The sequence below is a fragment of the Burkholderia sp. LK4 genome (assembly GCF_001043615.1).
Classification (GTDB): Bacteria; Pseudomonadota; Gammaproteobacteria; order Burkholderiales; family Burkholderiaceae; genus Burkholderia; species Burkholderia cepacia.
Window position 1 is genome coordinate 57,275 of record NZ_LDUL01000018.1, and the last position, 55,496, is coordinate 112,770.

The window sequence follows — 55,496 nt, forward strand, 5'->3', positions numbered from 1 at the left end:
ATTCGTTGCGCTCGCAACGAGTATCGGCCTGCTGTCCGGATGCCTGTCGCTCGCCCCGCCGGACCAGCGCCCCGCCGCGCCGATCCCGGCCGCCTTTCCGGATCCGTCGGCCGGCGCCACGCCCGCGGCCGCGCAGGTGCCCGCATGGCAGGACTACTTCGTCGATGCGCGCCTGCGGGCGCTGATCGCGCAGGCGCTGGCCAACAATCGCGACCTGCGCGCGGCCGTCGCGCGCGTCGAACAGGCCCGTGCCGTCTACGGCATCCGCAGCGCGGACCAGTGGCCGACGATCGGCGCCGGCGCGGCCTATGCGCGGTTTCGCGCGCCGGGCGGGCTCCTCACGCCCACCCCGTTCATCGGCCAGGCCTACGAGGTCCGGCTGGCCGAGACGCAATGGGAACTCGATTTCTGGGGCCGCGTGCGCAACCTGAAGGAAGCGGCGCTGCAGCGCTATCTCGCGAGCGATGCGGCCCGGCGTGCCGCGACGCTGAGCGTGATCACGTCGGTCGCCAACGCGTACCTGACGCTGTGCGAATACGACGAGCGCATCGCGCTGACCCGCGCGACGATCGACACGCGCCGCGAGTCGCTGCGGATTTTCCGGCTTCGCCATGCGGCCGGCGCGATCTCGCGCCTCGACCTGACGCAGGCCGAGATCCTGCTGCAGCAAGCGGAATCCCTCGGCGCCCAGTTGCAACAGGCGCGCGCATCGGCGGCCGATGCACTGGCCCTGCTGGTCGGTGCGCCGCCGGATCTGGCCGGCACGCCGCTCGCGCTCGACGACGCCGCCGTCGCGCCGTCGCTCGCCCCCGGCCTGCCCTCGTCGCTGCTCGCGCAGCGGCCGGACGTGATCGCGGCCGAACACGAGCTGCAGGCGTCCCGCGCCAACATCGGCGCGGCGCGCGCCGCGTTCTTTCCGCGCATCGCGCTGACGAGCTCGATCGGCTCGGGCAGCAGCGCGCTGCATGAGTTGCTGACGTCCGGCACCGGCGTCTGGTCGGTGATCCCGAACGTGACGCTGCCGCTGATCGACGGCGGCCGCAACCGCTCGAATCTCGCGCTCGCGCACGCGCAGCGCGACGAAGCGCTCGCGCGGTACGAGCGGACGATCCAGAGCGCGTTTCGCGACGTGTCCGATGCGCTTGCGTCCCGCTACTGGCTGGCCGACGAGGTGCGTATCGAGCGCGCCACGCTGGATTCGCAGGCCGAACGGGCCCGCCTCGCGAAGCTGCGCTACGACAGCGGCGCGACCCGCTTCCTCGAGGTGCTCGACGCGCAGCGGGACCTGATGAACGCGGAGCAGCAATGGGTGATGACGCGTCGCGCGCTGTTGTCGAGCCGCGTCGCGCTGTACGGCGCGCTCGGCGGCGCCACGCACGACGGCGACGCGGCCGTCGCGCGACCGACCAACGAATCGACGAATCCGGATTCCACACGATGAAAACCCTCAAGCGCCCTCTTCTGATCGGGGCAGGCGTCGCCGTGCTCGCGATCGGCATCACGTATTTCGGATGGACGCGCTGGCGTGACGGGCAGGCCGATGCCGGCCTCGTGAGCGGCAACGGCCGCATCGAGGCGACCGAGATCGACGTCGCGACCAAGCTGCCGGGACGCGTCACCGCGATGCTCGTCGACGAAGGCGACTTCGTGAAGGCCGGGCAGCCGCTCGCGCGCATGGACGTGGTCGTCCTGCAGGCCCAGCTCGACGAGGCGCGCGCCCGGGAGGAGCAGGCCGTGAACACGGCGGCGAGCATCGACGCGCAGGTCGCGCAGCGGCGCAGCGACAAGGCGGCGGCCGAGGCCGTCGTCGTCCAGCGGGAAAGCGAACTGGATGCGGCGACCCGGCGGCTCGCGCGCTCCGAAACGCTGTCGCGCGACGGCGCGTCGTCGATGCAGGAACTCGACGACGATCGCGCACGCGCCGGCAGCCTGCGGGCGACCGTGAATGCGGCGCGCGCGCAGGTGCAGGCTGCCCAGGCCGCGATCGACGCGACCCGGGCCCAGCTGGTCGCCGCGCACTCCGCGGTGACGGCCGCGCAGGCAACCGTCGCGCGCGTGCAGGCCGACATCTCGGACAGCGACCTGACCTCGCCGCGCGACGGGCGCGTGCAGTATCGCGTGGCCGAATCGGGCGAGGTGCTGCCGGCCGGCGGCAAGGTGGTCAACGTGGTCGACCTGTCGGACGTCTACATGACGTTCTTCCTGCCCGAGACGGTCGTCGGTCGCGTGCCGCTCGGCGCCGACGTGCGGATCGTGCTCGATGCCGCGCCGGAATACGTGATTCCGGCCCGCGTGTCGTACGTGTCGAGTACCGCGCAGTTCACGCCGAAGACGGTCGAGACGGCCACCGAACGGCAGAAGCTGATGTTCCGGGTGAAGGCGCGCATCGACCGCGACCTGCTGCAGCGCCACCTGAAGCTCGTCAAGACCGGGCTGCCGGGTGTCGCGTGGCTGAAGGTCGATCCGAACGCCGCGTGGCCGGCGCGCCTCGCCGTCCGGGTGCCGCAATGAAATCGGCGCTCCCGGCCGATACCGGTGCCGGCGCGACCGAAACGCCGCCGGCACCCGCGCCGGTCGCGCGGCTGTCCGGCGTCTCGCTGCGCTACGGCGACAAGGCCGCGCTCGACGACGTGACGCTCGACATCCCGGCCGGCCGCATGGTCGGGCTGATCGGCCCGGACGGGGTCGGCAAGTCGAGCCTGCTCGCGCTCGTGTCCGGCGCACGCGCGATCCAGCAGGGGCGCGTCTGGGCGCTCGGCGCCGACCTGTCGTCGCGCCGTCATCGCGCGCGCGTGTGCCGGCGCATCGCGTACATGCCGCAGGGCCTGGGCCGGAACCTCTACGCGACGCTGTCCGTCGAGGAAAACCTGCAGTTCTTCGCGCGGCTGTTCGGCCACGATGCGGCGGAGCGGCGCCGCCGGATCGACGCGCTCACGCGCAGCACCGGCCTCCACCCGTTCCTGGATCGCCCCGCCGGCAAGCTGTCCGGCGGCATGAAGCAGAAGCTCGGCCTGTGCTGCGCGCTGATCCACGATCCCGACCTGCTGATCCTCGACGAACCGACGACCGGCGTCGATCCGCTGTCGCGCGCCCAGTTCTGGGAACTGATCGCGCGCATCCGGGCCGCCCGCCCGGCGATGAGCGTACTGGTGGCGACCGCGTACATGGACGAAGCCCGGCGCTTCGACTGGCTGATCGCGATGGACGCCGGGCGGGTGCTGGCGACCGGCAGCCCGGACGAGCTGCTGGCCCGCACCGGGTGCGACACGCTCGAAGGCGCATTCGTCGCGTTGCTCCCGGACGCGCAGCGGCGCGGGCACGAGCCGATCCGGATCGCGCCGTTCCAGCCCGAACCCGCCGCCGGCTACGCGATCGAGGCCGACGGGCTGACGATGCGGTTCGGCGATTTCGTCGCGGTCGATCACGTGAGCCTGCAAATCCGCCGCGGCGAGATCTTCGGCTTCCTCGGCTCCAACGGCTGCGGCAAGTCGACGACGATGAAGATGCTCACGGGCCTGTTGCCGGCCTCCGAAGGCACGGCGACGCTGTTCGGCCAGCCGGTCGCGGCCGACGACATCGACACGCGCCGGCGGGTCGGCTACATGTCGCAGGGGTTTTCGCTGTATGGCGAGCTGACTGTCCGGCAGAACCTCGTGCTGCATGCGCGCCTGTTCGGCGTGCCGGAGGCGGACGTGCCGGGGCGGGTCGACGAAATGTCCGGGCGCTTCGGGCTCACCGGCGTACTCGACGCGTTACCCGAAAGCGTGCCGCTCGGCATGCGGCAGCGGCTGTCGCTCGCGGTCGCGATGGTGCACAAGCCCGAACTCCTGATCCTCGACGAGCCGACGTCGGGTGTCGATCCCGTCGCGCGCGACGACTTCTGGCGGCTGATGATCGAGCTTGCCCGGCAGGATCGCGTGACGATCTTCATCTCGACGCACTTCATGAACGAAGCCGAGCGCTGCGATCGCATCTCGCTGATGCACGCGGGCCGGGTGCTCGCCAGCGCGTCGCCGGGGGAACTCGTGCGCATGCGCGGCGCCGGCACGCTCGAGGAGGCGTTCATCGCGTACCTGACCGACGCGCAGCGTGCGGACAGCGTCCCGATGGACGCCGCGTCCGACGCGGGCTGGCTGAGCGCGCCGCCCGAGGCCCCCGCCAGCGGGGCCGACACCGCCCGCGCGGCCGCGTGGTTCAGCCCGGCGCGCGCCGGCAGCTACCTGTGGCGGGAAGTGCTGGAGCTGCGGCGCGACCCGCTGCGCGCGACGCTGGCCCTGTTCGGGTCGCTCGTCCTGATGTGCGTCATCAGCATCGGCATCAGCCTCGACGTCGACAACCTGACGTTCGCGGTGCTCGACCGCGACCAGTCGATCCTGAGCCAGGACTATGCGCAGAACCTCGGCGGCTCGCGCTACTTCGTGCCGCGCGCGCCGCTCGCGGACGAGCGCGAGATCGACCGCCGCATGCGCAACGGCCAGCTGTCGCTCGCGATCGAGATTCCGCCCGGGTTCGCGCGGGACGTCGCGCACGGCCGCCGGGTCGAGATCGGCGCGTGGATCGACGGGGCCATGCCGATGCGCGCCGAGACGATCCGCGGCTACGTCGCCGGCATGCACGAGAACTGGCTGCGCGACCAGGCGAAGCGCCGGCTCGGCGCGTCGCTCGCGCCGGCCGTCGAGATCGCCGTGCGCTATCGCTACAACCCGGACGTCAGGAGCCTGCCGGCGATGATTCCGGCCATCATGCCGATGCTGCTGCTGATGCTGCCCGCGATGCTGACGGCGCTCGCCGTCGTCCGGGAACGGGAGCTCGGGTCGATCGTCAACCTGTACGTCACGCCCGTCACACGCACGGAATTCCTGCTCGGCAAGCAGGCGCCCTACGTGATGCTCGCCATGCTGAACTTCCTGCTGATGGTCGTGCTGGCCGACGTCGCGTTCGGCGTGCGGATCAAGGGCAGCTTCTTCACGCTCGCGGCCGCGGTGCTGGTCTTCAACGTGGTGGCCACCGGCATCGGCCTGTTCGCGTCGACGTTCACGCGCAGCCAGATCGCCGCGATCTTCATGACGATCGTCGGCACGCTGATTCCCGTCGTGCAGTTCTCGGGGCTGCTCACGCCGCTGTCGTCGCTGGAAGGCGCCGGCAAGTGGATCGGGGCGGTCTACCCGGCCACCTACATGCTCGCGATCAGCCGCGGCGTCTACAACAAGGCGCTCGGCCTGGGCGACCTGTCGTCGCAGTTCTGGCCGCTGCTCGCGGCGGCGCCGGCCATCCTGGCCATGACCGCCGTCCTGCTGCGCAAACAGGAGCGCTGACCATGTCGCGCCTGCTCGTCATCTTCCGGCTCGGGGTCAAGGAGCTCTGGAGTCTCGCCCGCGACCCGATCCTGCTCGTGCTGATCGTCTACACGTTCAGCGCGTCGATCTACGTCGCGGCCACCGCGCGCCCGGAAACGCTGCACAAGGTGCCGATCGCGATCGTCGACGAAGACGCATCGCCGCTGTCGGCGCGCATCGCCGCGGCGTTCTTCCCGCCGCAGTTCGCACCGCCGCCGATCGTCGACGCGGCCGCGGCCGATCGCGGCCTCGACAACGGCGACTACACGTTCTCGCTCGACATTCCACCGGATTTCCAGCGCGACGTGCTCGCCGGCCGTCACGCGACGATCCAGCTCAACGTCGACGCGACCCGCATGACGCAGGCCTTTACCGGCGGCGGCTACGTGCAGCAGATCGTGTCGGGCGAGATCGACGCATTCGTGCGGCGCTATCGCGGCACGGCGTCGCCGCCCGTCGATCTCGCGATGCGGATGCGCTTCAACCCGAATCTCGACGAAGTGTGGTTCGGCGCGCTGATGGAGCTGATCAACAACGTGACGATGCTGTCGATGATCCTCACCGGGGCCGCGCTGATCCGCGAACGCGAGCACGGCACGATCGAGCATCTGCTCGTGATGCCGGTCACCGCCGCGGAAATCATGCTCGCGAAGGTCTGGTCGATGGGGCTCGTCGTCACGGTGGCGGCCGTCGCGTCGCTGACGCTGGTCGTGGGCGGAGCGCTGCACGTGCCGATTCCGGGCTCCATTCCACTGTTCGTGGCCGGGATGGCGCTGCACCTGTTCGCGACGACGTCGATGGGGATCTTTCTCGCGACGCTCGTGCGCAGCATGCCGCAGTTCGGGATGTTGCTGGTGCTCGTGCTGCTGCCGCTGCAACTGCTGTCAGGCGGACTGACACCGCGCGAGAGCATGCCGCTCGCCGTGCAGGACATCATGCTGGCCGCGCCGACCACGCATTTCGTCGAACTCGCGCAACGCATCCTGTACCGCGGCGCGGGCCTCGATGCGGTCTGGGTCCAGTTCGCGGTGCTGTTCGCGATCGGCTGCGCGCTGTTCCTGCTGTCGCTGATGCGCTTTCGCAAGACGATCGCCCAAATGGCGTAACCGGCCCGGCAGGCGGACGGACGCCCGCGCGGCGCCCGGATTCGTCCGTTGATACAGATCAACCGTGCCGGCACCCTTCACGCGATCATGACGTCACGTCCTGTGATAGCCGCGGCGGCCTCGATGGCGGCATGTCGGCATCACGCTCACGGGCGGCCAGCGGCCGCCTCGCCGGAGAACGTCATGATGCGCCTGCCAAACCGGATCGTTCTTGCCACGCTCGGCGTGTTCATCGCACTCGCGTCGCTGCTGGGCGTCGAGCACGCGATGCTCGCCGGGGCGCCCGTCCTCCCGTATGCGATCGTCGCGCTGGTGTCGGGCGTCGCCGCTTTCGTCGCACAGTTGGCTTCGGCCGCCGGCGAGCGCAGGCGTTGTGCGAGGTATCGATGAGGCGAACTTCGGCGCGAGGCTGCTGATCGTCGGGCCGCCGGCAGCGGCAAGACGACGCTGCTCGGCGTGATCCCGGGCTACGTGCAGTGGCCGGTCGCCGACGTGCAATACCTTCAGGCGCGTCTCGCGTGGTTGCAGGCAGTCGCGCAGCGGCGGCAGGACACGGTCGCGTTCCACGTCGCGCTCGGCGGCGGCCGGGGTGACCCGGGCTGAAACGCGGCGGTGCGGTCGTCCGGAGTCGACCCGTCTACGTGTGCGCCACGATGTCGGGCCGCTGCCACGGCGGCAACTCGGCCCAGCCGAGCGGGCCGTAGACGGTACCGCCGGCGGCCTCGATCGTCTCGACGTATTCGGCGAGTGTCGCCCCCGCCGGCACGGCCAGCTTCATCGCGTCGACGAATTCCTCGCTGCGCAGCCACGGCACCGCGCCGCCGTTGATCTGCTCGACGCTCCAGTCCTGCCCGTGCCGGCCGGCTTCGGGCGGCAGCAGGCGCGGCGCGTCGAACGCCACGCGCAGCAGCTGGGTGCGCGAATCGCTGTAAGGCGGTTGCGCGACGTCCTGATAGGGCACGTCGGCCCAGCTTTGGCCGCATTGCAGGTCGAGCGGCAGGCACGTAAACCACGCCCAGGGCGCGCGGACGAAGCACAGCCGGTAGCCGGTCCGCGCGCCGTCCAGGTTGGCGATCAGCGTCATGATGGATTCGTCCCTATCGCGTCGAAATCTCGCTGCCTATGGTGTGTACGGCATATACGCGGCCCGCGCGGAGGGCGGAATCACGACATCGCCCTCGCACATGCGACCACTATCGCGCCACCGTCCGGCCCCCGCGTTGATTGACGTCAAACCGTAGCCGCAACGGCTGGAGGACGAACCTCACCTATCCCGGGCACGGATACGGCAATCCCTGATTTCCATCAATCGCTTCACGCGCATCCGCGCTGTAATCGGTTCACTGCTCCCTCGACTCCCGGTGAGGCATCCATGAAACTGACTTTTCTCGGCGCGACCGAAACCGTGACCGGCTCGAAGTACCTGCTCGAGCACGGCAACCGGCGCGTGCTGGTCGATTGCGGCCTGTTCCAGGGCACGAAGAACCTGCGGCTGCGCAACTGGAGCCCGTTGCCGCTCGCGCCCGACACGCTCGACGCCGTCGTGCTCACGCACGCGCATGTCGACCATACCGGCTACCTTCCGGTACTGGTGCGCGAAGGATATCGCGGGCCCGTGTACTGCACGGCCGCCACGGCCGAACTCTGCGACATCATGCTGCGCGACAGCGCGCGGCTGCAGGAAGAGGAAGCCGACTTCGCGAACCGCCACGGCTACTCGAAGCATCACCCCGCGCAGCCGCTCTACACGCTGGACGACGCGCAGCGCGCGCTGCAACTGCTGAAGCCCGTCGCGTTCGACGAATGCACCGCACTGGGCGGCGGCCTGGCGTTCCGCCTGCTGCCGGCCGGGCACATCCTCGGTGCGGCGAGCGTCGTGATGCACTGGAATCACAAGGTGCTCGCGTTCTCCGGCGACCTCGGCCGCTATCACGACCCGATCATGCAGCCGCCGCTGGCGCCCGCGCATGCGGACTTCCTGGTCGTCGAATCGACGTACGGCGATCGCCTGCATCCGGAATCGGACCCGGAGAACGAACTGGCCGCGCTGTTCGACAAGACGTTCGCGCGCGGCGGCGCCGTGGTGATGCCCTGCTTCACCGTCGGGCGCGCGCAGGAAATCCTGCACTACATCGCGCGACTGAAGGCGTCCGGCCGCATGGCGCGCGTCCCGGTATATCTCGACAGCCCGATGGCGACGGACGTGACCGAGATCTATCGTCACCATATTCTCGAGCACCGGCTGACGCCGTCCGAAGCGAATGCGCTCGGTCACGCGGCCACGATGATCCGGTCGGTCGAGCAGTCGAAAGCGATCGCCGACCATCATGGCCCGATGGTCATCATCGCCGGCAGCGGGATGGCGACGGGCGGCCGCGTGCTGCATCACCTGAGCCGTTATGCGCCCGACGCGCGCAATACGATCGCGCTGGTCGGCTACCAGGCGGCCGGCACACGCGGCGCGGCGCTGGCCGCGCACGAGCCGACGCTGAAGATTCACGGCGAATACGTGCGCGTGCGCGCGCAGGTCGAGTCGATCACGACGCTCTCCGCGCATGCCGACTACGAGGAGATTCTCCGCTGGCTCGGCACGATGCAACGCGCGCCGGTGCGGACCTTCGTCACGCACGGCGAACCCGCGGCGGCCGATGCGCTGCGGCGGCGTATCGCGGAACGACTGCACTGGCCGTGCGAGGTGCCGACTTACGCGCAGTGCGTCGATCTCGATGCAGTTGAATCGGGCGACGCGCACGAGCCGGCCACGCTTTCATCCTGACGGCGACGCCGGCGACGCTCCGGGCCGGCGCGGCGGGAACCGGACGTCGCGCACCGTGTCCCGTGCACGCACGGCACGCACGGCACGCACGGCACGCACGGCACGCACGGCACGCACGGCACGGTGCGGCGCCGCTATCGGCTATCGGCCATCGGCGATCAACCGACTTCGATGATGACCTTCAGCGCATGGGTTTGCGCCGCGCGGCCGAAGGTGTCGTATGCGCGCTCGACGTCGTCGAGCGAGAAGCGGTGCGTGATCAGGCGCGTCGGATCGAGGCGCCCGGCACGTACGGTCTTCAGCAGCATCGGCGTGCTGACCGTGTCGACGAGCCGCGTCGTGATCGAGATATTGCGATCCCACAGTTTCTCGAGGTGCAGGTCGGCCTTGACCCCGTGCACGCCGACGTTCGCGACCACGCCGCCCGGCGCCACCAGCGAGGTGCACATCTCGAACGTCGCCGGAATGCCGACCGCCTCGATCGCGCAATCCACGCCGACGCCGTCGGTCAGCTTCATGACCTCCGCCACCGGGTCGACGGTGCGGCCGTCGATGCAATCGGTCGCGCCGAAACGCCGCGCGACCTCGAGCCGGTTGCTGTCCGGGTCGACCATGATGATCCGCGCGGGCGAGTAGAACTGCGCGGTCAGCAACGCCGCCAGCCCGATCGGGCCCGCACCGACGATCGCGACCGAGCAGCCGGGCTGCACCTTGCCGTTCAGCACGCCGCATTCGAACCCGGTCGGCAGGATGTCGGACAGCATCACGAGCGCGTCCTCGTCCGCGCCCGGCGGAATCCGGTAGAGGCTCGTCTGCGCATGCGGGATGCGCACGTACTCGGCCTGCGTGCCGTCGATCCGGTTGCCGAGGATCCAGCCGCCCGTCGTGCAGTGCGAATACAGGCCGCGCCGGCAGTACTCGCAGCGGCCGCACGACGAGATGCACGAAATGAGCACGGGATCGCCCGGCTTCAGCGAATCGACCGCGGCACCGACCTGCTCGACGATGCCGACGCCCTCATGGCCGAGGATGCGGCCGGGTTCGCACGTCGGCACGTCGCCCTTGAGAATATGCAGATCGGTTCCGCAGATCGTCGTGCGCGTCACGCGGACGATCGCGTCGGTGGGCGACTGCAGTTCCGGCCTGGGCCGCTCCTCGAGCGCCTTGCGCCCGGGTCCGTGGTAGACGAGTGCTTTCATCGCGGTTCCTCCATCGAAAGAAAGGGTTGCGGGTTCATTCATCAGGACTGCAGGTGATGCCGCCCCTGCGCCAGCACCGTCGCGAGTGCGCACGAAGCGATCCGGACGGCGACGCTGTCGGCACGGCTCGTCAGCACGATCGGGACGCGTGCGCCGACGACGATGCCTGCGCTGACGGCCCCTCCGAGGTATTCGAGCTGCTTCGCGAGCAGGTTGCCGGCCTCGATATCGGGAACGACCAGGATGTCGGCGCGGCCGGCTACTGGCGAATCGATCCCCTTGTCGTGCGCCGCCCGCAGCGAAATCGCGTTGTCGAACGCGAGCGGGCCGTCGACGATCGCACCCGTGAGCTGGCCGCGCTCGGCCATCTTCGCGAGCGCGGCCGCATCGAGCGTCGAGCGCATCGCCGGATTGACGGTTTCGACCGCGCACAGCACCGCCACGCGCGGGCAGGCAACGCCCAGCGCATGTGCGACGTCGATCGCGTTCTGCGTGATGGCCGCTTTCTGCGCGAGATCCGGCGCGATGTTCACCGCCGCGTCGGTCAGGATGAACGGGCGCGGATACGCCGGCGTCTCGATCAGGAAACAGTGGGACATGCGCTTGTCGGTGCGCAGGCCCGAACCGGCCGCGACGACCGCGCCCATCAGCTCGTCCGTATGCAGGCTGCCCTTCATCAGCGCGCCGGCACGGCCGGCCGCCGCCAGCTCGACCGCGCGGGCCGCCGCCGCATGGCTGTGCGGCACGTCCTCGATCGTCCACGTCGAAAGATCGACGCCCGCCTCGTTCGCCACGCGTTGCACCTTGGCGCGCGGCGCGACGATCAGCGGTTCGATCGCCGCCCCCAGGGGTGACGTGCGCAGCGCCGCAAGCGCAACCAGACTGGTCGCGTCACACGGATGCACGACGGCGACGACGAGCGGCGCCGCGTTGCACGCCCGCGCGATCAGTTCGGGTAGTGCGCCGTCCGGGCGTGGCAGCAAGCCGGGCAGGCAGGCGTCGTCGAGCCCCTCCGGCGGCGGGTTTTCGCTCATGTTTCGAGTACATAGGTGCCGGGCGCCGCCGCCAACCCCGCGGCCGGCGTACGGGCCGGCACGTCGCCCGACGAGCGCGCGTGCAGCCAGTCGCGCCAGCAGGTCCACCACGATCCGTCGACGGCCGGCGTGTCGCGCACGAAATCGTGCCGGCTGCGGTAGGCCGCGCCGGGTTCGCGGGTCGCGCATCGATAGTGGCGCCCCGCGTGGCCGGGTTCGGACACGATGCCCGCGTTGTGCCCGCCCGATGTCAGCAGGAAGGTCAGCGCGTGGTGCGTGAGCAGGTGGAGCTTGTAGACGGAACGCCACGGCGACACGTGGTCGCGCTCGGTGCCGACCACGAACGTCGGCACGTCGAGATCCGACAACGCGACCGGCCGCCCGTCGACGCAGTAGCGCCCGGCCGCGAGATCGTTGTCGAGAAAGAGCCGCGTCAGGTATTCCGAATGCATCCGATACGGCATGCGCGTAGTGTCCGCATTCCACGACATCAGGTCGTTGGGCTTCGTGCGCGTGCCGAGCAGGTATTCGCTCATCATCCGCGACCAGATCAGGTCGCGCGCGTTCAGCAGTTCGAACGCGGCGGACATCTGCGTGCCGTCCAGGTAACCCTGCCGCCACATCAGCGCGTCGAGTGCGGACAGTTCGCTCGCGTCGATGAACAGGCCGAGCTCGCCGGGTTCGCCGAAATCGGTCTGGGCCGCCAGCAACGTGACGGAACGCAGTGTGTCGTGTTGCCGCCCGTCGCGCGCGAGCGCCGCCGCGCCGATCGCCAGCAGCGTGCCGCCCAGGCAATAGCCGACCGCATGGACCGCTTCGCCGCAGATCGACCGGGCGGCATCGAGCGTCGCCATGCACCCGTCGCGCAGATAATCGTCGAGCCCGACGTCGCGCGCCTCCGCGCCCGGGTTGCGCCACGACACCGCAAACACGGTGTAGCCCGCATCGACCAGGAAGCGGATCAGCGAGTTGTGCGGCTGCAGATCGAGGATGTAGTACTTCATGATCCACGACGGCACGATCAGGATCGGTTCGCGCGCGACGCGGGGCGTCGCCGGGTCGTACTGCAGCAGCTCGCACAGCGCGTTGCGCCAGACGACGCGCCCCGGCGTGACCGCCACGTCGCGTCCCGGCAGATACGTGCGCGTGTCGCGGGCCCGCGTGCCGCTCGTGCGATCGAGCAACGCGCTCGCGTCGTCCAGCCAGTTCCGGAAGCCTGCCGCGAGATTCGCGCCGCCGCTGCGCATCGTCGCGTCGAGCGCGACCGGGTTGGTCGCCAGGAAGTTGCCGGGCGAGCACGCGTCGAGCCACTGTCGCGCGACGAACCCGACCAGTTCCTCGTGATGCCGTTCGACGCCCGGCACGCCGCGCGTTGCGTCGCGCCACCAGCGCTGGATCGACAGGAAACTGTCGCGATACACGCTGAACGGCCAGCCGGCCCACGCCGGCGCGGCGAAACGCGGATCGGCCTCGCCGGCATGCACGGCAAGGCCGCTCATGTCCGCATCGTCGGCGCCGCCCTCACGCCGGTTTGCCGCCGGTGCAACGGCGGCCGTGCACGCCTGCGTCGCGAGCTCGAAGCACTTTCCCGGCGACACCGCCAGATGCGCACCCCAATCGAGCACGGCCAGCGCCAGCGACACGGGCGACAGCCCGAAGGTCATCGCGGCGACGGTCGCATGCGCTGCGCGGTTCCATTGGTCGGCAGGCGAAGTCGTTCCCGCCGGGCATTCGGCGGAACGCGACACCGGGCCGCCCCGATCCGGCGGCGGCATCGATTCGCGCGTGAACGGTGCATGGACGACGGAGGCTGTCATCGCATGTGCATGCCGCCGTTGACATCGAATTCGGCACCCGTCGCAAATGCGCCCGCATCGGAACACAGGAAGCCGACGAGCGCGGCGATCTCGTCGGGGCGGCCGAGACGCCCCACCGGAATCTGCGGCAGGATCTTCGTGTCGAGCACTTCCTTCGGCACCGATTCGAGCATCGCCGTATCCAGGTAGCCTGGCGCGACCGTGTTGACCGTCACGCCGTGACGCGCGAGCTCGAGCGCGAGCGCCTTCGTGAAGCCGTGGATGCCGGCCTTCGCGGCTGCGTAGTTCGTTTGCCCGTACGCACCTCTCGCCCCGTTGACGGACCCGATGTTCACGATCCGCCCGAAGCCCGCGTCGATCATGCCGGGCACGAACGGCTTCGTCATGTTGAACATGCTGTCGAGGTTGGTGCGCAGCACCGCATCCCACATGCCCTTGGTCATCTTCACGAAGGTGGCGTCGTGCGTGATGCCGGCGTTGTTGACGAGCACGTCGACGCGCCCGAATTCGGCCAGCACGCGTGCCGCGCAGTGCTGGCACGCGTCGTAATCGGCAACGTCGACCTCGTATGCATGAAACGCGCGGCCGGCGTCGCGTTCCTGCGTGAGCCACGTCGCGACGTGGTCGTTGTGTTCGGTGTGCGACACCGCCACCGTCATGCCCGCGTCGTGCAGGCAACGGCTGATCGCGGCGCCAAGGCCGCCCATTCCACCCGTGACGAACGCGACGCGCCTAGCGGACATAATCGTGCTCCCGCGCGGCAACGCGATCGTCCGGCAGTCGCGCAGCCGTCGTTTCCCCGTCGCTCGCGCCGACGGCCTCCGTGATGCCGAGCTCGAACGCCGCCATCCAGTCGCGCCACGGCATGCTGGCCTCGTTGATCACGGCCAGCCGCCCGAGGTCGGGCAACCAGTCGGTCTGGTAACGCGCCAGCCCGCCGGTGCCGTATTCGCGCAGCCACGTGCGCCACGCGCCGGCACTCTCGAACTGCCCGCGCATGCAGAGCTCGGTGGCGTCCTGCCAGATCGCGACGGTGGCGATCGTGTAGTCGCGCATCGCCAGCCGGGCCGCTTCACCGAAGGCCGTCCACTCGCTCGTAGCCGTGAGCGCCTGCTGCAGGCCGCGCACGGCGTCGTGGTCCCGCTGGATGCAGCGCCCTGCGAGCGCATGCCATTCCTGCTGCCAGCCTCGGTTCAGCGCGGCCATGCGCAATGCAAGATCGCATCCCGCGCGGCAGGCGTCGTTCGGTGTCGTCAAAGCGTGGGCGCTCATCGTGTTCCCTCCATCGATCCGGTCAACGGATTGGCATCCGCCTCGTGCCGCCCGCCGGGCATTGGCAGGGCGACCGCCTCACTGTGCGGCCGCGGCGCTCGGCTGCCGTTGATCTGAGTCAAGCGCGCGGAAACCCTGCTTCGTAGACTGGATTGCACTGGCGGATCACCCGTCGATGGAGCGATTCCGATGAGCTACAAAAGCATGGTCGTGCACCTCGATACGAGCGCCCGCGCGCATTCGCGCCTCGAGTTCGCGTTGCGCCTCGCCCGGCGCTTCGGTGCGCATCTCACCGGGCTGTTCGCGGTCTATACGCCCGAGCCGCATTCGTTCTACGTGATGGCCGGTTCCGCCGACTATTTCCGCGAGCACCGCGAGCGGCGCGACGAACGGCTCGCCGCGCTGGAGCGCCTGTTCCATGCGGAGACCGCCCGCGCCAAGGTGCCGGCGACCTGGGTTCACGCGGACGAACGCGCGAACCTGGCCGTGCCGCGCGCCGCGCGTCTCGCCGATCTCGTGATTGCGGGCCAGAGCGACCCGAACGATCCCGAGACCTTTGTCGACGACCAGTTTCCGGAGAACCTGGTGCTGTCCGCCGGCCGCCCGGTGCTGTTCGTGCCGTACACCGGGGAATTTCCGTCGATCGGCGAACGGGTATTCGTCGCGTGGGACGGCAGCCGCGAAGCGGCCCGCGCCGCGCACGACGCGCTCCCGTTTCTCGAGCATGCGAAGCGCACGACGGTCGTCGCCGTGGTCGACCCCGATTCGGAGGCGGCGACCACGCGCATTCCGGCCGCCGATGCCGCGCTGATGCTGGCACGCCACGCGCACGACGTGAACGTGCTCGACATCGGTACCGGCGCCGGCGCGTCGATCGGCGACACGCTGCTGTCACGCGCCTACGAAACGGGTTCCGACCTGCTCGTGATGGGGGCCTACGGCCATCCGCGCTGGCGCGAACTGGTGATGGGCGGCGCCACGCGCACGGTGCTGGGGTCGATGACGCTGCCGGTGCTGATGTCGCACTGAGCCGGCCGATGCGCACGCTCGCGCTCCTCGTCGTCAATGCCGGTTCGTCGAGCGTGAAGTTCGCGCTCTTTGCGTATCCGCCGCACGACGATCCCGCGCGGCGGCCGCTGCACGAGGGCGAAGCGGTCGAGACCGGCAACGGCGTGTCGATCCGCTTCGACGCCGAACCGGCCGTTGCATGGCCGCTCGGTGCGAGCGCCCCCTGCCGCGACGTGCTCGCGCGAATCGCGACGTGGATCCGTGGACAGTTGCCGCACATCACGGTGGGCGCCATCGCCCATCGCGTCGTGCACGGCGGCGCACGCTTCATGGAGCCGGTGGTCGTCGACGACGCGGTGCTCGGCGCGCTACGCACGCTGACGCCGCTCGCCCCGTTGCATCAGCCGCACGGCCTCGATGCGATCGACGTGCTGCGCGGCGCGTTTCCGGGCGTCCCGCATGTCGCCGTGTTCGACACGGCATTTCATCGCACGCTGCCTCGCACCGAGCAGTTGCTCCCGCTGCCGCACGCGTGGTTCGACGAGGGTGTACGGCGCTACGGGTTCCACGGCCTGTCGTACGAATACCTGGCCGTCGCGCTCGACGAGCGGTTCGGCGCACGTGCGCACGGCCGCGTGATCGCCGCCCATCTCGGCAGCGGTGCCAGCCTGTGCGCGATGCGCGACTGCCGCAGTGTCGCGACAACGATGGGCTTCTCGGCACTCGACGGGCTGATGATGAGCACGCGCTGCGGGGCGCTCGATCCCGGTGTCGTCCTGCACCTGCTCGAAGTCGGCAAGCTGTCGGGCGACGCGCTGGGCCACCTGCTGTATCACGAGTCGGGGCTCAAGGGCGTCTCGGGCGCGTCGGGCGACCCGCGCGTGCTGCTGGCACGCGAAGCCGCCGGCGATGCACCGGCCGCCGATGCGCTGGCGCTGTACGTCCATCGCATCGTGCGCGAGGCCGGTGCGCTGACCGCGCTGCTCGGCGGCCTCGACATGCTGGTCTTCACGGCAGGCATCGGCGAACACTCGGCCGTGTTGCGCGAGCGGATCTGCGCAGCGCTCGGCTGGCTCGGCATCGACCTCGACGTGTGCGCGAATGCCGGCCATGCGCAGGTCGTGTCGTCCGCGTCGAGCGCGGTCGCGGTGGTCGTCGAGCCGACCAACGAAGCGTGGATCGCGGCACGCGCCGCGGTGCGCGTGCTGCGCGGCAACCGCGCCGCTTGATCCAGATCAGCGCCGTCGGCGCGCACGCGCCGATGATGACCTCATCCACATCCGTTCAAGGGAAATGCCATGTACTCGAACATTCTGGTTGCGCTCGACGGCAGCGACACGTCGTCCCGCGCACTCGACGCCGCGCTGACGCTCGCGGCGGAAACGGGTGCGCGGCTGACCCCCGTCTACGTCGTCGATTTCCTGGTGCCGGCCTACGACATGTACGGATACGATCCGTCGATCCTCGTCGACGCCTTCCGTGAAGAAGGGCTGCGCGTCACCGAGGACGCGGCGCGACGCCTGAAAGCGCGCGACGTGGCCGGCACGCCGCAGATCTCCAACGTCGAGCCCGCGGGCGAAGACATTCCGCGCCGGATCGTCCGTCTTGCCGACGAAACCGGGGCCGACCTGATCGTGATGGGTACGCACGGCCGGCGCGGCTTTCAGCGCCTCTTCCTCGGCAGCGTGGCCGAGCGCGTGCTGCGCCTGGCCACCTGCCCCGTCCTGATGATTCCGGCGAACTGCCCGCCGGAGAAACCCGCCGAAACTGCCGCGGCATCAACCGAAAAGGAGCCGTCATGAGCTACAAGACCCTGCTCGTCCACCTCGACGACAGCGAGCGCTGCGCGACGCGCGTCGGCCTCGCGCTCGAACTCGCGGCGCGCTGGAACGCGCATCTGATCGGCCTCTACGTGGTCTGCCAGGACCTGTTCGAGCCGTTGCGACGGCCCGACGAACCGCTGAAGCTTGCCGTGTACGAGCGGCTGTGCGAGCAGCGTCGCAAGGAAGCCGAAGAAAAATTCCTGACGGCCGCCGAGCGCGCGGGACGCAGCGTCGAATGGCAGGCTCCCACCGGCGACGCGACCGCCGCCGCCATTCTGCACGCGCGTCACGCCGATCTGCTGGTGCTCGGCCAGGAAGACCCCGACGATCGCATGACCTACGTCGCACGCCATTTCGTCGAGGATGTCGTGATGGGCAGCGGCCGCCCGGCGATCGTCGTGCCCTACGCCGGCGACGTGCGAACGATCGGCGAGAACGTGCTGATCGGCTGGGACGGCGGGCGCGAAGCCGCCCGCGTGATGGCCGATGCGCTGCCGCTGCTCGCCCGCGCGCGCTTCGTCAACGTCGAGACGGTCATGCGCGGGCAGCCCGATCCGGACAAGACGCCCGCGGGCGTCGACGTCGCCGCGTATCTCGAACGGCACGGCGTTCGCGCGTCGTTCTCCACGACACCGCGCGACCGGTCGGTCGGCGTGGGCGCGACGCTGCTGAACCGGGTGACCGACCTGCACGCGGACCTGCTCGTGATGGGTTTGTACAGCCACGCACGCATGCACGAACGTGTGCTGGGCGGCGCCACGCGCACGATCCTCGAGACGATGACGGTGCCGGTGCTGCTGTCTCACTGAGCCATCGAAAAGGGGGCAGCCGCTTGCGGCCGCCCCCTTTTCGTCACAACACGGCCGCACACGCGCCCTGCCCCTCCCGCAAGACCAGCACCGGCCGGTCGGCCGTGCGCACCAGCGATTCGGCGACGCTGCCGAGCAACGCGCGGCGCACGCCGCGCCGCCCGTGCGTGCCCATCACGATCAGCTCCGCGTCGCACTCGGCGGCGGCGCGCGCCAGAACGGACGACACGTCCTCGCCGCACGCGTCGAGCGTGTGTGCCGTGCCGCGGACGCCGCACAGGCGAAACGCGGTCTCCGCGTCCGCCACCGCGATCGCGGCCCTGTCCGCATCCAGCCCTGCCGGGTCGCGCTGGCCGATATAGCCGCTGTCGAAATCGGCCACCCTCGGCGCGTCCGATACCACGCACACGGCGACGATCAGGCCGCCTGAATCGCGGGCGAGCGCGATCGCCTCGTCGAGCGCGAGTCGCGAAGCGCGGCTGCCGTCGAGTGCCGCAAAGATCCGTGCATACATGGAGCCTCCCCGTTGCCGTTCGGATTTGACCGGCATGCCAGACCAGTCTGGGCCCGACGCGCGTCGTCCGGTTGACGCCGGTCAAGGCCGCCCGGAAACAGGCGTACACATCGGTCCCGATTGGCGAACCCGGACAAAACGCGCACAATTTCGGGCGACATCGCAGTTTCGGCCTGCCCCGCTTCCCGTGCCCCGCGTCCGGCCCCCCACCCGCCAGCCGCCGGCGATATCCGTCAGGATGAACGGCAATGACAGTCCATGTGCCCGCCTTCAAGGCCGGGCCGGCTCCGCGCAGGGTCCGGCCCGCGCGATCCGCGACCCTCGCCGCGCTGCTGACGCTGGCGCTCGGCCTGGCCACGTCGTTCGGGCTGGTCGGCATCCGCGAGCGCGCGCACATGCTCGACGGCACGGTGACGATCGACAACCGGCCGGGAACGGGATTCACGATCACCGTGGCGTTGCCGCTTCACGCCATCCAGCAAGGAGATGTGCTGTCATGATCAGGGTACTCATCGCCGACGACCACGCACTCGTCAGGGACGGCCTGCGGCACATCCTGCAGAACGCAAGCGGCTTCGAGGTCGCGGGCGAAGCGTGCGACAGCGCATCCACGATCGCACTCGTGCGCGGCACGGCCGCGAACGTGCTGGTGCTCGACCTGTCGATGCCCGGCCGGAACGGCGTCGAGCTCATCAAGCAGATCAGGGACGAGAAACCGGCCTTGCACGTCCTCGTGCTGACGATGCACGCCGAGCAGCAATACGCGGTGCGCGCGTTCCGCGCGGGCGCATCCGGCTACATGACCAAGGAGAGCGCGAGCGCCGAGCTGGTCGCGGCGCTGACCAAGATCGCGGCTGGCGGCGTGTATGTCAGCCTGACGATGGCCGAACAGTTTGCGCAGAGCCTGAACGAACCGACCGATCTCCTGCCGCACCAGCGTCTGTCCGACCGTGAATTCGACGTCTTCCGGCGCGTCACCACCGGCGAGTCGATTTCCGAAATCGCGCAGGCGCTCTGCGTCAGCGTCAAGACCGTCAGCACGTACAAGACGCGCATTCTCGAGAAGATGCAAATGCCGAACGACACCGCGCTCGTGCGTTATGCGATGCGCCACAAGCTGTTCGACGACCCGGACGAACTCTGACGGCGGCCAGGCAGCCGGCCGCTTGCGCCCCGCCGATCTCGCTGCCACCGGCCGCCTCGGCGGCAAGATCGCGGCAAGATGCCGCCCCCTTTGTAGGAAACGCCCTACAACGCTTCCACGTGTCCTACCGCATCTTCAATTGCGGCTGATTTCCGTCGAGCGTCGCGCCATCCATACTGCGTATCAAGAAAAACAAGCCAGCGTGCCGCCCGGAGCAATGGCCGCATCAATGCCGAGACCGGTTTCGGTCTCGTGGCCCGTCCGGTGTGGTTCCCCATCAGGAAGGCGGCAGACACCAAGGCCGCCGGTACGACGGCCAGCGCGATCCCGCCCGACAGCGATTCGCCGCTGGCCCAGGAATTGGAGCCGATCATGCAAAGCCATGCCGATGTTTCGCAGACCCTGCCGTTACACCCGTTACAACCGTCACGTCCGTTCATCCCGCTGCATCCCGTCGAACGGGCGGACCAGCCGAAGCGCGCCGCGTCCCGTTGCTCGACCTGCGCGCTGCGTACCGTGTGCATGCCGCCCGATCTTTCGCCGGACGATTTCGCGCGTGTCGACGCGATGATCTGCACGACGCGGCACGTCAGGCGCGGCGAAACGCTGTTTCGCGCGGGTGACGCATTCAACAGCATCTATGCGGTCAGAACCGGTTCGTTCAAGACCATCGTGATGCATCGCGACGGAGACGAGCAGATCACCGGCTTCCAGATCGTCGGCGAATCGCTCGGGCTCGACGGCGTGCACACCGGGCGGCACAACGGCGACGCAATCGCGCTCGAGGACAGCACCGTCTGCATCATTCCGTTCGGCCAGCTCGAGCAGATGTGCCGCGACGTTCGGCCGATGCAGCATCACGTGTATCAGATGATGAGCGGCGAGATCGTGCGCGAATCCGCGCAGATGCTGCTGCTCGGCACGATGACCGCCGAGCAGCGCGTGGCCGCCTTCCTGCTGAACCTGTCCACGCGCTTCAAGGCGCGCGGCTACTCGGCCGCCGAATTCGTGCTGCGGATGACGCGCGACGAGATTGGCGAGTATCTCGGGATGAAGCTCGAAACGGTCAGCCGCATGATGTCGAAGTTCCAGCGCAAGGGGCTCGTCGCCGCGCAAGGCAAGCAGATCCGCATCGTCGATCCGGACGGCCTCGGGCGCATCTGAGCGCATGGCGGCGCGGGCATGCCGAGCGGGATCAGCCGCGCATGCCGAGCACGGCGGCGCCGGACACGCGCCCCATGCGCAGATCGTCCAGCGCGCGGTTTGCATCGGTCAGCGCGTAACGCACCGCTTCGACCCGCAGCGGCATCGCATCGGCGATCCGCATGAACGCGGCCGCGTCCGCACGCGTCAGGTTGGCGACCGACACGATGCGGCGCTCGCCCCACAGCCACGCGTACGGAAAGCCCGGGATATCGCTCATGTGAATGCCGCCGCATACGACGATCCCGCCTTTGTCGACCGCGCGAAGCGCGGCCGGCACCAGTGCGCCCACCGGCGCGAAGACGAGGGCGGCGTCGAGGGGTTCCGGCGGCGTTTCGTCGCTGCCGCCGGCCCATGCGGCACCGAGTGACAGCGCGAGCTGCTGGGCGACGGTGTCGCCGGGCTTCGTCAACGCAAACACCTTCCGCCCCTCGAAATGCGCGACCTGCGCGACGAGATGGGCGGCCGCGCCGAAGCCGTAGATGCCGACGCGACGCGCATCGCCGGCCATGCGCAAGGTTCGGTATCCGATCAGGCCGGCGCACAGCAGCGGCGCGGCCTCGAGATCCGAATAGCGCCGCGGCAGGTGCACGCAATAGCGATGGTCGGCAACGGCGCACTCGGCATAACCGCCGTCGATCGTGTAACCGGTGAATCCCGGGCTGTCGCACAGGTTTTCGCGGCCGGACGCGCAGTACGCGCAATGCCCGCAGGTCGAGCCCAGCCATGGAACGCCCACCCGGTCGCCGACGGAGAATCCCGTCACGCCCTCGCCGGGCACGCGCACCGTTCCGACGATCTCGTGCCCCGGCACCAGCGGCAGCTTCGGGTGCGCGAGTTCGCCGTCGACGACATGGAGATCGGTCCGGCATACACCGCACGCGTGCACGTCGATCAGCAGCTGGCCCGGCGCCGGCAGCGGTTCCGGCACGCGCGCCTCGCGCAAATGCGGCGTCGTGCCGTCAAACATCATCGCAAGCATGCTCGCCTCCCCTCGCCATCGTGTTCGCGCGCGTCACGATCCAAGGCTAGTCGCCACGCGCCGCGCGCGCATGGCGCAGTGACGGGCGCTTGATGTGGGTCAACGGCGGCCGGCCGGTTGCTGACACGATGAAGTGGCATGACGCCGCCGGCCCGGCGACCAGGAGATGATCGAATGACAGCCGTTCCCCCACTTGCCGCAAGCGCGCATCCCGAAGCACTTCTGAGGTCGCTGCTGGCCTATGCGGTGCTGGCCCCGTCCAGCCACAATTCGCAGCCGTGGCGGTTCATCGTCGACGGGCCCACGATCGCGGTCTGCGCGGACCGCGTCCGTGCGCTGCCGGTGGTCGATCCGTTCGATCGCGAGCTGATCATCAGTTGCGGCGCCGCGTTGCTCAACCTGCGTGTCGCGCTCGACCACGCAGGGCTCGCCCATACGATCAGCACGTTTCCGTCCGAAGTCGACCCCGATCTCCTCGCACTGGTGCGGGTGTGCGACGACGGCTACTCCGACGCGTCGCTCGGCGCGCTGTTCGATGCGATTCCGGAGCGCGTGACGACGCGCGCGCCGTTCGAATCGACAGCCGTTCCGGACACGCTCCAGCGCGAGCTGATCGCGGCCGGCGTGGCGGAAGGCGTCGAGGTCGCCTGTGTCGACGCGATCGCGCACCGCGCACGGGTGGCCGAGCTCGTCGCCGAAGCCGACCGGCAGCAATTCGCCGATCCGCGCTTCCGGCGCGAGCTGGCGAGCTGGATCGATCCGCGCCGGCACGTCGACGGCATGCCGGCATTCGCGGCCGGCGTGCCGACGCTGCTGGACTTCGCGGCGCCCGTCGTGACGATGGCGGTCCGGACGTTCGATCTCGGCAACGGGCTCGCCGCGCTGCATCACCAGCTGGTCGGTGCGTCGCCGCTGATCGTCTGCCTGTCGACCGGCCGCGACGATCGCGAGGCGTGGCTCGCCGCCGGACAGGCGCTGGAGCGCGTCCTGCTCGTCGCGGCGCGCGCGGGCCATACCGCGTCCTACCTGAACCAGCCGATCGAGACGGCCGGGCTGCGCGCCCACCTGCGCCACATGCTCGGGCTGCGCGGCGAGCCGCAGTTGCTGCTGCGCGTCGGGCGCGGCCCGCATACGCCGCATTCGCCGCGCCGCCCGCTCGACGAAGTCGTCTCCTGATCGCGCCGCGCGGCAAGGTGCGCCTCTCCGACCCCGACGAGGAAAAAAACATGAACCTCCTGCGTTTCGCCGCCCTCTGCGCGATCGCTGCGGCGGCCGGCCCGGCCGCCGCGCAGACGGCCGTGCCCGAGCCGACCGATCTCGTCAACGCGCAGCACTGCATGTTCTGCCACACGCCCGACATGCGGTTCCTCGGGCCGTCGTTCCACGAGATCGCACAGCGTTATCGCGGCGATCCGGCGGCGGCCGCGGAACTGGAACGCAAGCTGCGCGTCGGCGGCCGCGTGCACTGGGGCGACACGCCGATGCCGTCCGCCGAGGATCGCGGCGGCCCGCTGTCCGCCGACGATGCGCACCAGCTCGTGCAATGGGTGCTGAGCCAGTAGCCGGCCCGCCGGCCCGCACCGCATGCCGACCGCTATCAAACGCCTACCCGCCCGTGCGGTACGAAGCAATGCGCGCCGCCGTGCCGCACCCGGCGCGACGCCGGCGGACACGCGCGGCATACCCGCACGTCCGCGGCCCGATGCGCTCGCCGGCAACGACGACAGCGCCCGGCCCGGCCCGCGTCGCGCGCGGCGTCCCGCCCAACGCCCGAAGCGCACGCCTGTCGACGACGACGCCACCATCCTGCAGCGCGCGAGCATGCGCGGCATCCGGCTGCAGCTCGACTACTGGAAAGCCGAGGCGCGCCTGCAGAGCGAAGGCATCGGTCATGCCGTCGTGATCTACGGCAGTACGCGCATCGTCGCTCCTGCCGTCGCGAATGCCCGGCTGGACGAAGCCAATCGCCTGCTCGCGCAGCGTCCGCACGATGCGGGCCGGCGCCGCGCCGTCGCGGCGGCGAGCCGGCTCGTCGAGCACAGCGTGTATTACCGCGTCGCACGCGAATTCGGGCGCATCGTCGGCCACGCCGACCGCTGCACGCGCACCGCGCGGCTCGCCGTGGTCACCGGCGGCGGCCCCGGCATCATGGAGGCCGCGAACCGCGGCGCGTACGAGCGCGGCGCGCCGAGCATCGGCCTGAACATCGAGTTGCCGCGCGAACAGGTGCCGAATCCGTATATCACGCCCGGTCTCGGTTTCCGGTTCCACTATTTCGCGATCCGCAAGCTGCACCTGCTCGAACGCGCGAAAGCCGCCGTGTTTTTCCCGGGCGGCTACGGCACATTCGACGAGCTGTTCGAGGTCCTGACGCTGCTGCAGACGCGCAAGATTCCGCCGCTGCCCGTCATCCTCGTCGGCGAGGCGTACTGGCGCCGCGCGGTGGACCTGCCCTTCCTCGCCGACGAGGGGATGATCGATCGCCGCGATCTCGACCTGTTCACGTACTGCGAATCCGCCCCCGACATCTGGCGCGCGATCGGAAGCTGGTATGCACGGCGGCGTGCGGCGCGGCCGGTGCGCCGCCGCCCGCCGCCGAAACCGCGTGCCGTGTAGGAATCTGCCGACGCGCTCCGCGCGATTCCTACCGCAGCTTCGGGGCATGCCGATTGAATCGCACGGGCGCGGCAACGATACTGAAACCACGGATCGCGGCTGCGCGCCAGCCGGATTCCGGGCCATCAGGAGAGCCGTCATGACACACGCTACCCCGCTTCCCGATTCGGGCGACCAGGCCGGCCGGCCTGACGCTGCCCCGCTCGACACGCAGGCGCTCGTCGCCCTGGCGTGCGACGCCGGCATGCTCGTGATCCTCGACGGACAGATCGGGCGCGAGCGGTACGAAAGCGTGACGGGCTCGATCGCCACGCTGGCCCGCTTTGCGCAGGCACTGCAACTGTCGGCACTCAAGGCCGCCTGAAGCCCGCCGCCGTGCCGCGCCGCCGGCATCCGGCGCGACGGCGGCGGCCCGGTCGTCCGATGCAATGATCACGCTCGCCCTGCCGTCCCGTCCGTCTGCCCGGGCCGGCCGCATCCCGGTCGCCACGCGCCTGCCGACGCCGTCCATCCCGTTCGCCCGGACGTCTCCGGGATGAAGCCGCGATGAACCGGCACCTTTCCGACCACGTCGCCCACCTGTTTCCGGGCATCGCACTGCTCGCGCACTACCGGCGCGCATGGCTGTCGCGCGACCTGTATGCGGGCCTCGCGCTGTCGGCCGTGCTGGTACCCGTCGGCATGAGCTATGCACAGGCGGCCGGCCTGCCCGCCGTCACGGGCCTCCATGCGTCGATCGCCGCGTTGCTCGCGTATGCGCTGCTCGGCCCGAGCCGGATCCTCGTCCTCGGCCCCGATTCGGCGCTGGCCGCGCTGATCGCCGGCGCGATCGCCCCGCTCGCCGACCATGACCCGCAGCGCGCCATCGCGCTGGCCGGCGCGCTGGCGCTGGCGGCCGGCACGATCTGCATCCTGCTCGGCACGCTGCGCCTCGGCTTCGTCACCGACCTGCTGTCACGTCCGATCCAGTACGGCTACCTGAACGGTATCGCGATTGCGCTCGCGATCGGCCGGTTGCCGGAACTGCTCGGCATGCCCGCGGCGGGCGGCGACGTGTTCTCCAGCGTGCCGCCCATCGTGCACGCGCTCGCCGAAGGCCGGTTCTCCACCGATGCCGCGCTGCTGGGCAGCGGTGCGCTCGCCACCATTTTCCTGATGAAACGGGTGATGCCACGCGCACCCGGCGTATTGATCGCGGTGCTGGCGGCGACCGTGGTCGCGCACGTGTGGCCGCTGCACGGCATCGCGACGGTCGGCACGTTGCCGGCAGGCGCGCCCGTGCCGCACCTGCCGGTCGTCTCCGTCGCCGACCTGGGCGCGCTCGCGTCCGGCGCCGTCGCCGTCGCGCTGGTGTCGTTCGCCGACATCAGCATGCTGTCGCGCGCCCTGTCGGCGCGTTCGGGCGAAACGCCGGATCGCAACCAGGAACTGGTCGCACTGGGCGCCGCCAATCTGCTGGCCGGCATGATGCAGGGCTGCGCGGTCAGCAGCAGCGCATCGCGCACGCCCGTCGCGATTGCCGCGGGCGCGCAGAGCCAGGTCACGAACCTCGTCGCGGCGGCGTGCATCGCGATCCTGCTCGTTGCCGCGCCGACGCTGCTGACCGGCGTCCCGCGCGCGGCGCTGGCCGCCGTCGTGATGTACGCGGCGTTCGGCATCGCGGACGTCCGCAGCGTCGTCCGGCTGTACCGGATGCGTCGCGGCGAATGCCTGATTGCGGTGCTGTGCTTTGCCGGCGTGATCGGCATCGGCGTCGTGCCCGGCATCCTGCTCGCCAGCGCGCTGTCGCTGCTGTCGTTCGTGTGGCGAGCCTGGCATCCGTACGATGCGGTGCTGGGCCGGCTGGCCGGCGTGCGCGGTTATCACGACATCGCGCGCCATCCGGACGCCGTGCAGACGCCGGGGCTCCTGCTGTTCCGCTGGGATGCGCCGCTCTTCTACGCGAATGTCGAGATCTTCTGCGAGCATCTGCACGCGGCCATCGTATCGTCGGCGTCTCCGGTCACGCGCATCGTCATCGCGGCCGAGCCCGTCACGGATATCGACGTCAGCGCCGCCGACCGGCTCGTGGCGCTTTGCGAGGAACTCCGCGCGCAGACCATCGCACTGGATTTCGCCGAAATGAAGGGGCCGGTGAAGGATCGCCTGCGCGCCTACGGGCTGTTCGACGCGTTCGGTCCCGCCAGCTTTTTCCCGACCGTGACCGACGCCGTCGCGCATCATGTCCGGCGGCAACGCGAACATCCGCGCGACGACGAACCGGCTGCGCGCCTCGCGCCGCCGCCTGCCGGCCGTGACCGGGCCGACGGATAGGCACACCGATACCCGTGCGATTCGGCGCTCGTTGCATCGGATGACGAACGAAACGTCGATGCACGGGAGACACGCGCACGTGCGCCGTGGCGTCAGACCGTGAACGTGTTCGATTTCCTCATCTCGACCCAGGTCATCCCGGCGCGCAGTCCGTCGATCGCGGCTTCGCGCTCGGTATCGTGGGTCCGGCTGTGCGCGAACGTGCGCTCGCATGCGCCATCCGGCGACGCGAACGTCACGTGGATCCTGCAACGATAGCCGCCCGTCTCGGCGGCAATCGTCTGGATCGTCACCGACCAGTCCGCGTCGTGTACCTCGCCTGACAGTGTCATCCGGCTTCCCTCCTTCAACTGCGCGGACTGCCCATCCGGTTGCCCGGTACCGCGCTTACTCGACGACCAGGTCGTCGACCACCGCACGCACGCCGCGCGCCGACCACGCGGCACCGCGCACGGCCTTGCGCTCGGAGAACGAACCGACCTTGCCGGACAGCCGCACGGTGCCGTCGCGCACCTCGATCGCGATGTGCTTCGCCTCGCGCTCCGCGTGGCGCATGATCGCGCGCTTGATGCTGCCGCCGATGTCGGCCGCCCCGACCGCCCCCTGCACCGCGATGTGGTCGGTCACGCCGGTCACGCTGCGCATCTGCGAGATCGCTCGCACGGCCATATGGCTCTGGTACGCCCAGTCGACCCTGCCGGACAGCGTGATCCAGCCGTGTTCGACCTGCACCTTGACCGTGTCGTCGTGCAGACCGACCGTCCAGTGCAGAACCGAGCGCACGGCGTTCGCGATGTCCTCGTCGGTGCGGACGTCGTCGTCCGGCAGATGCACGGTCATGTCGACGACGAGCGCCTTGACGCCGGCCACGCGGTTCGCCGCCCGCTCGATCGCGAGTTTCTCCGCATAGCTCGGCGGGTGACCCGAGAGCGTCACGATCCGGTTGACGACCTCGACACCGATACGTGTCGCGTCGATCGCCGGGTCGGACTCGAGTTCGTCCTGGACGTCCTGCTTCAGTTCCTTGTCGGTTTTCATCGCCTGCACTCCTGTGAGCCGCGGCGTGCCTGTTCGCCGCATACGTCCAGATTTGCACATGCACGGCCGGGGATCGCTGATGCAGGTCAACGGACGCCGCTCGACGCGCATCGCGGCCTGCCGGTGCGCCGCTTGACGGAGGTCAAGCCGGCGCGGCCCGGCCGCCTTATCGTGAGATCACCGATGCGCGACGTCCCGGGCACGCACGGCGATGCTCCAAGGAGACTCACATGACGGAACAGCAACTGTTGGCCTATTCGCCGACACCACCGGCAGGGCCGGTATCGCCGCAGGGCGAATCCCCGCCCCTCATCGACCTGCCGCACCCGGACCTCGACGGCGGCCCGCCATTGATGACCGCACTCGCGGCAAGAATGAGTTCCCGCGAATTCGCCGCCACGCCGCTGCCGCCCGCGACGCTCGGCGCGATGCTGTGGGCCGCGGACGGCGTCAACCGGCCGGCGGCCGGCGGCCGCACGGCGCCGTCCGCGCATGCGTTCAACGAAATCGACGTGTACGTCGCGCTGCCGTACGGCGTCTATCGCTACGACGCGCCCGCGCATCGGCTCGTGCTGAAGCATGCCGTGGACGCCCGCAACCTGACGGGTTACCAGGACTTCGTCGGGCGCGCGCCGCTGGATCTCGTCTACGTCGTGCGGACCGCCGCGATCCTCGACATGCCGCCGCAGCAGCGCGACGTGTTCTCGGCGATCGCGGCCGGCGCCATCGCGCAGAACGTGTCGCTCTACTGCGCGGCCGCCGGCCTCGGCACGGTCGTGCGCGGCTGGATCAACCATCGCGTGCTGGCGGACGCGCTGCGGCTGAACGAGGACGAGCTGCCGATCCTCGCGCAGACGGTCGGCTACCGCGCAGGCGGCGCGGCATCGAATGCGTGAGCGCCGCGGCGCCCGCTTCAACGAAACGGCGCGCGGATCGCTCCGCGCGCCGTTCCCTCCTGTCGGGCAACGCATGCCGGCGTCACCCGCGACCTGCCGCCCGATCAGCCGATCGTCAGCTTTTTCTGCGCGACCGGCGCCTTCTTCGGCAGCGTCAGCGACAGCACGCCGTCCTGATACGTCGCCGTTGCCTTCGCGTCGTCGATTTCACCCGACAGCGAGAACGAGCGGCTGACCGCGCCGCTATAACGCTCGCGCCGGATCACGCGCTCGCCTTCCTTCTGCTCGCTGTTGCGCTGGATTTTCGCGTTGATCGATACGGTACTGCCCGTCACCTGGACATCGATGTCGTCCTTGGCGACGCCCGGCAGTTCCGCGTTGACCTTGTACGCATCGTCGCTTTCCGTCACGTCGATCTTCATCGATGCAAGATCGGGCCCGTCCGCCAGCGTCATCCCGCGCAGCGGCCTGAACAGGCCCTGAAACAGGTCGGCGACGGGTTCGATCGAAAACGGATCGTACCGTGTGACATTGCTCATGGTTCGTACTCCTCGAACGATTGACATGCGGCCCGCGCTTTCGTCCCGCCCGCGCGAAGCCATGACGAAGATCGGATTGGCGCGGCACCGTGTGCCGGGCAACGGACGAACGATCATCAGGATTCCAGCGTAACTGCCCGCATCGGCATGGGCTTGACCCGCATCAACGGGAGCGGACGCTCAGGTGCAGAACCGGAAATAGCCGCTGTGGAGCAGGATCGGCCGGCCGCCCATCTCCTCGAGCAGGCAGCGCGCGGCGCGCTCGATCGCGGGTCGATGACGGGCAAATGCCTCCACGAGATCCTGTTCACGCGGCGACGCCGCGCGGAAGTGATCCTCCAGTGCCTCCGCGGTGACCGCGCAGTGCACACGGCGGCCTTCGACCAGCGCGGGAAACGCCAGCGCGGGATCCTGGCCGCAATACGTCGGATGTTCGCAAGGAAAGGAGATCTGCATGATGGTCACCTGTGCAGGTTGCGCATGGGTGGGCGCGGGGTTGGCGGTGCGCCGCGTGCGGCCCGCGCCACGCCGCGAGGCGCCGCGTGCGACGACGCTAGGCTGCCGCCGCGGCCGGGGCGGCATCGCCGGCGCGTACGAGCAGGACCGGGCAACTCGATCCGCGCAGGAAACGCTCCGCGACGCTGCCGAGAAACAACCGCCGGACGCCGCGGCGGCCGTGCGTACCGATCACGGCCAGATCGATCGAATGCTCGGCGACGTACCGTTGCAGCCGTTCGGCGACATTCTGGCCAGGCTCGGTCTCGACGATTTCCGTGTCGCCGTTGACCGCCGCGTGCGAGATCGCCCGTTCCGCGCTGCGCAGCACCGCCGCGCCATCGCGCCGAACCTCGTCGAGCAGCGCGTCCGGATCCATTCGTCCGGCGTACGTCACCAGAAGCGAGCGGTCGACGACGAAAACGGCGAACAGGCGCGCGCCGTACGATCGCGCCACCTTCAGACCTTCGTCGAGCGCCAGTTTCGATGAAGGACTGCCGTCCACGGCGACCATGATGTTCGTGTACATACCGACCTCGCTGGATGAACCGACGCGCCGGCGGCGTGCGGATGGGTGTCATCATCGGCGTTCGCCGGGCGCGGGCGTTGACGGAGGTCAACGGTTCGGAATCACGCGGAGGCGCGCGGGCACGAGACGCCGGATCAGCGCGGCACGACCGGCTTCGGTGCGTCGGGGGAACGCGCCGGGTTCACGTCGGCCCGGAAACCTCGCTCGATGTCGAGGATCTACGTCGCGCATGCGTCGTACCGCCATCCCGGGCCGCCATCGCTGTCGTACATGCCCTTGCACATCGCCTTGAGCCGGATCACCGCCGCGCCGCCGCCCGATGCGGTGCGCGATGCCCACACATAGACTTCGCCGGCCAGGAACGGCGGCGCCGTCTCGATCGTGTCTGCATCGGCCCGGGTGATCCGGGTCGACGAATGCCCTTCGACGTAGCGGCGCGCAACGCGCCAGGCGCGATCGCATTCGGCCGGTGTCGAACACGGCAGCGCCGCGGCCTGGCGCGCCGCGAACAGTTGCGTTTCCGTCGACCGGAAGGCCGCGTTCCGCTCCGCACCGGCGCACGCACCCAACGCGAGCAACACGACGACGGCCCACATCCGTTGTTTCATTTTCACTGCCTCGCAACGCATCGCGTTCCGCTCGCCATCCGGCGGCATGAATCCGCTCGACGCCAACCCGGTCGCGTGACGCACCGACATCCCGCATTCGGTACACAGTCACGTGCCGCATCGCCCGAATCGACTGTAGGGGCGCCATGGGGAATGCGGTTGACCTGCGTCAAGCGCGCGCCGGCACGGTGCGTACCACACGCGCCGCAACGGTGCCGACGACGTGCATGCGGGCGGCGTTGCGCCGCTACCGCGCCGGCGCCGGGCCACGGCAGGCTGTCCGGGTGCGCACGGTCAACGCGCTTGACACGCATCAAGCCGGCATGGGCGACAGTCGGCTGCAATAGGGTTCGTCGCACGCGTGCCCCGAGCCTGCCGGCCCGATCCCGCGACATCGAGCAGACGGAACGCGCCGCTTCCGTTCGACTACAACCTGCGGGCACGGCGCGATGCAAGCGCCCTGCCCATCGTTCCGTTCATCATGTCCCGAGCACCACGCCTGCCGTTCACGTCGAGCCGCGGAGCCGCACGACGAAAGACCCTGCAATTCGATCGCGCGTTGCGTCGGCCTGCCACCTATCCGCATCCCGCCGGCCGGATCGAACGGATCGAAACCCACCTGTCCGTCGTGTATCTGGCGGGACGCTACGCGTACAAGCGCATCAAGCCCGTGCGATTCGCGTTCGTCGATCTCGTGCGCCCGGCGCAGCGCCGCCGCTGCGCGCTGGCGGAATGGTCGCTCAACCGGCCGTTCGCCGGCCCGCTGTACCTGGGCGTCTGGCCGATCGTCGCGCGCGGCCGCGGCAGCACGTTCGGCCCGCCCGTGCGAACCGGCACGCACCGCCACCGGCAGCCGGCGGTGCCCGGCGAGTATGTGGTGCGCATGCGCCGGTTCGACGCGCAAGCGATGTTGTCGGTCCGCAGCGCATCGCACGACACGGGGCTGGCGGACGCGGACGCATTTGCGCAGACGCTGGCCCGCCATCATCTGCACGCACCGCGCCGTGCGCCGAGCGGCTACCCGGGCAGCGCGGCGAATGTCGTGGCCCAATGCCAGGCGTTGTGCGACACGCTCGACGTCACGGTGCCCGCTCAAGCCGCGCTGCGACGCTGGTATGAGGCCGAGCTGGCCCGTCTCGCGCCGCAGTTCGCCGAGCGGCACGCGAACGGCTTCGTGCGCGCCTGCCACGGGGATCTGCATCTCGACAACGTCGTCCGCTGGCGCAACCGGATCCTGATGTTCGACTGCATCGAGTTCAACGACGCACTGCGCTGGATCGACGTGGCGAGCGATCTCGCGTTTGCATGGATGGACTACGCCGCCCGCGGGCGGGCAGATTGCGCCCACCGCCTCCTGTCAGGATGGCTCGCACGTACGGGCGACCATGCGGCGCTGGCCGTACTGCCGTGCTACTTCGCCTATCGTGCGCTGGTGCGTGCGCTGACCGCGCGGCTGCGCGGCGACGAGGCGACGCGCGGCCGCTATCTGCGCCTTGCGTCGGACATGGCGCGGGCACGCCGCGATGCGCGGCCGTTGCTGCTGCTCTGCCATGGCATGTCCGGTTCCGGCAAATCGGTGGCGAGCCGCGCGCTGGCGGAACAGCTCGGCGCGATCCGGCTGTCCAGCGACGCCGAGCGCAAGCGCTTCGCCAGCGCACCGGAGGACACCCGGCTGCCGCTCGCCGCTTATTCGGAGACGGCGATCGACGCGGTCTACGACAGACTGCGGGCACAGGCCGGCGAGGTCCTCGCCAGCGGCTATACGGCAATCGTCGACGCGACGTTCCTGCTCCGGCGCAACCGGGCACCCTTCATTTCGCTCGCCGAGCAGCGCGGCGTGCGCGTCGCGATTCTCGACTTCACCGCGAGCCCGGCGACGCTCGCCGCCCGTGTCGCGGCCCGGGTCGCACACGGGCGCGATGCATCCGATGCCGACACGGCCGTACTGGCCCGGCAGGTCGAGCATGCCGAGCCGCTGGCGGGAGCCGAGGCCGCGATCGCGATCCGCTTCGAAACCGAGTGCGACGTCGCGGCGTACGGGAGCCGCGCGTTCTGGGCGCCGTTATTCGCCGCGCTACGCGCGTAGCGCGCCGCCCGGATGACTTGACGCCATGTCACGACGCTCCGTTTCAGCCGGCCGCGCCCCGCATGATCAACGGCCGAAGGTGCGCGTATGGTCGTCGTAGTCGAACAGCCCCGCGTAGCGGCCCCAGTCCGTCACGACGCGCAGCGCCTGTTCCGCGCTGCGCGGATCGAGATGATCCTCGAGCTCCAGTTCGAAGCGCTCACGCGGCGCGCGATGCCCTGCGCGCTCGTCCAGCACTTCGTCGATATGCGCGGCAAGCGGCACGAACTTGACGACATGCTCTCGAAACAGACGCCGCCGGGCCTCGTCGTCGCTGTGCGCGAACACGTGGCCCGCCGCGCTCAACCGGAGGGTGCGGTCGTGCCACTCGGCAAAGGCGAGCAGATGGAGCGCCGCGGCGGTCGCATGGAGCACGTCGACCCGGAGCGCGAGCGCCGCGGCAATCGCGCCGAGTTCCGCATGGCCGTCGTACGGCGCGGCCGCCAGGGTCTCGACGAACCCGGCGAGATGGTGGCTCGTCACGTCGGGTAGCGCCATGGCCAGCGTGCCGCCGGCCGCCGCGCGAGCCGCCGCCGCGTCGGCGATGCGCGCAGTCAGCGTCGCGTAGATCTTGCCGACGATCGCCTGGAAGGCCGGGTCGTGCCGGTTGCGCGGACGCGGCAACGGCACGTTCAGCGCGGCGTCGATGCGCGCCGGGCCGGCACCGAGCACCAGGATGCGATCGCACATGAGCACGGCTTCCTCGATGTTGTGGGTCACCATCATCACCGACCGGGTCGACAACTGGCGCGCGTCCCACAGGTCGAGAAAATCGGTGCGCAGCGTTTCCGCGGTCAGCACGTCGAGTGCCGAGAACGGTTCGTCCATCAACAGCAGGACGGGTTCGCTGACGAGCGCGCGGGCAAACCCCACCCGCTGACGCATGCCGCCCGACAGTTCGCGCGGATAAGCCGATTCGAAACCGTCGAGCCCGATCAACTCGATCGCGGCGGCCGCCCGTTCGCGCACGTCGCGTGGCGGAAGGCCCAGCGCATCGAGCCCGAGCTCGACGTTTTCGACGACGGTCAGCCACGGGTACAGCGCGAAGGTCTGGAACACCACCGCAATGCCGGCGGTCGGGCCGGCAAGCGGCGCCCCGCGATATGCGACCGTGCCGGACGACGGCTCGACGAGCCCGCCCGCGATCCGCAGCAGCGTGGACTTGCCCGAGCCGGAGCGGCCGAGCAGCCCCAGTATCTCGCCCTCGCGGAGCGTGAGGTCGATATCGGCCAGCACGTGCAACGGCTCGCCGGACGGCTTCGTGAACGATTTGCATACGCCGCGCATCTCGAGCACGACCGGCGCCTGCTCCGATGACGGCGCGGCCGCGCCCGCCTCGTACGCTCCCTTGCATTCACCGGGATTCGACACATCGGTCTCCCGCGGATAAAGGATCGGGCCCGGACTCAATCGAACCGCGTCCTGCGCTCGGCGAACGCATACATCGGGCGCCACACGAGCCGGTTGGTCGCGATCACGAGCAGCGACATGACGGCGACACCGAGCGCGATACGCGGAAAGTCACCGGCGCCGGTCATCTGCGCGATATAGGCCCCCAGTCCGCCGGCATTCAGGCGCGTGCTGCCCCAGCTCACCGCCTCCGCGACGATGCTCGCATTCCATGCGCCGCCGGACGCGGTGATCGCGCCCGTCACGAAGTACGGCAGCACACCCGGCAACATGACGCGACGCCACCAGGTCACCGGCCGGACCCGGAAGCATGCCGCCGCTTCGCTCAGGTCGGCCGGAAACGCGCTCGCTCCGGCGATCACGTTGAACAGCACATACCATTGCGCGCCGAGGATCATCAACAGCGGCAGCCAGACATCGGGGGCGAGCCGGTAGCGCACGATGACGAACACCGCGACCGGAAACAGCAGGTTGGCCGGAAACGCGGCGAGAAACTGCGTGATGGGCTGGATGCGGGCGGCCACGCGCGGTCGAAGACCAATCGCAATGCCGATCGGCACCCAGATCGCCGACGCGATCACGACCAGCACCGTCACGCGAACGAAGGTGAGCGCCCCTTCGCCCGCCACGACGCGCAGGTCCGTCCAGGTCAGCGCCGCGTGTTCGAGCCGGAACAGGACAACCGCCGCATACCCGCCTCCCGCCGCGCACAGCGCGAACCAGAGCGCGTCACCCGCGTGCCGCGGCAGCGCCATCCGGCCGCGCCACGGCCATGCGGCCCCGGGCAGCCGCGCACGCGCCGCGCGGCGCAACAGCATGCCGACCGGGCCGCCGGCACGGGCCATCCATCGCGACCGGTGGAACAGGTCGAGCATCCAGCTGCGCGGCACGACCGCGGGCACGGCATCGCCATGGCGGAACCGTTCCGACCACGCGACCAGCGGCCTGAACAGCAACTGGTCGTACAGGACGATCGCGACGCTCATCGCGACGATCGCCCAGCCCACCGCGGCCAGGTCCCGGTTCGCGATCGCCTGCGCGACATAGGCGCCCACGCCCGGCAGGTCGACGTGCAGGTCGCCGACCGCGATCGCCTCCGACGCGACCACGAAGAACCAGCCGCCCGACATCGACATCATCGCGTTCCAGACGAGACCGGGCATCGCGAACGGCACCTCGAGGCGCCAGAAGCGCTGCCATGCGGACAGCCGGAAGCTGCGGCTTGTCTCGTCGAGATCGCGCGGCACCGTGCGCAGCGACTGGTAGAAGCTGAACGTCATGTTCCACGCCTGGCTCGTGAAGATCGCGAAGATCGCCGCACATTCGGCGCCCAGCATCCGCCCCGGAAACAGCGACAGGAAGAACAGCACCGTGAACGACAGGTAGCCGAGGATCGGCACCGACTGCAGCACGTCGAGCAACGGAATCAGCACCCGCTCGGCCGACCGACTCCTGGCCGCCGCGGTCGCGTAGACGAACGTGAAGGCAAGCGATGCGAGCAATGCCGCGAACATGCGCGAGACCGTACGCAGCGTATAACCGGGCAGCGCCGCGGGGGACAACGAGATGGCCGGGGGATGCGCGACGGCGAGCGGGCCTGCCATCTGGTGCGCCGAGACGCCGGCCAGCATCAGGAACCCGATGACGATCAGCACCGCGGCGAGATCCCGCCAGCCCGGCGCGGGCAGTGTCCAGCGCCCGCCGCGCAATACCTCCGCATGGTGCTCCACGGTGCCCCTCCCGGCCGATGATGGCGGTTCATCTTCAGGGGCGGGCGGGACAGTCGCGTTGACCTGCGTCAACCGTCCCGCGGCAGCCGGCCCGGGTCGCGCCGACGGATGCGGGCGCGGTCGGCGTTCGGAAGATGAACGTGTCCGAATGCTTCAGATCGACACGGGCCATGCCGCCGCCTGAAACGTCCAGCGCCGCTTCGCGCGCGGCCACCGATACCCGGTGGCGCGCGGCGACATGCCCGCACGCGCGGTCGCCGCAGGCACGCCGCGGCGGAACGCGGTGCACGCCGGATCAGTCGCGTTGCTTCTCCTCGAAATACGGCTGACGCGCCGCCACGAGGCGCAATTCGTCGAGCAGCGCCGCGGCCACGCGAAGCAGGTCGTCGAGCGAGACGATACCGACCAGTTCGCCGTCGTCGCCGACGACCGGCAACCGGCGCACGCCGTGCTGACGCATCCGCTTCGCGAGCAGCCAGACATCGTCGTCGACATCCGCGACGGCGACGGGCGCGGACATGATGTCGCCGACGAACAGCGCGTCGGCCTCCGCGCCGGGGCTGACCACGGCAAGCACGATGTCCCGGTCGGTCACCATGCCGATCGGCTTGCATCGTCCTTCCTGTTCATGGACGACGACCAGGTCGCCGGCATGCGCGTCACGCATCCTGGCGGCTGCCTCGACGACGGTCGTCCGGGCGGGGCACGTCGCGACATCGCGGGTACAGAGCATCGCAGCATTCATGTTCGTTCTCCCGGGCGGGGCGAAGCGGATCATCGGCGCGTGACGCGATCGGTTCCCGTCGCCATGCGCGCCCGTTCGCATCCGGTGAAAACAACGGTAAATCCGGCCGTGCAACCGGAAATTGATGCAGGTCAGCGCGGTGCGCCGTGCGGCGTTCCGCGCAATGCCGTGGCCGCTGCCGTCCGGCGCGCGGCCGTGAAGCCGGCGTTGCCGTCGCGGCCGGGGCGATCGCACTCGGCGAAGCGCGACACGATCCGGCAGCCGTCGTCCGACAAGCGCGCGGGAACCTCCACAAGCGACGCGGCATCCAGTCGCACGAGGCCGCGATCGACCAGACGGCGAAGGTCGGCGGGGTCGCCCTGCTGGCATCGCGGCTCGCTGGCGAGCACTATCAGGATCGCGATCTCGTGGGGACTCAGCAGCCGGTCGCCGTCGGCGTCGGCGTCGACCGGACGATTCCGGTGTGGCGCGACGGGCGGCGTGATGATCCGGGGATTCGACGTGTGCGCAAACAGGGAAGGCATGGTGGAGGCCCGTATCATGAACGTGAAGACGCGGACGGCACGGTGCATGTCGGTTCCCGATCGAAAGCGACACGCGCAAGCGTTCAACTTCGCTCTTGCAGCACAAGCGGTCTTGACGCAGGTCAGCAAGTGCACGCACGCGCCCCTCACTACCGGCGATTCATCTGACGTGATGCCATCCGGAGATCCGCTTTGCGTGTCTGTCAGGAACACGTCAATTTGATCGTTTAGCCTTTGGTCAGCAGATCGGAACGCCACGGTAGCGTACGTATCTTCACGTCGGCCGCTCGGACTCCCGCTCGCGGTCGCATGTCGGCCGCACGTCGTCCACGTAGCACTCCGCATCATCCGGTTTTCTCCGGAGAGACCGAACGCCGTATCCGGCTTGCATGAAATCAATGCGTCGCGGTCGGCCGGAATCCATCATGAATCACCGTCCTGAAGAGGTCCATGCATGAACCGGTACTACGAAGTCGAACGCGAGCTCGCCCATATCGAAGGATCCATTCGACTGCTCGAACAGGCACGGGGCGACTTCCATAAGAAGACGTCGATCAGCGATCCCGCATACTGGCGTGCAAGACTGCACGCCGTCAGGGCGACGGCCGAACAGGACAAGACGCTGCTGCGCCGCGCCGACGAAATCCTCGCACGGCTCGATCGGTTCTGATCCGCCCGCGCCCCGTCCGCCTGCATTCCCGATACGTGACGATCGGACGATTCGGGCAAGATGCGTGCGGCACAGGGGGCGTGCCTCGATCAATCCGGCGAAGCGCCCGTATAACGCGCACCATCGAGTGCGGATCGGCCCGAACCATCGTGCTTGACCTCCATCAACGCGCCGCTGCGGCATCGCTCACAGATTGCAAGAAAGCGCGCGGAACGATTCGCACCGCGAAACGTATCCAACTCTCCGGCAGCTTCTCGTCCATCCGCGATATGGCATGACCTGATCGAACAGCAACGCCAATGGTGGCGTACGTGGAACGTTGCCGCTCACTCGAACCGGCAGGCCGCGCGCGGCAGCGCCGAAAGCGTGTCGCTCGACAGTTTCAGAATGCCGTCGAACCCGGCCTGGTTGTCCGCCGGGCAGAACGCCGCGAGCGTCATGCCGTCCGGTCGTGTGTACTCGACGTTGAACACGGCCTTGTTCAATGCGATGAAGCTCGCGTAACCGCCGCACTCGTGGAACCTGTTGCATTGCTCGTTGAGCGCCCAGTCGGCCACTTTCGCCATCGCGGCCGCGATACCCGAGCCGTTCTTCAGGCCCATCGACATCCCGCGATCGTGCGCGGCGGCGATCAGCGCCGTGTTGTACCGCAGTTGGTCGTCGCGCGTCAGCGGAAACCCCGTTTCCTGGCGATAGCTGTCGTCGAGGTCCGGCTCGATGCCGTCGCAGCCCTTTTTCTTCGCCATGTCGAGACGCGCCAGCATCAAGGGCATCAGGATCGCGGTCTGACGGATGTCCAGCCAGCGTTCGTGATCCTCGTATCCCTCGACGGGGTAACCGAGCACGCTGTCGGGAAACCGGCCGGCATCGCCACGGGTGTCTTCCCGCCCGCCCACCTCCATGTAGCACACGACGGTGATGCCCTTCGCCTTCAGGCGCTGGATCGTGCCGGCATCGGTCAGCTCCATGTCGACGTCGTACATCTTGCGGGCGTTGTTCACGCCGTCCAGCACCGTCTCGTTGATCGGGTTGCCGTCGATCTGCCATTGCCAGCTCGTGCCGGGCACGAGCGGCTTCCACGCGGCGGCTTGCGAAGCGCGCGCCGAAGCCGCCGCGACCGGGCCGCCCGGCACCGACGAATCCGAGTCGCCGCCGCACGCCGCAAGCAGCAGCATCAGCACGAATGAAGCGAATGATCTTGCGGACATGGCGAATCCTTTGCCTGTTGGCGGCTCGTCAGGATGCGAAAGTGCGAGGGTGCGAGGGAGTCACGTGCAGCGGAATGCAGGCGATGCATCTGCCGATCGCGCAGCGGTGCGGGAACGCGCGAAGCACGTCCGGATGGTAGGCGGGAACACCGCGCCCATCTGTTCCGATTTGTCGATTTTTGTTTGCGTGGCGGGCCGGCGTTGTCCGCAAACGCACCGTCATCGCCGATGAGCGATTGCGAAAAATGACAGTTTCTCCGCCCCGGGGTTTTGGATAGATTGGCCGTACCGCATCCGCATCGCCTCAGGGACACCATGAACTTCGAAGCCACCCCCGATCAACGCGCTGCTGCCGCCACCTACCGCGCCATCGCGCTGCGTCACTTCGCGCCGTCGCCGCGCCGCGGCTTCGACTGGGCAACCTGGCGCGCGCTGTCCGAAGCCGGTCTGTGGCGCACGCTCGGCGCCGGCCGCGACGCAGGCGCGGACGCGTCGTTGAACGTGTTCATCGCCGCATTCGAGGCGATCGTGGCCGCGACGAGATCCGTCGGCTTCGCGATGGCGCTGGCGAATCAGGCGACCGTGATACGCGCGCTGCTGCTCCACGGCACACCGGCGCAGCGCGACCGTTTCCTGCCGGCCCTGACGTCCGGCGCGGTGGCCGCGACCGCCATTTCCGAAAAAGGCACCGGCACCGAAATCCGCGCACTGCAGAGCCGCGTCACGCTGGACGGCCAGGATGGCCGCCTCGACGGTCACAAGTACAACATCAGCCACGCCCCGGACGCGGCACTGATCCTCGTCGCCGCGAGCGCCACGCACGACGGTCGCCCCGGTACGGCGCTGGTTCTTCTCGATCCGCAGTGCGCCGGCGTGACGCGCACCGCGCCCCAGGAAACCCTGGGCGTCGCCGATCTGCCGATCGGCGACATGACGTTCGACGGTGTTCCCGTCGGCACGGACGATTTGCTTTGCAGTCCCAAGGACGGATTGCGCGTGCTGATGGACATCGCGTCGATGAACCGCGCATTGTTCGGCCTGCTGTGCGCGGACGTGGTCGGGCCGTTCCTCGACGACGCACTCGCGTATGTCGGCGAACGCGGCGCGCTCGGCGTGACGCTCGACAAGCATCAGCATGTCCAGCGGCGGCTCGTCGACATTCATGTCGGTGCGGAGCGCTCGCGCTGGATGGCACTCGCCGCGCTCGACCAGTTGCGGGCGGGCGACCCGTCCGCGCTCGCCAGTTGCTCGATTGCGAAACTGGGCGGCGCCCGCGACCTGACCCAGGCCGCGCTGCACCTGCTCGCGATCTACGGCAGCGACGGTTATCGCCGTGGCCCGCTCGCGACATTCGTTGCCGACGCACTCGCCATGGGAACCGCGGGCGGCACCGAAGAGATGCACGCGCGCAACATCTTCAGCCAGATGCAGCGACGCGCGACGGCCTCGCACATGCACGCGGCCTGAATGCTCGATTTTTCGTTTCTCATCCCGAAGGAGTCTGCCTTGACCATCCAGCCCGGCCTCCGTGCCCGTGCCACGCACCGCGTCGATACGATTTCGCTTGCCGATCAATGGGGCGGCGAAGCGCACGCGCTTGCCAGCCCGATCATGATCATCTTCATCGAGCAGACCTGCATGCAGGCAACCGATCACCTGCTCGGCGCCGACCTGATGACGGTCGGCTACAACTTCGAGATCAAGCATCTCGCTCCGACGCCGCCCGACTGGGAAGTCACGGTGGACGCCGAGCTGATCTCCGTGGAAGGCCGGATGATGACCTACAAGGTGTCGGTTCGCGATGCGGCCGGCGTCGTCGGCGAAGGCATCCATACACGCTGCGCGGTCGGTCGCGACAGTTTTCACGAGCGGCTTGCCGAGCGCCGCGACCGTGCACCGGTCGCGCAATGAGCACCACTGGAGGAGACACCCCGATGCGCCCGACGCCGCTGCACGACCTGCGCCTGCCGCTGATCGCATCGCCGATGCTGATCGCCAGCTACCCCGAGATGGTGCTGGCGCAGTGCAAGAGCGGGATCGTCGGCGCCTTTCCCGCGCTCAATGCACGACCGAGCGCGCAGCTCGGCGACTGGATCGATCGCATCGACGAGGAACTCGCCGCGCACCGTGCCGCCCGTCCGGATGCGTGCGTGGGGCCGTACGCGGTCAATCACATCTGCCATCAGACCAACACGCGGCTCGAAGCGGACTTGCGGATCTGCATCGACCGGCGCACGCCGATCCTGATCACGAGCCTGCGCGCGCCGCCGCGCGAGATCGTCGAAGCCGTGCACGCCTACGGCGGTGTCGTCCTGCACGACGTCACGACCGTACGACACGCGGAAAAAGCGCTCGAGGCCGGTGTCGACGGCCTGATCCTGGTCGCGGCCGGAGCGGGCGGCCATGCCGGCACTCTGTCCCCGTTCGCACTGGTGTCGGAGGTGCGCCGCCTGCATGACGGCTTCATCGCGTTGTCCGGCGCGATCGCCACCGGCGCGGCCATCGCGGCGGCGCTTGCACTGGGTGCCGACTGCGCGTACATGGGCACCCGCTTCCTCGCGTCGCACGAAGCCAACGTGGCGCAGCGCTACAAGGACACGATCGTCGAGGCCACGGCCGCCGACATCGTCTACACCGATGCGTTCAGCGGCGTGCACGGCAACTATCTGCGCCAGAGCATCGAGGCCGCGGGCATGGACGTCCGCAACCTGCCCCGCAGCGAGCACGCGCGCCTCGATTTCTCGCCCGAATCCGGCGCGCGCCAGTGGCGCGACATCTGGGGCGCCGGCCAGGGCGTGGGCTCGATGGACACGGTGCTGAGCGTCGAGCAGATCGTCGCGCAGCTCGAGATCGAGTACGGCGTCGCACTCGAACGCGTGCGTCACGAGTCCGCCCGCATCGGCCGGCACGCCGCCGCGCACTGACCGGGCACCCGCATTCTTTCGCTACCTCCACGGTACCGTCATGACCCTCACCGCCACCGCCTCGCCCGCTCACGATCCGGTCGCGCTGCAACGCGCGCAGATCGATGCCATCGACCAGGAACTGCTCGCGCTGATCGCGCGCAGGATGCAGCACGCCGCCGCGATCGGCCAGTTCAAGGCGCTCGACGGCCGGACGATCCGCCAGCCGGCCCGGGAAACGGAAATCGTCGCGGGGCTGTGCGCCCGGCCGCACGGGCTGCTGCAGGCGCGCCACGTCGCGGCGATCTGGCACACGCTGTTCCGCGTCAGCCGCGAGTTGCAGCAGGTGCCGTCGGTCGCGTTCCTCGGCCCGCCCGGCACCTTTACCGAGGCCGCGATGCAGCGCTACTTCGGCGCCCCGATCCGTCCACATGCGTGCGACACGCTCGAAGCGACGTTCGCCGCACTGGCGGCCGCGAACGTCGACCATGCGGTGGTGCCGATCGAGAACTCGACCGAAGGCACGGTGACGCGCGCGATCGACCTGCTGGCCGACGCAACCGCTCCGGTGGTCGGCGAGATCGTGCTGCCGGTCGCGCACTGCCTGCTGAGCGCATCCGGCACGCTCGAAGGCGTCGACTGCGTGCTCGGCCATCAGCAGGCGCTGGCGCAGTGCCGCGCGTGGCTCGATGCGCATGCGCCGCAATTGCGCCGCGTGCCTGTCGCGAGCAACGCCGCGGCCGCCCGCGAAGCAGCGAGCATGACGGATTGCGCGGCGATCGCCGGCGAACGGGCGGCCGATCGATACGGACTGCGTATCGTGGCGAACGCGATCCAGGACGAACCCGGCAATCGCACGCGCTTTCTCGTCCTCGGCGGGCCGCCGGCGGAGCCGACAGGCCACGACCGCACCAGCCTCCTGCTGAAGCTCGACGATACGATCGGCGCGCTCGCAGGCGTGTTCGATGCATTGGCGCGGCACCGGATCTCGGTGCTGTGGCTCGACGCGCGCCCCGGCCGCGCCGCCGGATGGGCGTACCGCTTCTTCGTCGACATCGACGGCCACCAGGACGACGCGCATGTCCGTGCCGCCCTCGACGACATCAGGACGACCGCCGCCGACCTGCGAATCCTCGGTTCCTACCCGCGCGCGCCGAGCGTCGATGCCGGCGCCGTTGCCGAGCCGAGCGCAACATGAGTGCCGCGTCCGCCGATACCGCCGTCGCGCGCCGGGTGCGGGCCATCTGCGACGGCCACGACGATCGCCTGCTGGTCCTGCTCGGGGTCGTGCCGCCGTCGCTGCGTCGAGACACCGGCGCATGGCTGCGTGCATTGCGCGCGGACTACGAGGACGAGCTGGAGTTGCTGACGCATGTGCAGCGCGTGGCCACCCCGGACGTCGACGACGATGCGCGGGCCGCGCTGCTTCGCCGGCTCGGCAGACTGCGGCTGCCGACGGCGTTGGTCGTCGATACGTCCGCGACGGCCTATGGCCGCTGGTGCACGCGGAACGGCGCCACCGCGCGCGGCTGGCGGCTGCTGGAAACCGCGCGTGGCGCGGCGCCCGTCGGCGGCGTACTCGTGCCCTGGCGCGACTGCCTCGCGGCACCCGCGACCTCGCGCCGCGTGCTCGCCGATTTCGGCCATGCGTGGGCCGGCATCGATACGAGCGTCGCCATGCTGACCGACGCGCTGCTTGCGAACGACGTGCAGGTCGGGGGCATCGCGCTGGGCGATCTGCTCGCGCAACCCGGTGCCGCGCCCGTATCGCCCGCAAGGATGACCGGCGTCCTGGACCGCCTCGCCAATACGGTGCGCCTGCGCCGTATCACGGCGGCGACGCGCCGGACGCATTCGCTGCGGAGCCGGCTGTGACGGCAGCGCACCATCCGCGCATCGCGTTGATCGGCATGCCCGGTGCGGGCAAGACGACGATCGGCGCGGCGCTTGCGGCGGCACTCGACCGCCCGTTCGCGGATTCCGACCGGGAGATGGAGCAGCGCTTCGGCGCCCCGCTTGCCATGCTGTTTCCGCTGCCGACGTTCCGCGCCCGCGAAGCCGGCGTCATCGACGCGCTGTCGCAACGCGACACGCTGATCCTCGCCACCGGCGGCGGCGCGGTGCTGCGCGACGACACCCGCGCGCGCCTCAAGGCGCGCTGCCACGTGATCTACCTGGTCAGCGACATCGACGCGCTGTACCGGCGCACCGGGCGCGATCCCGCGCGCCCGCTCCTTGACGTGCCCGATCCGCGCGCCGTGCTGGCCGAGTTGCAGCTGACGCGCGATCCGCTGTACCGGGCCTGCGCGCATCGCCTGCTCGACACGCGCGACGCGTCGATCGACGAAATCGTCGCGGCGGCCCTCGCCGAATCCGCGTCCGCCTGACGGTCGCGCCCATGCGCGCGGCTTCCCCGCTCCCGGTTCCCTTCCCGCCCCGCCACGGGCGCGCCCGACTGCCATTTCTGACAGTTGCTCCTTGTTTGAGAATATCTAAAGATATATTTTTAGATAGGTTGAATTCGTCAACCGGACTCGCGGAAACCGATCATGTCCAAGTTTCTTGTCTCGACTCGAAGATGGGGTCCGATCGCTACGGCAGCCGTGACGGCGGCCGTCATGGCCGGTTGTGCCCCGTTCGGCCAGCAGCCGGACCAACAGAAGATCACCCCGGTCGAACAGCTCGACCCGGGCCTCGCCCTTCACGCGGCCAAGGGTCAGGCCGACGTGGACGCGCAATGGTGGCGTACCTTCGGCGATCCGCAGCTCGACCGCGTGCTGGCCGACGCGCTCGCGGGCGCGCCGTCGCTGAAGGCCCAGCGCGCCCGGGTCGACGAGGCGCTCGCGCAAGCCGACGTCAGCGCGGCGGATTCCCTGCCGCTGCTCGGCGCAGCGGTCAGCGCGACGCCGACGCGGCTGCCGCGCAGCTACACCACCCCGCCCCCCGCCGCAGGCCACTGGCAAGTCAACGCGCAGGCGCTGCTGAATGCGTCGTTCGATCTCGACGTTGCCGGGCGCCTGCGCGCGCTGACCCGCGCCGCGACCCTGCGCGCCAGCGAGCAGCAGTCGCTCGAGCGCGCGGCAACCGTGTCGTTGCAGGCCGCGCTCGTCGAGACCTACCTGCAGCTCGCGCTCGAGCTGCAACTGCTCGACATCGCGAACGATACGCTGCGTCAGCACGATTACCTGCTGCGCCTCACCCGCCAGCGTGAAGCGGCGGGACTCGACATGCCGGTCGCGGTCGCGCGTGCCGGCGAGCCGCTGCCGCTCGCGCAGGCCGACGTCGAGCGGCAGCACGCGGCCGTTGCGCTGCTGCGCCACCGGCTCGCGGCGCTCGTCGGGCGCGGGCCCGGCTATGCGGACACGCTCACGCCGCCACCGCGCGTGCTGCATGCCGTCGCGCCGTTGCCCGCGACGCTCCCGGCCGCGCTCGTCGGGCGCCGGCCCGACATCCTGGCCGCCCGCTATCGCGTCGAGGCCGCGTCGGCCGACATCGACGCGGCCCGTGCGGCGTTCTATCCGGACATCAACCTGATGGCGTTCGCCGGCGTGCAGAGTTTCGGTTTTCGCGCGCTGCTTCACGGCAGCAGCGGCACGTTCGGCGCCGGCCCCGCGATCACGCTACCGATCTTCGAAGGCGGCAGGCTGCGAGCCGGCCTGCGCGCGCAGACCGACGCGTACAACGCCGCCGTCGCCGACTACGACGACACCGTCGTCAACGCACTCGCCCAGGTCAGCGACTCGCTCGTGCAGCTCGACGCGCTGGCGAGGCAGCGCGACCTGAATCGCGATGCGCTGGCACGCGCCCAGCAGACCTACGACATCGAGACGCGGCGCTACCAGAAAGGCATTTCCGGCTACCTGGACGTGCTGCTGGCCGAAACCCGGCTGCTTGAGGACCGCCGGTCGGTCGCTCGCGCCGATACCTCACTTGCCGTCGAGCACGTCCGGCTGATCGCCGCGCTCGGTGGCGCAACGCACCCCGGAGCCCAACAATGAATCGCACCGACACTCCGCCGGCCGCCCCGCCGGCCGCCGCGGGCGCGGCGTCGCCCCCGCCCGCCGAACAGGCGCTGCGCACCACGCGGCGCCGCTACTTCCGCTGGTTCTTCATCGCGCTCGCCCTGGCCGCGCTGGCCGGCGGCTACTGGTGGATCACGTCGCGCGGCACCGAGACGACCGACGACGCCTACGTGACGGGCGATGTCGTGCAGGTATCGCCGCAGGTGGCAGGCACGGTCGACACGATCATGGTGCAGAACGCCGAATGGGTACATGCCGGCGATCCGCTGTTCCGCGTCGATCCGACCGATGCGAAGCTCGCGCTCGACGACGCCGTAGCCCAGCTCGCCCATGCGGTGCGCGAGTACCGCACCGCGCATGCCGACACGGCGCGCGAGGCGGCACAGATCCTCCAGCGCAAGGCCGAGCTGTCGAAGGCCTCCGACGACCTGCAGCGGCGGCTCGGCCTCGCGCAGGACGGCGGCGTATCGCGCGAGGACATCCGCCATGCGCGCGACGCGATGACCAGTGCGTCCGCCGCGCTGGACGCGCAGCAGGCCGCGTACGACGCATCGCGTGCCCGCGTCGACGGCACGTCGATCGACTCGAACCCGCTGGTGCGCGCCGCGGCCGCGCGGGTGCGCAGTGCGGCGCTCGCACTGCGCCGCACCGAAATCCGCGCGCCGCTGGCGGGGCTCGTGACACGCCGTGTCGTGCAGGTCGGGCAGCACGTCACGCCCGGCGCGCCGGCCATGGCGCTCGTGCCGCTCGACCATGTGTGGGTCGAGGCCAACTTCAAGGAATCTCAGCTGCGCGGCATGCACGCCGGGCAGGCCGTCGAGCTTCGCTCGGACCTGTATGGCTCCGACGTCGTGTTCCACGGCCGCATCGAAGGCGTCGAGGCGGGCACGGGTTCGGCATTCGCGTCGGTGCCCGCGCAGAACGCGACCGGCAACTGGATCAAGGTCGTGCAGCGCGTACCCGTGCGGGTCGCGCTCGATCCCGGCGAATTGCGCGCGCATCCGCTGCGCATCGGCCTGTCGATGAACGCATCGGTCGTGCTCGGCGACCGCGCGCCCGGCACCGCATCGGCCTCCGTGCGCCCCGCGCCGGTCGCCGCCCGGCGCCCGATCGACGCGACGTCGATCTTCGATGACGATGCCTCGTCCGGCGACGCCCTCGTCAACGACACGATCCGCGCGAACGACGGCGCTGCCGTGCGCCGCGCGCCGGGAGCCTGAGCATGGCGCCCGTCGCTCGGGGTGCGGCGCCGAAACTGCCGCTGGAGCCGCTGCAGGGCCCGGCTCTCGTGCTCGTCGCGATCGCGATCAGCGTCGCCAACTTCATGCAGACGCTCGACCTGACGATCGCCAACGTCGCGGTACCGACCATCGCCGGCGATCTCGGCGTCGCGCCCGACATGGGCACCTGGATGCTGACGTCGTTCGCGACGCCGCTCGCGATCACGCTGCCGCTGACCGGCTGGCTCGCGCAGCGCTTCGGCCAGGTGCGGCTGTTCCGGGTCTCGGTCGTGCTGTTCGTCCTGACCTCGATCCTGTGCGGCCTCGCACCGAATTTCGAATCGCTGCTGCTGTTCCGCGCGCTGCAGGGCGCGGCCTCCGGGCCGATCACCGCGCTCTCGCAGGCGCTGCTGCTGGCCGTGTTTCCGGCCGCGCGCCGCAACGTCGCGCTGTCGGTCTGGCAGACCACCACGTTCGTCGCGCCCGTGCTCGGCCCGATCGCCGGCGGCTGGATCACCGACAACCTCTCGTGGCCCTACATCTTCTACGTCAACGTCCCGACAGGGGCGCTGGTCCTGCTCGTGCTGACCCGCTTTCTCGGCCGGCGCGACAACCCGACCCGCCACCTTCCCGTCGATTTCGTCGGGCTGCTGCTGCTCGCCGCCGCATTCGGCTCGCTGCAGCTGATGCTCGACCGCGGCCAGAACCTCGACTGGTTCGCGGCGGTCGAGATCCGCGCGCTCGCCGTGCTCTGCGTCGTGTCGTTCGTCGCGCTGGTCCTCTGGGAGCTGACCGACGCGCATCCGATCGTCGACCTGCGGCTGTTCGCGGATCGCGGCTTCACGGCGGGAACGATCGCGGTGACGGTCGGCTTCGGCGTCTATTACGGCGCGCTCGTGCTCGTGCCGCTCTGGTTGCAGACCGAGCAGGGCTACACGGCAACCTGGGCCGGCATCGCCACCGCGCCGCTCGGCATCGCCGGCATCGTGATCGCGCCGTTGATCGGCCGCATCCAGGGGCGCAGCGACCCGCGCCACCTCGCGACCGTGGCGCTGGTCGGCTGGGGCGCGGCGTCGTTCTGGCGCATGGGCTTCAATACCGACGTGACGCTCGGCGACATCGCGGCCAACTCGCTGCTGATGGGCGCGGCCACCGCGTTTTTCATCACCCCGCTCGTGTCGCTGTCGATCGCCGGGTTGCCGCGCGAAAGGCTGCCGGCGGCGTCGGGCGTGCAGAATGCGCTGCGCCGGATCGGCACCAGCGTCGCCACCTCCGTCGCGCCGACCTATTTCGAACGGCGCTCGCGCGTTCACAACACGTACCTCGTCGATCGCATCACGCCGTTCGATCCGGCTGCCGGCGACTGGCTCGCCCGGCTCGAACATGCCGGCATGTCGCCGGCCGGCGCGCTCGCGTCGGTCAGCCGCTCGATCGACGTGCAAGCCCACATGCTCGCGCTCAACGATTTCTCGTTCGGTTGCCTGCTGCTGTTCGGCGCGACCCTGCTGACCGTCTGGTCCATCCGCTACCGGCGTCCGTGACGCCGATCAACCGGCTCCTTCCGATGAACGCCCCCGACCTCGACAACGTCGTCGCGCCCGACATCGCCCCGGCCCGCACGGCCCGGCTCATCTGTTTCGGCGTCTTTCTCGGCGCGCTGACCTTCGGCGTCCTGCTGCCCGTCGTGCCGCTGTACGTGCACGACACGCTCGGCTTCGGCACGCTCGTCGTCGGCACGGCGGTCGGCGCGCAATTCCTCGCGACCGTGCTCACGCGGAGCATCGCGGGCCGCCGCGCCGATCATCGAGGCGCGAAGCGCACGATGTGCGCGGGGCTCGTGTCGTGCGTCGTCGCGGGCGGCGTCTACGTCGCGAGCGCCACGGCGCCGGCCGGCCCGGGCGCGCGTCTCGCGCTGCTGGTTGCCGCGCGGCTGCTGTCCGGGCTCGGCGAAAGCCAGCTCGTCACCGGGGCGCTCGCGTGGGGCATCGGCACGCTCGGCGCGACCCGCTCGGGCCGCGTGCTCTCGTGGACGGGCATGGCCCTCTACGGCGCGATCGCGCTCGGCGCGCCCTGCGGGATGGCGCTCGCGCGCGCCGGCGGGCTGGCCGCCGTGGCCGGCGCCACGATCGTCCTGCCCTGCATCGCACTCGCGCTCGTCGCCACGCTGCCTGCCGTCGCGCCGCAGCCGGGCCTGCGGGTGCCGCTGTCCCGCGTGCTGCGAATCATCGCGCGGCCCGGATGCAGCCTCGCGCTGCAGGGCGTCGGTTTCGCGGCGATCGGCGCGTTCGTGACGCTGCTGTTCCAGGCGCGCGGATGGGAAGGCGCGGGCCTCGCGCTCAGTTGCTTCGGCGGTGCCTTCGTCCTCGTCCGCGTCCTGTTCGGCCATCTGCCCGACCGGTTCGGCGGTTATCCGGTCGCGCTCGCCGCGCTCGCGGTCGAGGCGATCGGCCAGCTTCTCCTGTGGGCGGCGCCGGCATCCGGCGTCGCGCTCGTCGGCGCGACCGTATCCGGCCTCGGCTGTTCGCTGGTCTTTCCCGCGCTCGGTGTCGCCACCCTCCGGCACGTGCCGGCGCAGGCACGCGGCACCGCCCTCGGCGGCTTCACGGCGTTCCAGGATGTCGCCTATGCGTGCACCGGCCCGCTCGCGGGCTGGGTCGTCGCGCGTACCGACTACCCGTCCGCCTTCGCCGTCGGCGCGTGTGCCGCATTCGCCGGCGTCCTGCTGACAGCGTGGCTGATGCACGCCGACCGGTCGCCCCCGTGAACCCCGGCGGACGGCGGGCGCATGCCCTGCCGTCCCCGTCCGTATCCCGCGCCCTCGCGGCGCCATCCTGCAGTCCTTCACACTTCGACAAGGAGTACCGATCATGGAATACCGAACCCTCGGCGGAACCGGCTTCAAGGTCCCCGTTCTGAGTCTCGGCACCGCGACGTTCGGCGGCGGCAACGCATTCTTCAGGGAATGGGGCAGCACGGACGCCGCCGGAGCACGCGAGCTCGTCGACATCGCGCTCGACGCCGGCATCTCGATGTTCGACAGCGCGGACGTCTATTCCGACGGACTCGCCGAAGAGCTGCTCGGCCAGGCGATCGCCGGCCGGCGCGATCGCGTGATCGTGTCGACGAAGGGGACGTTCCGGCTCGGCGAAGGCCCGAATGACGTCGGGTCGTCGCGCCATCACCTCGCCAATGCCATTCACGGCAGCCTCAAGCGGCTCGGCACCGACTACATCGACGTGTACCAGCTGCATGGATTCGATGCCCAGACACGCGTCGAGGAAACGCTGCGCACGCTCGACGATTTCGTGCGCGCCGGCAAGATCCGCGTGATCGGCTGCTCGAACTTCTCCGGCTGGCACCTGATGAAGTCGCTCGCGGCCGCCGATCGCGACGGGCTCACGCGGCATGCCGTGCACCAGGTCTACTATTCGCTGATCGGCCGCGACTACGAAACGGAGCTGATGCCGCTCGCGCTCGACCAGCAGGTGTCCGCGATCGTCTGGAGCCCGCTCGGATGGGGGCGGCTGACGGGCCTGGTCGGCCGGGGCCGGCCGTTGCCGGAGACGAGCCGGCTGCACAAGACCGCAGACGAGGGCCCGCCCGTCACGGATGCCCTGCTGCACCATGTCGTCGACGCGCTCGACGAGATCGCCGCCGAAACCGGCAAGACGGTCGCGCAGGTCGCACTCAACTGGTTGCTGCGGCGGCCCACCGTCGCGAACGTGATCATCGGTGCCCGAAACGCGACGCAACTGCGCGAGAACGCGCAGGCGGCCAGCTGGGCCTTGATGCCCGACCAGGTGAAGCGGCTCGATGCCGCCAGTACGACGCAACTGCCCTACCCGTACTGGCACCAGCGCGGCTTCGAGCGCAACCCGGCACCGGTCTAATACGGTACCGGCGCGTGCGGCATCGGCGGCGACCGATGCGACGGTACCGCACGCGTCGCCGCGGCCTGCATGCGCGCGGCGAGCGGCGACGCGCCGACCAGCCAGTCCAGCTCGACGGGTAACGGCGGCAGCGCGGGCGACGCGTGCGCGGTCAGTGCATCGTAGCCGAACACCCAGTCCGGCTCGGTCGGGCCGTGCATGAAGGTATTCGCGGCGGACACGCGATGCACTTCGCCGAGTCGCGCGACCCGGCACTGCGCATAGGTCGAGAACGCACTCGCCGCGTTCGAGGAGCCGATGAGCGCACGTAGCAGAATCGTCGCGTCCTCGAGCGCCATGGCCGCGCCCTGCGACATGAACGGGCGCATCGGATGACAGGCGTCGCCGATCAGCACGACGCGCTCGTTGCCGAACTCGAACTGCGGCGAACGTTCGAACAACGCCCACTTCATGACCGACTCGCGTGGCGCGCGGGCCAGCATGTGGCGCACGGCCGGATGAAAATCGGCGAAGATCGCCTGCATCTCGTCGACGTCGCCCGGCATCGACGAGGCCTGCGTGGGCCACTCGGCCTGCGGTGTCATCGCGGCGAAATAAAATTCGCGGCGCGCACGATCGAGCCAGTACGACAGCACGAATTTCCGGTCGCCCCACCACTTGGTCAGATCCTCGACCGCGAGTTCGCCCAGCAGCGCGCGCGGATACGCCCCGCGAAACGCGACCTGCCCGGAGAATTCCGGCGCCTCGAACCCGCGCAGCGCCTCGCGCACGCGCGAGCGCAGGCCGTCTGCCCCGATCACCAGATCGGCCGTTTCGCTCGAACCGTCCTCGAACGTCAGCCTGATCGCGTCGCCCGCAGGGTCGAGGCCGGCGAGACGCTTGCCCCACGCGATCGTCCCGGGTGCCACCGCCCCCAACAGCGCGGCATGCAGGTCGCCGCGCTTGAGCGTCACGAACGTCGCGCCGAAGCGCCCGATCGCGTTTTCGCCGAGCGGCAGCCGATACAGCAGCTCACCGTCGGCCGCCTGGCGGTTGGCGAACGCATCGGGTTCCTGGCCCGCCCACAGGGCCTGGCGATGCACGCCGAGCAGCCGCATCACCCGCATCAGGTTCGGGCTCAGGTGAATGCCGGCCCCCACTCGGGCAAACGCCGGTGCCTGCTCGAACAGGCGCACGTCATGGCCGATCCGTTGCAGCATCGCGCCGAGCGCGCACCCACCGATACCCGCGCCCACGATCGCGACGCGCGCCGCCGAAGTCGTCCCGGTCATCCCTGCTCTCCCACGGTTGTCGCCGGTGCCGCGCCCTGTACGATGATGCCGATCGTGCGTGCGGTGCGCTCGCGAATATCCCGCGCGCGCCGATAACCGTCGGACTCGTACCACGCCTTTGCACGGTCGATCGAATCGAATTCGAGCACCACGACGCGGCGAGGCGACCATGCGCCTTCGAGCGTTGCCGCCTCGCCGCCGCGCACCAGGAAACGCCCGCCGAACTCAGCGACGGTCGGCGCGCCGATCTCTCTGTACTCCTCATAACCACGTGCGTCGTGAACGTCGATGTCAAACACGATATATGCCGTCATGTCTTCCCCTACTTGGTCTCGCGGGCCGCGGCCGGGCGCGGCCCCGGTGTCACAGGCTCGCGAGCGCGATGCTGTGCGTGTCGGCCGCATCGAGCCGCAGCTGCCTCGCGCGCTGGTATTCGTCGGAGCCGTGCCAACGGCGCGCCGCGTCGAGATCGTCGAACTCCAGCACGACCAGGCGCCGCGGCGTCCATTCGCCTTCAAGCACGACCACGTCGTCGCTGCGTGCGAGCACGCGGCCGCCATGCGCGGCGATCGTCGGCACACCGAGCTTCCGGTATTCGGCAAATCGCACTTCGTCGTATACGTCGACATCCACCACCACATAGGCACTCATGTCCGCTCTCCCGTTGATGCATCCGCTTCGTCATGCGCGACTTCGGTATCGAATCGCACGAACACCCGGCCCGCCTCGATCTTCACCGGGAACGTCTTCACGCAAGCCGTGACCGGCGCGCACAGCGCGGCACCGGTACGCACGCTGAAGCGCCCCTGATGCAGCGGGCACTCGATTTCGTCGTCGAGCAGAAAACCGTCGCTCAGGCGCGCCTCGCCGTGCGTGCACTGGTTGTCGGTCGCGAAGATCTCGTCGTCGACCGCGAACAGCGCAATGTCGCGCCCGCCGACGATCACGCCCGTCAGCCCCTCCTCGCGTACCGCGGCCGTATCGACCGCATAGATCCATTCCGTCGTCACGCCGCCTCCTCAGATCGGATAGATGATCGAATTCGGCACCATCTCGCTGTCGTACACGCAGATGCGCGACTCGAAACGCAGCCCGTGCGGCGTGCGGCGTATCCGGTCGAGATAACGGCCGGTGTTGTACACGTCGCTCATCTGCTCGCTCTTGGTACGCAGCACCGCGTAGTTCGTCTCGGCCTCGATGAGCGATTCGTCGAGATACGTGATGAGCGGCGTGCCGATCAGGTGGCGCTGGTAATACGGGTCGTAGAACAGCGTCTCCTTGATGCCGTACACGCGATCCTTCAGCATCCCCTTGCTCTCGAACGCGAGCAGCGCAAGCGGGAAGTCGCGTTCATGGTTCTCGCGCGGCAACAGCTGATACGTGCAGTCCTCCTCGAAGAATTCCGGCCACGCGTCCCAGTCGCCGCGATCCAGTGCGGACGCATAGCGCGCGTTCAGGTCCACGAGCTCGTAGAAATCGGCGAAGGTCGCCGCAACCGTTCCGGTGCCGCGCGTCGCGGGCCGTGCGTCGGCCAATGCGGATGAAATCGTCATTCATGCCTCCATCACGTGGCGCCAGTACTGGTACATGCCGCGCACGAGCGTTTCGCTGACCATGTGGTCGGTGCGCTCGTCGACTTCGCGGCCGCCGAGCTCGTTGTATACGTTGCCGTGCTGGATCTGCTCGAAGCTCTGCTGCACGCATTCGATCACTTCGCCGTCGTCCGCCGAAACGAAGCCGGCCGGCCCGAACAGGTTGGCCTGGCGCAGCCGCCGGCGCGTCATGTCCTCGTCGTCCGTCTCGAATCCGAAGTGCGTCCAGACGTAATCGAACACGCCGGGGCTGACCGGGCGGATGCGCCGGGTCGACAGCGCATTCACCTGCTGCTGGATGATCACGCTCGGCATCAACGTCAACATCACGACGGTCGGCTCGCCCCACCACGGCTCGTGCACGACATCGAGGAAACGGTCATCGTTCAGCGTCATGCGCTCCTTGAAGCTCGTCACGTTGTGCGTGACCTCGCCGCCGCCCCCGCCGCTGCGGATCGAGATCATCGCGCCGTGACGGTGATGCGCGTCGGTGACCAGCTGGGCCGGATTGTCCGCGCGCCACAGCCCGAAGTTGACGAACCAGGTGTGCAGGAGCCCCGCGTGATACGGGTCCTTGATGTTCTCCACCATCAGCTTCCAGTTGCTCGGCACGCGCTGGCGCGTATAACCGAGCACGGTCAGCTTCGGCCCGTGGAACAGGCGGTCGTAATAGCACAGGATGTCGGGACCGAGGAAATCCTCGAACGACTCGACGTCCTGGTCGAACGACGCGAACACCGCGCCGCCGCGCGTCGACACGCGCAGCCGCCGCAACCCGTGATTCTTCGGATCGAAATCCGGCGGCATGCCGCCGTTGATCTTGCCACTCTGCCGCACGCCGCGCCGGAACGGCACACCGACCAGATTGCCCTTCAGGTCGTAGTTCCACTGGTGATACGGGCAGTGGAAATCCTTCGCGTTCCCCGCGCGTTCACGACAGAACTGCATGCCGCGATGCGCGCAGGCGTTCTCGAACACGACCACCTCGCCGTCCTCGGTGCGCGTCATCACGACCGAACGCTCGCCGACTTCGGTGCGCTGGAAATCGCCGGGAGACGGCACTTCCGCCTCGAGGCCGATGTAACACCAGTGTTTCGAATAGAACAAACGCTCCAGTTCGCGCTGGTAA

Annotated in this window: 58 protein-coding genes (2 of these 58 running past the window's edge); 33 read left to right on the top strand and 25 right to left on the bottom strand. The window is 69.5% G+C overall.

The genetic code is table 11. The annotated features are described in order from the left end of the window. The 6 genes from VK92_RS10125 to VK92_RS41650 all read left to right on the top strand — a co-directional run. Window positions 1–1,441, top strand: partial view of an efflux transporter outer membrane subunit gene (locus VK92_RS10125; protein WP_048028640.1) — the 3' portion only. Its footprint begins 56 nt before the window's first position; the window shows 1,441 of its 1,497 coding nt (coding positions 57–1,497); its start codon lies beyond the left edge, outside the window; the stop codon is at window positions 1,439–1,441. Further along, a complete protein-coding gene (locus tag VK92_RS10130; protein WP_021163492.1) occupies window positions 1,438–2,511 on the top strand; it encodes an HlyD family secretion protein in 1,074 nt (357 codons plus the stop codon). The genes VK92_RS10125 and VK92_RS10130 overlap by 4 nt, the downstream gene beginning before the upstream one ends. Next, on the top strand, window positions 2,508–5,315 hold the full coding sequence (gene rbbA, locus VK92_RS10135; protein WP_048028713.1) for a ribosome-associated ATPase/putative transporter RbbA: 2,808 nt from the start codon (window positions 2,508–2,510) through the stop codon (window positions 5,313–5,315). Before VK92_RS10130 ends, rbbA begins: the two co-directional genes overlap by 4 nt. 2 nt (window positions 5,316–5,317) lie before the next feature. Further along, the gene (locus tag VK92_RS10140) at window positions 5,318–6,442 is read left to right on the top strand and encodes an ABC transporter permease (RefSeq protein ID WP_048028639.1); all 1,125 of its coding nucleotides are present in this window, start codon (window positions 5,318–5,320) and stop codon (window positions 6,440–6,442) included. 183 nt (window positions 6,443–6,625) lie between these two features. After that, window positions 6,626–6,832 (top strand): DUF2964 family protein, encoded by a 207-nt coding sequence (locus VK92_RS10145; RefSeq protein ID WP_048028637.1) that lies wholly within the window; start codon window positions 6,626–6,628, stop codon window positions 6,830–6,832. A 66-nt stretch (window positions 6,833–6,898) separates the two neighbouring features. Then, a complete protein-coding gene (locus VK92_RS41650) occupies window positions 6,899–7,045 on the top strand; it encodes a hypothetical protein (protein WP_231616440.1) in 147 nt (48 codons plus the stop codon). A 34-nt stretch (window positions 7,046–7,079) separates the two neighbouring features. Here the strand turns inward: VK92_RS41650 and VK92_RS10150 are convergent, their stop codons facing one another. Then, window positions 7,080–7,526, bottom strand: a complete 447-nt coding sequence (locus VK92_RS10150) for a hypothetical protein (protein WP_048028635.1) — start codon at window positions 7,524–7,526, stop codon at window positions 7,080–7,082. Between the two features lie 288 nt (window positions 7,527–7,814). Between VK92_RS10150 and VK92_RS10155 the strand changes: the two genes are divergently transcribed. Beyond that, window positions 7,815–9,218: an MBL fold metallo-hydrolase RNA specificity domain-containing protein gene (locus VK92_RS10155; RefSeq protein WP_048028634.1), complete on the top strand. Its 1,404-nt coding sequence runs from the start codon at window positions 7,815–7,817 to the stop codon at window positions 9,216–9,218. A 158-nt stretch (window positions 9,219–9,376) separates the two neighbouring features. Here the strand turns inward: VK92_RS10155 and VK92_RS10160 are convergent, their stop codons facing one another. Genes VK92_RS10160 through VK92_RS10180 form a run of 5 tightly spaced genes read right to left on the bottom strand, consistent with a single transcriptional unit; the run spans window position 9,377 to window position 14,540 of the window. Further along, complete coding sequence (locus VK92_RS10160; RefSeq protein WP_021159387.1) at window positions 9,377–10,417, bottom strand: zinc-dependent alcohol dehydrogenase family protein; 1,041 nt, start codon at window positions 10,415–10,417, stop codon at window positions 9,377–9,379. A 41-nt stretch (window positions 10,418–10,458) separates the two neighbouring features. Next, window positions 10,459–11,451 carry a bifunctional enoyl-CoA hydratase/phosphate acetyltransferase gene (locus VK92_RS10165; RefSeq protein WP_048028632.1) on the bottom strand — a complete coding sequence of 331 codons (993 nt, stop codon included), beginning with the start codon at window positions 11,449–11,451 and terminating at the stop codon, window positions 10,459–10,461. Further along, window positions 11,448–13,268 carry a PHA/PHB synthase family protein gene (locus VK92_RS10170; RefSeq protein ID WP_048028631.1) on the bottom strand — a complete coding sequence of 607 codons (1,821 nt, stop codon included), beginning with the start codon at window positions 13,266–13,268 and terminating at the stop codon, window positions 11,448–11,450. The genes VK92_RS10165 and VK92_RS10170 overlap by 4 nt, the downstream gene beginning before the upstream one ends. Then, complete coding sequence (locus VK92_RS10175; RefSeq protein WP_042974958.1) at window positions 13,265–14,011, bottom strand: beta-ketoacyl-ACP reductase; 747 nt, start codon at window positions 14,009–14,011, stop codon at window positions 13,265–13,267. The genes VK92_RS10170 and VK92_RS10175 overlap by 4 nt, the downstream gene beginning before the upstream one ends. Next, entirely contained in the window at window positions 14,001–14,540 is a 540-nt protein-coding gene (locus tag VK92_RS10180) for a hypothetical protein (RefSeq protein ID WP_048028629.1), read from the bottom strand. Before VK92_RS10180 ends, VK92_RS10175 begins: the two co-directional genes overlap by 11 nt. A gap of 189 nt (window positions 14,541–14,729) precedes the next feature. On the opposite strand from VK92_RS10180, the gene VK92_RS10185 reads away from it, so the two are divergent. The 4 genes from VK92_RS10185 to VK92_RS10200 all read left to right on the top strand — a co-directional run bounded on the left by VK92_RS10185 (window position 14,730) and on the right by VK92_RS10200 (window position 18,180). Then, on the top strand, window positions 14,730–15,569 hold the full coding sequence (locus tag VK92_RS10185) for a universal stress protein (RefSeq protein WP_048028627.1): 840 nt from the start codon (window positions 14,730–14,732) through the stop codon (window positions 15,567–15,569). 8 nt (window positions 15,570–15,577) lie between these two features. Continuing rightward, window positions 15,578–16,777 (top strand): acetate/propionate family kinase, encoded by a 1,200-nt coding sequence (locus tag VK92_RS10190; protein WP_048028625.1) that lies wholly within the window; start codon window positions 15,578–15,580, stop codon window positions 16,775–16,777. 69 nt (window positions 16,778–16,846) lie between these two features. Further along, on the top strand, window positions 16,847–17,350 hold the full coding sequence (locus tag VK92_RS10195; protein ID WP_021159380.1) for a universal stress protein: 504 nt from the start codon (window positions 16,847–16,849) through the stop codon (window positions 17,348–17,350). Further along, the gene (locus tag VK92_RS10200) at window positions 17,347–18,180 is read left to right on the top strand and encodes a universal stress protein (protein WP_048028624.1); all 834 of its coding nucleotides are present in this window, start codon (window positions 17,347–17,349) and stop codon (window positions 18,178–18,180) included. Before VK92_RS10195 ends, VK92_RS10200 begins: the two co-directional genes overlap by 4 nt. 43 nt (window positions 18,181–18,223) lie before the next feature. Here VK92_RS10200 and VK92_RS10205 read toward each other — a convergent pair whose 3' ends face one another. Then, window positions 18,224–18,694, bottom strand: a complete 471-nt coding sequence (locus VK92_RS10205; protein WP_048028622.1) for a universal stress protein — start codon at window positions 18,692–18,694, stop codon at window positions 18,224–18,226. 248 nt (window positions 18,695–18,942) lie between these two features. Between VK92_RS10205 and VK92_RS10210 the strand changes: the two genes are divergently transcribed. From VK92_RS10210 to fnr, 3 genes are all read left to right on the top strand, one after another. Beyond that, on the top strand, window positions 18,943–19,194 hold the full coding sequence (locus VK92_RS10210; RefSeq protein ID WP_156190762.1) for a hypothetical protein: 252 nt from the start codon (window positions 18,943–18,945) through the stop codon (window positions 19,192–19,194). Then, window positions 19,191–19,838, top strand: coding sequence for a response regulator (locus tag VK92_RS10215; RefSeq protein ID WP_021159376.1), 648 nt, complete (start codon window positions 19,191–19,193; stop codon window positions 19,836–19,838). Before VK92_RS10210 ends, VK92_RS10215 begins: the two co-directional genes overlap by 4 nt. A gap of 372 nt (window positions 19,839–20,210) precedes the next feature. Continuing rightward, the gene (gene fnr, locus VK92_RS10220; RefSeq protein WP_042974976.1) at window positions 20,211–21,002 is read left to right on the top strand and encodes a fumarate/nitrate reduction transcriptional regulator Fnr; all 792 of its coding nucleotides are present in this window, start codon (window positions 20,211–20,213) and stop codon (window positions 21,000–21,002) included. A gap of 31 nt (window positions 21,003–21,033) precedes the next feature. On the opposite strand, the gene VK92_RS10225 is transcribed toward fnr, so the two are convergent. After that, entirely contained in the window at window positions 21,034–22,023 is a 990-nt protein-coding gene (locus tag VK92_RS10225; RefSeq protein ID WP_048027781.1) for a zinc-dependent alcohol dehydrogenase family protein, read from the bottom strand. 174 nt (window positions 22,024–22,197) lie between these two features. Here VK92_RS10225 and VK92_RS10230 point away from each other — a divergent pair, with 174 nt between their 5' ends. The 5 genes from VK92_RS10230 (at window position 22,198) to VK92_RS10250 (ending at window position 26,952) form a co-directional block, all read left to right on the top strand. Beyond that, window positions 22,198–23,199, top strand: a complete 1,002-nt coding sequence (locus VK92_RS10230) for an Acg family FMN-binding oxidoreductase (protein WP_048027783.1) — start codon at window positions 22,198–22,200, stop codon at window positions 23,197–23,199. Between the two features lie 50 nt (window positions 23,200–23,249). Further along, window positions 23,250–23,585: a c-type cytochrome gene (locus VK92_RS10235; RefSeq protein ID WP_021159373.1), complete on the top strand. Its 336-nt coding sequence runs from the start codon at window positions 23,250–23,252 to the stop codon at window positions 23,583–23,585. Window positions 23,586–23,607: 22 nt separating this feature from the next. Continuing rightward, window positions 23,608–24,639 carry an LOG family protein gene (locus VK92_RS10240; RefSeq protein WP_048027784.1) on the top strand — a complete coding sequence of 344 codons (1,032 nt, stop codon included), beginning with the start codon at window positions 23,608–23,610 and terminating at the stop codon, window positions 24,637–24,639. Between the two features lie 139 nt (window positions 24,640–24,778). Beyond that, complete coding sequence (locus VK92_RS10245; protein ID WP_048027786.1) at window positions 24,779–25,003, top strand: hypothetical protein; 225 nt, start codon at window positions 24,779–24,781, stop codon at window positions 25,001–25,003. 182 nt (window positions 25,004–25,185) lie between these two features. Further along, window positions 25,186–26,952 (top strand): SulP family inorganic anion transporter, encoded by a 1,767-nt coding sequence (locus VK92_RS10250; protein WP_082163774.1) that lies wholly within the window; start codon window positions 25,186–25,188, stop codon window positions 26,950–26,952. Window positions 26,953–27,044: 92 nt separating this feature from the next. Here the strand turns inward: VK92_RS10250 and VK92_RS10255 are convergent, their stop codons facing one another. Continuing rightward, window positions 27,045–27,284, bottom strand: a complete 240-nt coding sequence (locus VK92_RS10255; protein ID WP_021159369.1) for a hypothetical protein — start codon at window positions 27,282–27,284, stop codon at window positions 27,045–27,047. A gap of 55 nt (window positions 27,285–27,339) precedes the next feature. Beyond that, complete coding sequence (locus VK92_RS10260) at window positions 27,340–27,990, bottom strand: BON domain-containing protein (protein ID WP_042974973.1); 651 nt, start codon at window positions 27,988–27,990, stop codon at window positions 27,340–27,342. Window positions 27,991–28,220: 230 nt separating this feature from the next. Between VK92_RS10260 and VK92_RS10265 the strand changes: the two genes are divergently transcribed. Then, complete coding sequence (locus VK92_RS10265; RefSeq protein ID WP_021159368.1) at window positions 28,221–28,886, top strand: nitroreductase family protein; 666 nt, start codon at window positions 28,221–28,223, stop codon at window positions 28,884–28,886. Between the two features lie 104 nt (window positions 28,887–28,990). On the opposite strand, the gene VK92_RS10270 is transcribed toward VK92_RS10265, so the two are convergent. The 4 genes from VK92_RS10270 to VK92_RS10285 form a co-directional block, all read right to left on the bottom strand. Continuing rightward, window positions 28,991–29,425 (bottom strand): Hsp20/alpha crystallin family protein, encoded by a 435-nt coding sequence (locus VK92_RS10270; protein ID WP_048027788.1) that lies wholly within the window; start codon window positions 29,423–29,425, stop codon window positions 28,991–28,993. Between the two features lie 180 nt (window positions 29,426–29,605). Further along, complete coding sequence (locus VK92_RS10275; RefSeq protein WP_048027912.1) at window positions 29,606–29,881, bottom strand: DUF1488 domain-containing protein; 276 nt, start codon at window positions 29,879–29,881, stop codon at window positions 29,606–29,608. Window positions 29,882–29,978: 97 nt separating this feature from the next. Then, window positions 29,979–30,449: a universal stress protein gene (locus tag VK92_RS10280; protein WP_048027790.1), complete on the bottom strand. Its 471-nt coding sequence runs from the start codon at window positions 30,447–30,449 to the stop codon at window positions 29,979–29,981. A gap of 218 nt (window positions 30,450–30,667) precedes the next feature. Then, the gene (locus VK92_RS10285) at window positions 30,668–31,057 is read right to left on the bottom strand and encodes a hypothetical protein (protein WP_048027914.1); all 390 of its coding nucleotides are present in this window, start codon (window positions 31,055–31,057) and stop codon (window positions 30,668–30,670) included. Between the two features lie 481 nt (window positions 31,058–31,538). Between VK92_RS10285 and VK92_RS10295 the strand changes: the two genes are divergently transcribed. After that, the gene (locus VK92_RS10295; RefSeq protein ID WP_048027793.1) at window positions 31,539–33,143 is read left to right on the top strand and encodes a bifunctional aminoglycoside phosphotransferase/ATP-binding protein; all 1,605 of its coding nucleotides are present in this window, start codon (window positions 31,539–31,541) and stop codon (window positions 33,141–33,143) included. 66 nt (window positions 33,144–33,209) lie between these two features. On the opposite strand, the gene VK92_RS10300 is transcribed toward VK92_RS10295, so the two are convergent. The 4 genes from VK92_RS10300 to VK92_RS42420 all read right to left on the bottom strand — a co-directional run bounded on the left by VK92_RS10300 (window position 33,210) and on the right by VK92_RS42420 (window position 37,639). Next, window positions 33,210–34,553, bottom strand: coding sequence for an ABC transporter ATP-binding protein (locus VK92_RS10300; protein WP_423064344.1), 1,344 nt, complete (start codon window positions 34,551–34,553; stop codon window positions 33,210–33,212). Window positions 34,554–34,588: 35 nt separating this feature from the next. Beyond that, the gene (locus VK92_RS10305; RefSeq protein WP_048027794.1) at window positions 34,589–36,322 is read right to left on the bottom strand and encodes an ABC transporter permease; all 1,734 of its coding nucleotides are present in this window, start codon (window positions 36,320–36,322) and stop codon (window positions 34,589–34,591) included. A gap of 295 nt (window positions 36,323–36,617) precedes the next feature. Then, window positions 36,618–37,067, bottom strand: coding sequence for a CBS domain-containing protein (locus VK92_RS10310; protein WP_048027796.1), 450 nt, complete (start codon window positions 37,065–37,067; stop codon window positions 36,618–36,620). 131 nt (window positions 37,068–37,198) lie between these two features. Next, complete coding sequence (locus VK92_RS42420) at window positions 37,199–37,639, bottom strand: hypothetical protein (protein ID WP_197094486.1); 441 nt, start codon at window positions 37,637–37,639, stop codon at window positions 37,199–37,201. A 406-nt stretch (window positions 37,640–38,045) separates the two neighbouring features. On the opposite strand from VK92_RS42420, the gene VK92_RS10320 reads away from it, so the two are divergent. Next, window positions 38,046–38,261 (top strand): hypothetical protein, encoded by a 216-nt coding sequence (locus VK92_RS10320; protein WP_048027797.1) that lies wholly within the window; start codon window positions 38,046–38,048, stop codon window positions 38,259–38,261. A gap of 326 nt (window positions 38,262–38,587) precedes the next feature. On the opposite strand, the gene VK92_RS10325 is transcribed toward VK92_RS10320, so the two are convergent. Continuing rightward, on the bottom strand, window positions 38,588–39,469 hold the full coding sequence (locus VK92_RS10325) for an endo alpha-1,4 polygalactosaminidase (protein ID WP_059554926.1): 882 nt from the start codon (window positions 39,467–39,469) through the stop codon (window positions 38,588–38,590). Between the two features lie 315 nt (window positions 39,470–39,784). Between VK92_RS10325 and VK92_RS10330 the strand changes: the two genes are divergently transcribed. From VK92_RS10330 to VK92_RS10380, 11 genes are all read left to right on the top strand, one after another. After that, window positions 39,785–40,936 (top strand): acyl-CoA dehydrogenase family protein, encoded by a 1,152-nt coding sequence (locus VK92_RS10330; RefSeq protein WP_048027799.1) that lies wholly within the window; start codon window positions 39,785–39,787, stop codon window positions 40,934–40,936. 39 nt (window positions 40,937–40,975) lie between these two features. Continuing rightward, window positions 40,976–41,380 (top strand): thioesterase family protein, encoded by a 405-nt coding sequence (locus tag VK92_RS10335; RefSeq protein WP_042974961.1) that lies wholly within the window; start codon window positions 40,976–40,978, stop codon window positions 41,378–41,380. A 23-nt stretch (window positions 41,381–41,403) separates the two neighbouring features. Further along, window positions 41,404–42,393 (top strand): NAD(P)H-dependent flavin oxidoreductase, encoded by a 990-nt coding sequence (locus VK92_RS10340; protein ID WP_021159353.1) that lies wholly within the window; start codon window positions 41,404–41,406, stop codon window positions 42,391–42,393. 40 nt (window positions 42,394–42,433) lie between these two features. Further along, the gene (gene pheA / locus VK92_RS10345; protein ID WP_048027801.1) at window positions 42,434–43,570 is read left to right on the top strand and encodes a prephenate dehydratase; all 1,137 of its coding nucleotides are present in this window, start codon (window positions 42,434–42,436) and stop codon (window positions 43,568–43,570) included. Beyond that, window positions 43,567–44,247, top strand: a complete 681-nt coding sequence (locus VK92_RS10350; RefSeq protein WP_048027802.1) for a hypothetical protein — start codon at window positions 43,567–43,569, stop codon at window positions 44,245–44,247. Before pheA ends, VK92_RS10350 begins: the two co-directional genes overlap by 4 nt. Continuing rightward, entirely contained in the window at window positions 44,244–44,759 is a 516-nt protein-coding gene (locus tag VK92_RS10355; protein WP_423064345.1) for a shikimate kinase, read from the top strand. Before VK92_RS10350 ends, VK92_RS10355 begins: the two co-directional genes overlap by 4 nt. A 231-nt stretch (window positions 44,760–44,990) precedes the next feature. After that, complete coding sequence (locus tag VK92_RS10360; protein ID WP_053077840.1) at window positions 44,991–46,370, top strand: efflux transporter outer membrane subunit; 1,380 nt, start codon at window positions 44,991–44,993, stop codon at window positions 46,368–46,370. After that, the gene (locus VK92_RS10365) at window positions 46,367–47,614 is read left to right on the top strand and encodes an HlyD family secretion protein (protein ID WP_048027806.1); all 1,248 of its coding nucleotides are present in this window, start codon (window positions 46,367–46,369) and stop codon (window positions 47,612–47,614) included. Before VK92_RS10360 ends, VK92_RS10365 begins: the two co-directional genes overlap by 4 nt. Window positions 47,615–47,616: 2 nt before the next feature. Then, a complete protein-coding gene (locus VK92_RS10370) occupies window positions 47,617–49,155 on the top strand; it encodes a DHA2 family efflux MFS transporter permease subunit (protein WP_048027808.1) in 1,539 nt (512 codons plus the stop codon). A gap of 23 nt (window positions 49,156–49,178) precedes the next feature. Further along, the gene (locus VK92_RS10375; RefSeq protein WP_053077850.1) at window positions 49,179–50,378 is read left to right on the top strand and encodes an arabinose transporter; all 1,200 of its coding nucleotides are present in this window, start codon (window positions 49,179–49,181) and stop codon (window positions 50,376–50,378) included. Between the two features lie 103 nt (window positions 50,379–50,481). After that, complete coding sequence (locus VK92_RS10380) at window positions 50,482–51,504, top strand: aldo/keto reductase (protein WP_048027810.1); 1,023 nt, start codon at window positions 50,482–50,484, stop codon at window positions 51,502–51,504. Here VK92_RS10380 and VK92_RS10385 read toward each other — a convergent pair. The 6 genes in view from VK92_RS10385 to VK92_RS10410 are tightly spaced (at most 49 nt apart) and all read right to left on the bottom strand, a layout consistent with a single transcriptional unit that may run on beyond the window. Beyond that, complete coding sequence (locus VK92_RS10385; protein WP_197094487.1) at window positions 51,501–52,775, bottom strand: FAD-dependent monooxygenase; 1,275 nt, start codon at window positions 52,773–52,775, stop codon at window positions 51,501–51,503. The genes VK92_RS10380 and VK92_RS10385 overlap by 4 nt on opposite strands. Further along, a complete protein-coding gene (locus VK92_RS10390; RefSeq protein WP_048027814.1) occupies window positions 52,772–53,089 on the bottom strand; it encodes a DUF1330 domain-containing protein in 318 nt (105 codons plus the stop codon). The genes VK92_RS10385 and VK92_RS10390 overlap by 4 nt, the downstream gene beginning before the upstream one ends. Before the next feature lie 49 nt (window positions 53,090–53,138). Continuing rightward, window positions 53,139–53,426, bottom strand: a complete 288-nt coding sequence (locus tag VK92_RS10395) for a DUF1330 domain-containing protein (RefSeq protein ID WP_021157707.1) — start codon at window positions 53,424–53,426, stop codon at window positions 53,139–53,141. Continuing rightward, window positions 53,423–53,785 (bottom strand): non-heme iron oxygenase ferredoxin subunit, encoded by a 363-nt coding sequence (locus VK92_RS10400; RefSeq protein WP_021157708.1) that lies wholly within the window; start codon window positions 53,783–53,785, stop codon window positions 53,423–53,425. Before VK92_RS10400 ends, VK92_RS10395 begins: the two co-directional genes overlap by 4 nt. A 9-nt stretch (window positions 53,786–53,794) precedes the next feature. Beyond that, window positions 53,795–54,328 carry an aromatic-ring-hydroxylating dioxygenase subunit beta gene (locus tag VK92_RS10405; protein ID WP_048027816.1) on the bottom strand — a complete coding sequence of 178 codons (534 nt, stop codon included), beginning with the start codon at window positions 54,326–54,328 and terminating at the stop codon, window positions 53,795–53,797. After that, window positions 54,329–55,496: the 3' portion of a Rieske 2Fe-2S domain-containing protein gene (locus VK92_RS10410; protein WP_048027818.1), read on the bottom strand. The gene runs 92 nt beyond the window's last position; 1,168 of the gene's 1,260 nt are visible here — the last part of the coding sequence; its start codon lies off the right edge, out of view — the gene reads right to left on this strand; the stop codon is at window positions 54,329–54,331.

Coding starts and splice junctions, on each gene's coding strand:
- VK92_RS10130 (WP_021163492.1), top strand. CDS start 1,438: ATGAAAACCCTCAAGCGCCCTCTTCTGATCGGGGCAGGCGTCGCCGTG.
- rbbA (WP_048028713.1), top strand. CDS start 2,508: ATGAAATCGGCGCTCCCGGCCGATACCGGTGCCGGCGCGACCGAAACG.
- VK92_RS10140 (WP_048028639.1), top strand. CDS start 5,318: ATGTCGCGCCTGCTCGTCATCTTCCGGCTCGGGGTCAAGGAGCTCTGG.
- VK92_RS10145 (WP_048028637.1), top strand. CDS start 6,626: ATGATGCGCCTGCCAAACCGGATCGTTCTTGCCACGCTCGGCGTGTTC.
- VK92_RS10150 (WP_048028635.1), bottom strand. CDS start 7,526: ATGACGCTGATCGCCAACCTGGACGGCGCGCGGACCGGCTACCGGCTG.
- VK92_RS10155 (WP_048028634.1), top strand. CDS start 7,815: ATGAAACTGACTTTTCTCGGCGCGACCGAAACCGTGACCGGCTCGAAG.
- VK92_RS10160 (WP_021159387.1), bottom strand. CDS start 10,417: ATGAAAGCACTCGTCTACCACGGACCCGGGCGCAAGGCGCTCGAGGAG.
- VK92_RS10165 (WP_048028632.1), bottom strand. CDS start 11,451: ATGAGCGAAAACCCGCCGCCGGAGGGGCTCGACGACGCCTGCCTGCCC.
- VK92_RS10170 (WP_048028631.1), bottom strand. CDS start 13,268: ATGACAGCCTCCGTCGTCCATGCACCGTTCACGCGCGAATCGATGCCG.
- VK92_RS10175 (WP_042974958.1), bottom strand. CDS start 14,011: ATGTCCGCTAGGCGCGTCGCGTTCGTCACGGGTGGAATGGGCGGCCTT.
- VK92_RS10180 (WP_048028629.1), bottom strand. CDS start 14,540: ATGAGCGCCCACGCTTTGACGACACCGAACGACGCCTGCCGCGCGGGA.
- VK92_RS10185 (WP_048028627.1), top strand. CDS start 14,730: ATGAGCTACAAAAGCATGGTCGTGCACCTCGATACGAGCGCCCGCGCG.
- VK92_RS10190 (WP_048028625.1), top strand. CDS start 15,578: ATGCGCACGCTCGCGCTCCTCGTCGTCAATGCCGGTTCGTCGAGCGTG.
- VK92_RS10195 (WP_021159380.1), top strand. CDS start 16,847: ATGTACTCGAACATTCTGGTTGCGCTCGACGGCAGCGACACGTCGTCC.
- VK92_RS10200 (WP_048028624.1), top strand. CDS start 17,347: ATGAGCTACAAGACCCTGCTCGTCCACCTCGACGACAGCGAGCGCTGC.
- VK92_RS10205 (WP_048028622.1), bottom strand. CDS start 18,694: ATGTATGCACGGATCTTTGCGGCACTCGACGGCAGCCGCGCTTCGCGA.
- VK92_RS10210 (WP_156190762.1), top strand. CDS start 18,943: ATGACAGTCCATGTGCCCGCCTTCAAGGCCGGGCCGGCTCCGCGCAGG.
- VK92_RS10215 (WP_021159376.1), top strand. CDS start 19,191: ATGATCAGGGTACTCATCGCCGACGACCACGCACTCGTCAGGGACGGC.
- fnr (WP_042974976.1), top strand. CDS start 20,211: ATGCAAAGCCATGCCGATGTTTCGCAGACCCTGCCGTTACACCCGTTA.
- VK92_RS10225 (WP_048027781.1), bottom strand. CDS start 22,023: ATGCTTGCGATGATGTTTGACGGCACGACGCCGCATTTGCGCGAGGCG.
- VK92_RS10230 (WP_048027783.1), top strand. CDS start 22,198: ATGACAGCCGTTCCCCCACTTGCCGCAAGCGCGCATCCCGAAGCACTT.
- VK92_RS10235 (WP_021159373.1), top strand. CDS start 23,250: ATGAACCTCCTGCGTTTCGCCGCCCTCTGCGCGATCGCTGCGGCGGCC.
- VK92_RS10240 (WP_048027784.1), top strand. CDS start 23,608: ATGCCGACCGCTATCAAACGCCTACCCGCCCGTGCGGTACGAAGCAAT.
- VK92_RS10245 (WP_048027786.1), top strand. CDS start 24,779: ATGACACACGCTACCCCGCTTCCCGATTCGGGCGACCAGGCCGGCCGG.
- VK92_RS10250 (WP_082163774.1), top strand. CDS start 25,186: ATGAACCGGCACCTTTCCGACCACGTCGCCCACCTGTTTCCGGGCATC.
- VK92_RS10255 (WP_021159369.1), bottom strand. CDS start 27,284: ATGACACTGTCAGGCGAGGTACACGACGCGGACTGGTCGGTGACGATC.
- VK92_RS10260 (WP_042974973.1), bottom strand. CDS start 27,990: ATGAAAACCGACAAGGAACTGAAGCAGGACGTCCAGGACGAACTCGAG.
- VK92_RS10265 (WP_021159368.1), top strand. CDS start 28,221: ATGACGGAACAGCAACTGTTGGCCTATTCGCCGACACCACCGGCAGGG.
- VK92_RS10270 (WP_048027788.1), bottom strand. CDS start 29,425: ATGAGCAATGTCACACGGTACGATCCGTTTTCGATCGAACCCGTCGCC.
- VK92_RS10275 (WP_048027912.1), bottom strand. CDS start 29,881: ATGCAGATCTCCTTTCCTTGCGAACATCCGACGTATTGCGGCCAGGAT.
- VK92_RS10280 (WP_048027790.1), bottom strand. CDS start 30,449: ATGTACACGAACATCATGGTCGCCGTGGACGGCAGTCCTTCATCGAAA.
- VK92_RS10285 (WP_048027914.1), bottom strand. CDS start 31,057: ATGAAACAACGGATGTGGGCCGTCGTCGTGTTGCTCGCGTTGGGTGCG.
- VK92_RS10295 (WP_048027793.1), top strand. CDS start 31,539: ATGTCCCGAGCACCACGCCTGCCGTTCACGTCGAGCCGCGGAGCCGCA.
- VK92_RS10310 (WP_048027796.1), bottom strand. CDS start 37,067: ATGAATGCTGCGATGCTCTGTACCCGCGATGTCGCGACGTGCCCCGCC.
- VK92_RS42420 (WP_197094486.1), bottom strand. CDS start 37,639: ATGCACCGTGCCGTCCGCGTCTTCACGTTCATGATACGGGCCTCCACC.
- VK92_RS10320 (WP_048027797.1), top strand. CDS start 38,046: ATGAACCGGTACTACGAAGTCGAACGCGAGCTCGCCCATATCGAAGGA.
- VK92_RS10325 (WP_059554926.1), bottom strand. CDS start 39,469: ATGTCCGCAAGATCATTCGCTTCATTCGTGCTGATGCTGCTGCTTGCG.
- VK92_RS10330 (WP_048027799.1), top strand. CDS start 39,785: ATGAACTTCGAAGCCACCCCCGATCAACGCGCTGCTGCCGCCACCTAC.
- VK92_RS10340 (WP_021159353.1), top strand. CDS start 41,404: ATGCGCCCGACGCCGCTGCACGACCTGCGCCTGCCGCTGATCGCATCG.
- pheA (WP_048027801.1), top strand. CDS start 42,434: ATGACCCTCACCGCCACCGCCTCGCCCGCTCACGATCCGGTCGCGCTG.
- VK92_RS10350 (WP_048027802.1), top strand. CDS start 43,567: ATGAGTGCCGCGTCCGCCGATACCGCCGTCGCGCGCCGGGTGCGGGCC.
- VK92_RS10360 (WP_053077840.1), top strand. CDS start 44,991: ATGGCCGGTTGTGCCCCGTTCGGCCAGCAGCCGGACCAACAGAAGATC.
- VK92_RS10365 (WP_048027806.1), top strand. CDS start 46,367: ATGAATCGCACCGACACTCCGCCGGCCGCCCCGCCGGCCGCCGCGGGC.
- VK92_RS10370 (WP_048027808.1), top strand. CDS start 47,617: ATGGCGCCCGTCGCTCGGGGTGCGGCGCCGAAACTGCCGCTGGAGCCG.
- VK92_RS10375 (WP_053077850.1), top strand. CDS start 49,179: ATGAACGCCCCCGACCTCGACAACGTCGTCGCGCCCGACATCGCCCCG.
- VK92_RS10380 (WP_048027810.1), top strand. CDS start 50,482: ATGGAATACCGAACCCTCGGCGGAACCGGCTTCAAGGTCCCCGTTCTG.
- VK92_RS10385 (WP_197094487.1), bottom strand. CDS start 52,775: ATGACCGGGACGACTTCGGCGGCGCGCGTCGCGATCGTGGGCGCGGGT.
- VK92_RS10390 (WP_048027814.1), bottom strand. CDS start 53,089: ATGACGGCATATATCGTGTTTGACATCGACGTTCACGACGCACGTGGT.
- VK92_RS10395 (WP_021157707.1), bottom strand. CDS start 53,426: ATGAGTGCCTATGTGGTGGTGGATGTCGACGTATACGACGAAGTGCGA.
- VK92_RS10405 (WP_048027816.1), bottom strand. CDS start 54,328: ATGACGATTTCATCCGCATTGGCCGACGCACGGCCCGCGACGCGCGGC.